Annotated in this window: 41 protein-coding genes and 2 pseudogenes (2 of these 43 cut by a window edge); 17 read left to right on the forward strand and 26 right to left on the reverse strand. The window is 70.0% G+C overall.

The genetic code is table 11. The features are described from left to right. A protein-coding gene (hemQ, locus tag G3I77_RS19325) for a hydrogen peroxide-dependent heme synthase (RefSeq protein ID WP_248505405.1) crosses the window boundary here: on the reverse strand, nt 1-469 show its 5' portion. It extends 263 nt beyond the left edge of the window; 469 of the gene's 732 nt are visible here — the first part of the coding sequence; the start codon lies at nt 467-469; the stop codon falls past the left edge of the window. A gap of 4 nt (nt 470-473) precedes the next feature. Beyond that, nucleotides 474-1,919, reverse strand: a complete 1,446-nt coding sequence (gene hemG, locus G3I77_RS19330; protein WP_248505407.1) for a protoporphyrinogen oxidase — start codon at nt 1,917-1,919, stop codon at nt 474-476. Between the two features lie 157 nt (nt 1,920-2,076). Between hemG and G3I77_RS19335 the strand changes: the two genes are divergently transcribed. Continuing rightward, nucleotides 2,077-2,982: a DUF4349 domain-containing protein gene (locus tag G3I77_RS19335; RefSeq protein ID WP_248505408.1), complete on the forward strand. Its 906-nt coding sequence runs from the start codon at nt 2,077-2,079 to the stop codon at nt 2,980-2,982. A gap of 37 nt (nt 2,983-3,019) precedes the next feature. After that, a complete protein-coding gene (locus G3I77_RS19340) occupies nt 3,020-4,405 on the forward strand; it encodes an FAD-dependent oxidoreductase (RefSeq protein ID WP_248505409.1) in 1,386 nt (461 codons plus the stop codon). A gap of 123 nt (nt 4,406-4,528) precedes the next feature. On the opposite strand, the gene G3I77_RS19345 is transcribed toward G3I77_RS19340, so the two are convergent. Continuing rightward, nucleotides 4,529-4,861: a hypothetical protein gene (locus G3I77_RS19345; RefSeq protein WP_248505410.1), complete on the reverse strand. Its 333-nt coding sequence runs from the start codon at nt 4,859-4,861 to the stop codon at nt 4,529-4,531. A 113-nt stretch (nt 4,862-4,974) separates the two neighbouring features. After that, nucleotides 4,975-6,042: a uroporphyrinogen decarboxylase gene (gene hemE / locus G3I77_RS19350; RefSeq protein WP_248505411.1), complete on the reverse strand. Its 1,068-nt coding sequence runs from the start codon at nt 6,040-6,042 to the stop codon at nt 4,975-4,977. A gap of 102 nt (nt 6,043-6,144) precedes the next feature. Here hemE and G3I77_RS19355 point away from each other — a divergent pair, with 102 nt between their 5' ends. From G3I77_RS19355 to G3I77_RS19365, 3 genes are all read left to right on the forward strand, one after another. After that, a complete protein-coding gene (locus tag G3I77_RS19355) occupies nt 6,145-6,819 on the forward strand; it encodes a DUF3000 domain-containing protein (protein WP_248505412.1) in 675 nt (224 codons plus the stop codon). A gap of 322 nt (nt 6,820-7,141) precedes the next feature. After that, nucleotides 7,142-7,804, forward strand: a complete 663-nt coding sequence (locus tag G3I77_RS19360; RefSeq protein ID WP_003993737.1) for a response regulator transcription factor — start codon at nt 7,142-7,144, stop codon at nt 7,802-7,804. Between the two features lie 185 nt (nt 7,805-7,989). Further along, complete coding sequence (locus G3I77_RS19365) at nt 7,990-9,279, forward strand: ribonuclease D (protein ID WP_248505414.1); 1,290 nt, start codon at nt 7,990-7,992, stop codon at nt 9,277-9,279. Between the two features lie 12 nt (nt 9,280-9,291). On the opposite strand, the gene G3I77_RS19370 is transcribed toward G3I77_RS19365, so the two are convergent. The 3 genes from G3I77_RS19370 to G3I77_RS19380 are packed head-to-tail and all read right to left on the reverse strand — an operon-like array spanning nt 9,292 to nt 12,382. Beyond that, entirely contained in the window at nt 9,292-10,122 is an 831-nt protein-coding gene (locus tag G3I77_RS19370) for a carbohydrate ABC transporter permease (RefSeq protein WP_248505416.1), read from the reverse strand. Further along, entirely contained in the window at nt 10,119-11,069 is a 951-nt protein-coding gene (locus G3I77_RS19375; RefSeq protein WP_248505418.1) for a carbohydrate ABC transporter permease, read from the reverse strand. Before G3I77_RS19375 ends, G3I77_RS19370 begins: the two co-directional genes overlap by 4 nt. Beyond that, a complete protein-coding gene (locus G3I77_RS19380; RefSeq protein ID WP_248505420.1) occupies nt 11,069-12,382 on the reverse strand; it encodes an ABC transporter substrate-binding protein in 1,314 nt (437 codons plus the stop codon). The genes G3I77_RS19375 and G3I77_RS19380 overlap by 1 nt, the downstream gene beginning before the upstream one ends. A 163-nt stretch (nt 12,383-12,545) precedes the next feature. Between G3I77_RS19380 and G3I77_RS19385 the strand changes: the two genes are divergently transcribed. The 6 genes from G3I77_RS19385 to G3I77_RS19410 all read left to right on the forward strand — a co-directional run bounded on the left by G3I77_RS19385 (nt 12,546) and on the right by G3I77_RS19410 (nt 22,509). Then, nucleotides 12,546-14,915, forward strand: coding sequence for a glycoside hydrolase family 2 protein (locus G3I77_RS19385; protein ID WP_248505422.1), 2,370 nt, complete (start codon nt 12,546-12,548; stop codon nt 14,913-14,915). Continuing rightward, on the forward strand, nt 14,912-15,955 hold the full coding sequence (locus G3I77_RS19390) for a LacI family DNA-binding transcriptional regulator (protein ID WP_248505424.1): 1,044 nt from the start codon (nt 14,912-14,914) through the stop codon (nt 15,953-15,955). Before G3I77_RS19385 ends, G3I77_RS19390 begins: the two co-directional genes overlap by 4 nt. A gap of 121 nt (nt 15,956-16,076) precedes the next feature. Beyond that, nucleotides 16,077-17,294: an acetyl-CoA C-acyltransferase gene (locus G3I77_RS19395; RefSeq protein ID WP_248505426.1), complete on the forward strand. Its 1,218-nt coding sequence runs from the start codon at nt 16,077-16,079 to the stop codon at nt 17,292-17,294. Beyond that, the gene (locus tag G3I77_RS19400) at nt 17,291-19,420 is read left to right on the forward strand and encodes a 3-hydroxyacyl-CoA dehydrogenase NAD-binding domain-containing protein (RefSeq protein ID WP_248505428.1); all 2,130 of its coding nucleotides are present in this window, start codon (nt 17,291-17,293) and stop codon (nt 19,418-19,420) included. Before G3I77_RS19395 ends, G3I77_RS19400 begins: the two co-directional genes overlap by 4 nt. Before the next feature lie 228 nt (nt 19,421-19,648). Continuing rightward, on the forward strand, nt 19,649-21,025 hold the full coding sequence (locus G3I77_RS19405) for a cellulose binding domain-containing protein (protein ID WP_248505430.1): 1,377 nt from the start codon (nt 19,649-19,651) through the stop codon (nt 21,023-21,025). 59 nt (nt 21,026-21,084) lie between these two features. Further along, the gene (locus tag G3I77_RS19410) at nt 21,085-22,509 is read left to right on the forward strand and encodes a polysaccharide deacetylase family protein (RefSeq protein ID WP_248505432.1); all 1,425 of its coding nucleotides are present in this window, start codon (nt 21,085-21,087) and stop codon (nt 22,507-22,509) included. A gap of 76 nt (nt 22,510-22,585) precedes the next feature. Here the strand turns inward: G3I77_RS19410 and G3I77_RS19415 are convergent, their stop codons facing one another. The 3 genes from G3I77_RS19415 to G3I77_RS19425 form a co-directional block, all read right to left on the reverse strand. After that, the gene (locus G3I77_RS19415; RefSeq protein ID WP_248505434.1) at nt 22,586-24,349 is read right to left on the reverse strand and encodes a glycosyltransferase; all 1,764 of its coding nucleotides are present in this window, start codon (nt 24,347-24,349) and stop codon (nt 22,586-22,588) included. Further along, nucleotides 24,346-25,617, reverse strand: coding sequence for a nucleotide sugar dehydrogenase (locus tag G3I77_RS19420; RefSeq protein WP_248505438.1), 1,272 nt, complete (start codon nt 25,615-25,617; stop codon nt 24,346-24,348). Before G3I77_RS19420 ends, G3I77_RS19415 begins: the two co-directional genes overlap by 4 nt. A 233-nt stretch (nt 25,618-25,850) precedes the next feature. After that, entirely contained in the window at nt 25,851-26,870 is a 1,020-nt protein-coding gene (locus tag G3I77_RS19425) for a hypothetical protein (protein ID WP_248505440.1), read from the reverse strand. Between the two features lie 82 nt (nt 26,871-26,952). Between G3I77_RS19425 and G3I77_RS19430 the strand changes: the two genes are divergently transcribed. Beyond that, nucleotides 26,953-27,324 (forward strand): NTP pyrophosphohydrolase, encoded by a 372-nt coding sequence (locus tag G3I77_RS19430; protein WP_248505442.1) that lies wholly within the window; start codon nt 26,953-26,955, stop codon nt 27,322-27,324. Between the two features lie 171 nt (nt 27,325-27,495). Here the strand turns inward: G3I77_RS19430 and G3I77_RS19435 are convergent, their stop codons facing one another. The 9 genes from G3I77_RS19435 to ngcE all read right to left on the reverse strand — a co-directional run bounded on the left by G3I77_RS19435 (nt 27,496) and on the right by ngcE (nt 39,819). After that, nucleotides 27,496-29,013, reverse strand: coding sequence for an amino acid permease (locus tag G3I77_RS19435; RefSeq protein ID WP_248505444.1), 1,518 nt, complete (start codon nt 29,011-29,013; stop codon nt 27,496-27,498). Between the two features lie 155 nt (nt 29,014-29,168). Beyond that, nucleotides 29,169-31,100, reverse strand: a complete 1,932-nt coding sequence (gene dxs, locus G3I77_RS19440) for a 1-deoxy-D-xylulose-5-phosphate synthase (RefSeq protein WP_248505446.1) — start codon at nt 31,098-31,100, stop codon at nt 29,169-29,171. Nucleotides 31,101-31,290: 190 nt separating this feature from the next. Further along, a complete protein-coding gene (locus G3I77_RS19445; RefSeq protein ID WP_248505448.1) occupies nt 31,291-32,583 on the reverse strand; it encodes a sugar ABC transporter permease in 1,293 nt (430 codons plus the stop codon). Then, a complete protein-coding gene (locus G3I77_RS19450) occupies nt 32,580-33,371 on the reverse strand; it encodes an ATP-binding cassette domain-containing protein (protein WP_248505450.1) in 792 nt (263 codons plus the stop codon). Before G3I77_RS19450 ends, G3I77_RS19445 begins: the two co-directional genes overlap by 4 nt. Before the next feature lie 160 nt (nt 33,372-33,531). Next, the gene (locus G3I77_RS19455) at nt 33,532-34,641 is read right to left on the reverse strand and encodes a substrate-binding domain-containing protein (RefSeq protein WP_248505609.1); all 1,110 of its coding nucleotides are present in this window, start codon (nt 34,639-34,641) and stop codon (nt 33,532-33,534) included. A 134-nt stretch (nt 34,642-34,775) separates the two neighbouring features. Next, complete coding sequence (locus tag G3I77_RS19460; RefSeq protein ID WP_248505452.1) at nt 34,776-35,987, reverse strand: ROK family transcriptional regulator; 1,212 nt, start codon at nt 35,985-35,987, stop codon at nt 34,776-34,778. A gap of 481 nt (nt 35,988-36,468) precedes the next feature. Next, on the reverse strand, nt 36,469-37,392 hold the full coding sequence (locus G3I77_RS19465) for a carbohydrate ABC transporter permease (protein ID WP_248505454.1): 924 nt from the start codon (nt 37,390-37,392) through the stop codon (nt 36,469-36,471). Nucleotides 37,393-37,395: 3 nt separating this feature from the next. After that, nucleotides 37,396-38,322 (reverse strand): carbohydrate ABC transporter permease, encoded by a 927-nt coding sequence (locus G3I77_RS19470; protein WP_248505456.1) that lies wholly within the window; start codon nt 38,320-38,322, stop codon nt 37,396-37,398. 42 nt (nt 38,323-38,364) lie between these two features. Then, nucleotides 38,365-39,819: an N-acetylglucosamine/diacetylchitobiose ABC transporter substrate-binding protein gene (gene ngcE / locus G3I77_RS19475; protein ID WP_248505458.1), complete on the reverse strand. Its 1,455-nt coding sequence runs from the start codon at nt 39,817-39,819 to the stop codon at nt 38,365-38,367. Nucleotides 39,820-40,187: 368 nt separating this feature from the next. On the opposite strand from ngcE, the gene G3I77_RS19480 reads away from it, so the two are divergent. Next, on the forward strand, nt 40,188-43,985 hold the full coding sequence (locus G3I77_RS19480) for a GH92 family glycosyl hydrolase (protein ID WP_248505460.1): 3,798 nt from the start codon (nt 40,188-40,190) through the stop codon (nt 43,983-43,985). Nucleotides 43,986-44,005: 20 nt separating this feature from the next. After that, nucleotides 44,006-45,988, forward strand: a complete 1,983-nt coding sequence (locus tag G3I77_RS19485) for an alpha-glucuronidase (RefSeq protein WP_248505462.1) — start codon at nt 44,006-44,008, stop codon at nt 45,986-45,988. On the opposite strand, the pseudogene G3I77_RS19490 reads toward G3I77_RS19485, so the two are convergent. The 5 genes and pseudogenes from G3I77_RS19490 to G3I77_RS19510 all read right to left on the reverse strand — a co-directional run bounded on the left by G3I77_RS19490 (nt 45,982) and on the right by G3I77_RS19510 (nt 51,317). Next, a pseudogene (locus tag G3I77_RS19490) lies at nt 45,982-47,007 on the reverse strand (beta-galactosidase trimerization domain-containing protein). The gene G3I77_RS19485 and the pseudogene G3I77_RS19490 sit on opposite strands and share 7 nt — an antisense overlap. Beyond that, nucleotides 47,004-47,687, reverse strand: a complete 684-nt coding sequence (locus tag G3I77_RS19495) for a hypothetical protein (RefSeq protein WP_248505464.1) — start codon at nt 47,685-47,687, stop codon at nt 47,004-47,006. The pseudogene G3I77_RS19490 and the gene G3I77_RS19495 overlap by 4 nt, the downstream one beginning before the upstream one ends. 67 nt (nt 47,688-47,754) lie before the next feature. Further along, nucleotides 47,755-49,413 carry an extracellular solute-binding protein gene (locus G3I77_RS19500; protein WP_248505466.1) on the reverse strand — a complete coding sequence of 553 codons (1,659 nt, stop codon included), beginning with the start codon at nt 49,411-49,413 and terminating at the stop codon, nt 47,755-47,757. Between the two features lie 45 nt (nt 49,414-49,458). Further along, nucleotides 49,459-50,331: a carbohydrate ABC transporter permease gene (locus G3I77_RS19505; RefSeq protein ID WP_248505468.1), complete on the reverse strand. Its 873-nt coding sequence runs from the start codon at nt 50,329-50,331 to the stop codon at nt 49,459-49,461. Then, entirely contained in the window at nt 50,325-51,317 is a 993-nt protein-coding gene (locus G3I77_RS19510; protein ID WP_248505470.1) for a sugar ABC transporter permease, read from the reverse strand. The genes G3I77_RS19505 and G3I77_RS19510 overlap by 7 nt, the downstream gene beginning before the upstream one ends. Nucleotides 51,318-51,549: 232 nt before the next feature. Between G3I77_RS19510 and G3I77_RS19515 the strand changes: the two genes are divergently transcribed. Then, nucleotides 51,550-52,584: an acetylxylan esterase gene (locus tag G3I77_RS19515; protein WP_248505472.1), complete on the forward strand. Its 1,035-nt coding sequence runs from the start codon at nt 51,550-51,552 to the stop codon at nt 52,582-52,584. 139 nt (nt 52,585-52,723) lie between these two features. Here G3I77_RS19515 and G3I77_RS19520 read toward each other — a convergent pair whose 3' ends face one another. Both G3I77_RS19520 and G3I77_RS19525 read right to left on the reverse strand, forming a co-directional pair. Next, nucleotides 52,724-53,134, reverse strand: a complete 411-nt coding sequence (locus G3I77_RS19520) for an MmpS family transport accessory protein (protein ID WP_248505474.1) — start codon at nt 53,132-53,134, stop codon at nt 52,724-52,726. A gap of 59 nt (nt 53,135-53,193) precedes the next feature. Beyond that, nucleotides 53,194-53,418 carry a hypothetical protein gene (locus G3I77_RS19525; RefSeq protein ID WP_248505476.1) on the reverse strand — a complete coding sequence of 75 codons (225 nt, stop codon included), beginning with the start codon at nt 53,416-53,418 and terminating at the stop codon, nt 53,194-53,196. A 368-nt stretch (nt 53,419-53,786) separates the two neighbouring features. Here G3I77_RS19525 and G3I77_RS19530 point away from each other — a divergent pair, with 368 nt between their 5' ends. Both G3I77_RS19530 and G3I77_RS19535 read left to right on the forward strand, forming a co-directional pair. Continuing rightward, nucleotides 53,787-54,872 carry a lytic polysaccharide monooxygenase gene (locus G3I77_RS19530; protein WP_374385833.1) on the forward strand — a complete coding sequence of 362 codons (1,086 nt, stop codon included), beginning with the start codon at nt 53,787-53,789 and terminating at the stop codon, nt 54,870-54,872. A 273-nt stretch (nt 54,873-55,145) separates the two neighbouring features. Continuing rightward, nucleotides 55,146-57,671: pseudogene (locus tag G3I77_RS19535) on the forward strand (SpoIIE family protein phosphatase); its annotated part runs 51 nt beyond the window's last position; the annotation flags it as partial.

Consider the following 57,671-nt stretch of genomic DNA (forward strand, 5'->3'; position numbering starts at 1 on the left):
GCAGCAGGTACCAGTCGTAGGAGCGCACGAAGGGGTAGACGCTCACATAGTCGCGGGGCGTCTCGTCGGCGAGGAACGCCGGGATGTGCGCGCGGTTGAACTCGGCGGGGCGGTGCAGCGCCATGTTCGACCAGACGGGCTCCAGGGCGCGGCCCAGCTTCGTCCGGCGGAAGAGGTTGTACGCCTCCTGCAGCGCGTCGCTGGTCTCCGCGTGCCACCAGATCATGAGGTCGGCGTCGGCGCGCAGGCCCGAGACGTCGTAGGTGCCGCGGATCGTGACGTCCTTGGCGGCGAGCTGGTCGAACAGCTCCTGGACCTCGTCGGCGTACCCGGCGCGGTCCTCGGGGAGGACGTCCTTCAGCTTGAAGACGGACCAGAGCGTGTAGCGGATGACCTCGTTGAGGTCCTTGGCCAGCTTGCCCTTGTTCGGGATCCTGCCGGACTCAGGGGTAGGGGCGTCGTTGCTCATGTCCCTATTCTCCCGCTCCGCCGTGCAGGCTCTGCACCGGGTGGGCGGTGAGCTCCTGCACACCGCGCAGGTCACCGTGGATCTGGTCGACGGCGGCGTACGCACTGGCGATGCAGGCCGGGATGCCGACGCCGTCGTACGGGGCACCGCAGACGGCGAGGCCGGGGAGGCGGGCGATGTGCTCGCGGATGCGGGCCACGCGCGCGTGGTGGCCGACGGGGTACTGGGGCAGGCCGTCGTCCCAGCGGGTGACGCGGGCGGCGACGGGCGTGGCGTCGAGGCCGGTCGCCGCCAACAGGTCGTGCCGGGAGACGTCGACCAGCTCGCTGTCGTCGCGCTGGAGGATCTCCGTCTCGCCGTACCGTCCGACGGAGGTGCGCAGGACGACCAGGCCGGGGTCGTCGTCGGCGATCCAGCCCCACTTCTGCGAGGCGAACGTGGACGCCTTGATGGTGTGCCCGTCGACCGGGGGCACGAGGAAGCCGCTGCCCTCGGGCAGGGCCGTCCCGGCGCGGCGGTAGGCGAGGGTGATCAGGGCCATGGAGGCGTACTCGACGCCGTCGAGCTCGGCGGCGGCTCCGGGGTTCTCGGCGCGCAGCAGCCGGGCGGCGGCGGGGGCGGGGGCGGCGACGACCACGGCGTCCGCGAGCCACTCGCGCTCACCGGAGACGACTTGCCAGCCGCCCTCGGGGGTGCGGCGCAGCCGCGTCACCGGCGTCCCGGTCAGGATCTCGCCCCCGCGCGCCCGGACCGAGTCGGCCACCGCGAGGGGCAGGGTGCCGATGCCGCCCCGGATGCCCATGAACACCGGGCCGGTCTGCTGGGCCGCGGCCGCCTTGGCCTGGAGCTCGCGGACCCCTGCTGTCAGGGAGGTGTGGGTCCGGGCCACCTGGAAGAGCTGCGGGACGGCCGAGCGCATGGAGATGCGGTACGCGTCGCCCGCGTAGACCCCGCCCAGCATGGGCTCCAGCAGGCGGTCGACGACCTCGCGGCCGAGGCGCTGCGCCACGTACTCCCCCACGGCCACGTCGTCGCCGACCTCGGTGCGGGGCAGCTCGGCGTCCCGCTCGATGCGGGCGAGGCCCTCCTCGGACAGCACGCCGGCCAGGGCGGACGCGGTGCCGGGCACGCCCATCACATGCCCCTTGGGGAAGGGGCGCAGGGCGCCGCGGGTCCAGAGCGAGGCCGTGGCGGTCGCGGGGGGCTGGAGGCGGTCGGCGAGGCCCACCTCGCGGGCGAGCGCCACCGCCTCGGGGCGGCGGGCCAGCATCGATTCGGCGCCGAGGTCCACGCGCGCGCCCGCGATCTCCCCGGGCAGCAGCTTGCCGCCGACCCGGCCGGAGGCCTCCAGCACGGTCACCCGCGCCCCGCGCTCCAGCAGCCGGTGCGCGGCCGCCAGCCCCGCGATGCCCGCCCCGATGACGACGACCTGCCCTTGAACTTCGCGCATGGCCCCAGCCTCTCAGACCCCGCTGACAGCGCCGCCGCGCCCCGGTGTCCTTCACGAGTCCCGACCGTGACCGCATCGGAACCGTCCCGGGCCAAACGATCGGCGGCGTCCGGGCGTCGAAGAAGCGTCAGCAGAATCGACCCCGGGGGATGCCCGCATGCGCACACGACGATCCGTACGACGCCCCGCGCCGGCCCTGGCCGCACTCCTGCTGGCGGCCGCCCTCGCACTCACCGGGTGCAGTGCCGGAGACGACGGGTCCGGCGGCAGCAGTTCCGCCGCCGACCGCGGCGTCGCCGCCTCCGAGGCGGACGGCAAGGCCGGCTCGGGCGAGGCCGCCCCCGGCGGTGCCGGAAGCGGCGCCAGGGCCACGGCACCGCCGAAGCTCACCGCGAGCCACATCATCCGCACGGCCTCGCTGACCGTGCGGGTCAAGGACGTCCCGAAGGCCCTGGAGCAGGCCCGCACCGGCACCGAGAACGCAGGCGGCTACGTCGGCAACGAGACGACCACCCGGGACGCCGAGGGCCATGAGCGCACCCGGGTCGTGCTGCGCGTCCCCGTCGAGAAGTACGACGAGGTCCTCGCCGAGCTGGAGGGCACCGGCAAGCTCCTCGACCGCAGCGCGAAGGCCGAGGACGTCACCGACCAGGTCGTCGACGTGGAGAGCCGGATCAAGACGCAGCGCGCCAGCGTGGCCCGGATCCGCGAGCTGATGGACCAGGCCACCAAGATCGGCGACGTGGTGACCCTGGAGGGAGAGCTGAGCACCCGCCAGGCCGATCTGGAGGCGCTGCTCGCCCGGCAGGCGTCCCTGAAGGACCGCACCAGCCTGGCCACCATCACCCTGTCGCTGTCCGAGACCCCGGTGAAGAAGCAGGCCAAGGATGACGACCCCGGGTTCGTGGACGCGCTCGCGGGGGGCTGGAACGCCTTCGTGACGATGCTGCGCTGGCTCGCCGTGGCCTTCGGCGCCGTCCTGCCGTTCGCGGCGGTGGCCGCACTGATCGTCCTGGTGTGGCTGCGCGTCGTACGCCCTCGCCTGCCGCGCCGCCCCGGGTGAGCGGGACTGAAATGCCCTGCTCCCGTAGCGTGTTCGCATGAACATGAGCCGCGCACGGGAGCGACTGGTCGTCATCGGCGGTGACGCCGCGGGAATGTCCGCGGCGTCGCAGGCGCGCCGCCTGAGGGGCCCCGACGAGCTGGAGATCGTGGCGTTCGAACGGGGCCACTTCACGTCGTACTCGGCGTGCGGCATCCCCTACTGGGTCGGCGGCGACGTCACGGACCGGAACCAGCTCATCGCCCGCACCCCCGAGGAGCACCGCGCACGCGGCATCGACCTGCGGCTGCGCACCGAGGTCACGGAACTCGACCTCGACGGGCAGCGGGTACGCGCGCGTGACGTCGACTCCGGCGAGGAGTCCTGGACGTCGTACGACGAACTCGTGATCGCGACCGGCGCCCGGCCGATCCGGCCCGACATGCCCGGGGCCGACGCGGCCGCGGTGCACGGCGTGCAGACGCTGGACGACGGCCAGGCGCTCCTCGACACGCTGGAACGCACGCGTGGCCGCCGCGCGGTGGTCGTCGGGGCCGGCTACATCGGTGTGGAGATGGCCGAGGCGCTCATCAACCGCGGCTACGAGGTGACGGTCGTCAACCGCGGCAGCGAACCCATGTCGACCCTCGACCCCGACATGGGCCGCCTGGTGCACACGGCCATGGAGGGCCTGGGCATCACGATGGTGAACGACGCCGAGGTCACCGAGATCCCGACCGGCGACGGACGGGTGCGGGCGGTGGTCACCCAGGACCGCGAGTTCCCGGCGGACGTCGTCGTGCTCGGCATCGGCGTGCGCCCCGAGACGACTCTCGCGCGGGCCGCCGGTCTCCCCCTGGGCCCGCACGGTGGTCTCCTCACGGACCGCTCGATGCGGGTGCGCGGCCACGAGAACATCTGGGCCGGCGGCGACTGCGTCGAGGTCCTCGACCTGGTCTCCGGCCAGGACCGGCACGTCCCGCTCGGCACCCACGCCAACAAGCACGGCCAGGTCATCGGCACCAACATCGGCGGCGGTTACGCCACCTTCCCGGGTGTGGTCGGCACGGCGGTCAGCAAGGTCTGCGACCTGGAGATCGCCCGCACGGGCCTGCGCGAGAAGGACGCCCGCCGGGTGGGCCTGCGCTTCGAGTCGGTCACCATCGAGTCGACCAGCCGCGCGGGCTACTACCCGAACGCCTCCCCCATGACGGTCAAGATGCTCGCCGAGCACCGCACGGGCCGCCTCCTCGGCGTCCAGATCGTCGGCCGGGAGGGCGCGGGCAAGCGGGTCGACATCGCGGCGGTCGCCCTCACGGCCGGCATGACGGTGGAACAGATGACGTCCCTGGACCTCGGCTACGCCCCACCCTTCTCCCCGGTCTGGGACCCGGTCCTGGTGGCGGCCCGCAAGGCGGCGGCAAAGGTCCGCGGTTCCTTGTGAGGTGGGGCGGGGCCGTGCCTTCAGGGGCGCGGGCTGTATCGAAGTGCGGCTCCGCCGCGTGGGCGCGACAAGCCACAGACGTCGCGCACTCGGCGACGACCCCGCGCCCCCACGGCGAATCCCTTACGCCGTCCCAGCCGTACCGTTGATCCGGTCGATCGCCTGCCGTGCCTGCTCCGCCGGCGGCCGCGACGGCAGGGACGACACCGACGCCGAAGCGGCCGTCACCGCCGGCGGCTGCTCCCCCGCCGGCTTCGCGTGCGAGGCCACCCGGGTCGACCGCAACCGGTGGCTCACCGCCTCCTCCAGCGTCACGGGCCGCCGCATCTGGGTCGCCAGCCGCCCGGCCTCCTGGCCGAGGCGGGCCACGTCCTCCCAGGGCAGCCGCACCACCAGCGTCAGCTCCGCCTCGCCGTCGGGCAGTGCGTGCATCGCGGGAGTAACTCGGTCGTTCATCGCCTGTTCCTCACGTCGGCCCCGCGACCCGCCTTCCCCGCGCCGCGGGCGGTTGCCGACACATACGCACGCCCGTGCGGCCGCGTTCACCGAACCGGCCGATCGGATCTGCGTCAGCGCGCGGTCTGCGTGTGCACGTGCTCCACCAGCCGCGTCAGCGCGTCCGGGTCCGTGGACGGCATGACGCCGTGACCGAGGTTGAAGATGTGCCCTTCGAGGTCCTTCGCCGAGTCCAGGACCTCGAGGGTCTTGGCCTCGACGGCCTCCGTCGGGGCGAACAGCACGGTCGGGTCGAGGTTGCCCTGGAGCGCCTTGCCGGGGCCGACCCGGCGGGCGGCCTCGTCCATCGGGACGCGCCAGTCGACGCCGACGACGTCCGCGCCGGCCTCGCCCATGAGGCCCAGCAGCTCACCGGTGCCGACACCGAAGTGGATGCGCGGGACGCCGTAGCCGGCCACGGCCTCGAAGACCTTCGCCGACGCGGGCAGCACCGAGCGCCGGTAGTCGACGGGGGCCAGCGCACCGGCCCAGGAGTCGAAGAGCTGGACCGCCGAGGCGCCGGCCTCGATCTGCACCTTCAGGAACGCGGCGGTGATGTCCGCGAGGCGGTCGAGCAGGTCGGCCCACAGCTCGGGGTCGCCGTACATCATCGCCTTGGCGTTCTCGTACGTGCGGGACGGGCCGCCCTCGACGAGGTAGCTGGCGAGGGTGAAGGGGGCGCCGGCGAAGCCGATGAGGGGCGTGGCGCCGAGCTCGCCGGTGAGCAGGCCGATGGCCTCGGTGACGTAGGAGACGTCCTCGGGGGTCAGGTCGCGCAGCTGCGCGAGGTCCGCCCGGGTGCGGATCGGGCGCTCGACGACCGGGCCGACGCCGGGCTTGATGTCGAGGTCGATTCCGATGGCCTTGAGCGGGACGACGATGTCGCTGAAGTAGATCGCCGCGTCCACGCCGTGTCGGCGCACCGGCTGGAGCGTGATCTCGGTGACCAGTTCGGGCCGCATGCAGGACTCGAGCATCGGGATGCCCTCGCGCACCTTGCGGTACTCCGGCAGTGAGCGCCCGGCCTGCCGCATGAACCACACCGGCGTGTGCGGCACGGGCTCGCGCCGGCAGGCCTTGAGGAAGGCGGATTCGTACGGGGCGGACGGCTGCTGGGCCCGAGGGGCGTCGTTGGCACTCACGGGGCCAAGTTTCGCACGGCTCCGGGCGGCGTGATTCAGCCCCTGGACAGGCGCGGGGTGTCTAGCCCGGCACCCGGGCTCCGGTCCCCGTAATCTTCCCGCATGGCTGCGGCTCAGGGACGACTGTCGGACGGCGCTGGCGGAATGGACGAAGCGAAGGACACCGAGAACGACCGGCGGGAGGCGGACTCCGCCCCGCTGCCCTTCCGGGCCGCCGTCGACGCGCTCAGGGCGGCGCGGCTGCGGCCCCAGATCGAGGTCGAGCCGACGCCCCCGCCGAAGCGGCTGGCCCCCTACTCCTACGCGCTGGAGGCCGCGGTCGTCGACGGCGACCAGGACCTGGCCGACGGCCGGCTGGTGCTGCTGCACGACCCGGCCGGGCACGACGCCTGGCGGGGCACGTTCCGGCTGGTGACGCTGGTGCGCGCGGAGCTGGAGCCGGAGATGGCGGCGGACCCGCTGCTGCCGGAGGTGTGCTGGTCCTGGCTGACCGGTGCGCTCCAGGCGCGCGGGCTGACGTACGGGGAGCCGAGCGGCACCGTCACGCGTGCGAGCTCCCACTACTTCGGCGGGCTGTCCGCGCGCCCGGCCGCCTCGCAGATCGAGATCCGTGCGTCGTGGACGCCGCGCGAGGGCCTGGGCGGAGTGCCGGACACGGCCGCGCATCTGGCGGCCTGGTGCGATCTGCTCGCCCAGATCGCGGGGCTGCCGCCGGCCGGCCCGGGGGACGCGTCGGTGGTGACGCTGCCTCAGCGGCGAGGACCGCAGTCCCGCTGATCGAACCCTGACCGCCCCGCACTGATCGATCTTGTGCGGGGCGGTCAACCATGTCCTGCCGACGATCACACCTGCGTCCCCCTCTTGGCCGAATCACTTTGTCGATACGGCCACTTTCGAAGGCGTAGCGACGCAGACCGAAACCGTCCGGCCTTCGAATGATCGACCGCGTGTCCGAATTGCACGGATTGTTATCACTGAATCGTGATCATTCTCTAAAGGCGGACGGGTTCGGTGCCGAAGACGACTGTGACCTTGAAAGCACGGTTCGTCCCGGCTTCACCCCCACGAGCCGGCCCCGTCCCGCACCCCAGGAGGCCTGGTGTCCGTTCTCCTCGAGCAGCCCGCAAGCCTGGTCGCCTACCGCCCGAACAAGCCGACCGCCATGGTGGTCGTGGCCGACCCGCGCGTCCGCTCCACCGTCACCCGCCACCTGTGGGCGCTCGGTGTGCGCGACGTCATCGAGGCCTCGTCCATCGCGGAGGCTCGTCCCCGCATCGGCAACCCCCGCGACATCTGTGTCGCCGACGTCCACCTGCCGGATGGCTCCGGCCTCACCCTGCTGTCGGAGACCCGCGCCGCGGGCTGGCCCAACGGGCTCGCCCTCTCCGCCGCCGACGACATCGGCGCCGTGCGCAACGCACTCGCCGGCGGGGTGAAGGGTTACGTCGTCACCGGCACCCGTACCAACGTCGGGCTCCCCACCCGCCCCGGCGCCGCCCCCATCGGCGCCGCCGCCGCGCGTCTGCACCGCCGCCCCCCGGGTGCCCCGAGCCACCCGGGCGGCTACCGCGAACTGTCCGGCCGTGAGGTCGAGGTGCTGCGACTGGTCGCCGAAGGCCAGTCGAACAAGGCGATCGGTGTCTCGATGGGACTGTCCGCCCTGACCGTCAAGAGCCACCTCGCCCGCATCGCCCGCAAGCTCGGCACCGGCGACCGCGCCGGCATGGTCGCGGTGGCGCTGCGGACCGGGATCATCCACTGACCCGTCCCACCATGACCCTTCGTGATCATTCGTTCACGTGAACGGGACCGGCCGCCGGCCTCGATCACTCACTCACGGTTCGTGAACCCGCCACTTCCCCGACATGACTGGTTTGCGACCCTCGAGCGCCCGCCGACGGAACGTTCCGTCGGCGGGCGCTGTCCATACATGGATACCCTTGACATGTGACCGACGCCCACGACACCGCAGCAGACAGCTCACTGCGAACCACCGGAGGCGCCCCTCCGGACGACGGCGGATCTTCTGCTACGGAGGCGCCGATCCCTTTGCTCGAACCGCGTGAGGGCATTCCGCCCGTCATCGCGGACGAGACCGCCCTGGCCCGGGTGATCGCCGCCTTCGAGGCGGGATCCGGGCCCGTCGCCGTCGACGCCGAGCGCGCGTCCGGCTACCGCTACGGGCAGCGCGCCTACCTCGTGCAGCTGCGCCGGGAGGGTGCCGGAACGGCCCTGATCGACCCCGTGGCCTGCCCCGACCTGTCCGCCCTCGGCGATGCCCTGTCCGGCGTCGAGTGGGTGCTGCACGCCGCCACCCAGGACCTGCCCTGCCTGCGCGAGATAGGCATGGTGCCGACGCGGCTGTTCGACACGGAGCTGGCCGGACGGCTCGCCGGGTTCCCCCGGGTCGGCCTCGGCGCGATGGTCGAGAGCGTGCTGGGCTTCGTCCTGGAGAAGGGGCACTCCGCCGTCGACTGGTCGACCCGGCCCCTGCCCGAGCCCTGGCTGCGCTACGCGGCGCTGGACGTCGAGCTGCTCGTCGACCTGCGCGACGCGCTGGAGAAGGAGCTGGACCGGCAGGGCAAGCTGGAGTGGGCCTGCCAGGAGTTCGACGCGATCGCCTCGGCTCCGCCGCCCGAGCCCCGCAAGGACCCGTGGCGACGTACGTCCGGCATGCACAAGGTGCGCCGGCGGCGGCAGCTGGCCGTCGTACGGGAGCTGTGGCAGACCCGGGACCGGATCGCGCAGCGGCGGGACGTGTCGCCGGGCAAGGTGCTCGGGGACGCGGCCATCGTGGAGGCCGCGCTGGCGCTTCCGGCCAATGTGCAGGCGCTGGCCGTGCTGAACGGTTTTGGACACCGCGTGGGCAGGCGGCAGCTGGAGCAGTGGCAGGCGGCGGTGGACCGGGCGAAGGCCATGAGCGAGGCGCAGCTGCCGCAGCCGGGGCAGCCGGTGACCGGCCCTCCGCCGCCGCGTGCCTGGGCCGACAAGGACCCCGCGGCCGCTGCGCGGCTGTCCGCTGCCCGGGCCGGGGTGTCGGCGCTGGCCGAGCAGCTGAACATGCCGCAGGAGAATCTGATCACGCCGGACACGGTGCGGCGGGTGTGCTGGGAACCGCCGGCGGTGGTGGACGCCGAGTCGGTGGCGGCCGCGCTGACAGGTCATGGCGCGCGGCCGTGGCAGGTGGAGCAGGTGACGCCGGTGCTGGTGGAGGCGCTGTCCGCGAAGGAGGCCTGACGGCAGGGCCGGCTACTTCGTCGCGCCCCGGGTGAAACCGTTGTAGATGAACCGCTGAAGGAACAGGAAGACGACCAGGGTGGGGACGATGACCAGGATCGCTCCCGCCGAGATCGTCTCCCAGTGGGCGCCGAGCGGGCCCTTGAAGCGGAACAGCGACGTCGAGATCACGCCAAGATCTTCGGAGGGCATGTAGAGGAAGGGGATGTAGAAGTCGTTGTAGACGTTGATCCCCTTCACGATCACGACCGTCGCGATCGCCGGCTTCAGCAGCGGGAAGATGACCTTGCGGTAGACCGTGAAGGCGTTGGCGCCGTCGAGGCGGGCCGACTCGTCCAGGGAGACCGGGATCGAGCGGACGAACTGCAGGAAAATGTAGATCGAGACGATGTCCGTGCCCATGTAGAGGGCGATCGGCGCCCAGAGACTGTCGAACATGCCGAAGCTGTTGACGATCTGGAAGGTGGCCACCTGGGTGGTCACCCCGGGGACCAGCGCGGCGACCAGGAACAGGGCCAGCACCGACCTGCGGAAGCGGAACCGGAAGCGGTCGATGGCGTAGGCCGTCATCGAGCCGATGAGGACCGTGCCGCCGACGGCCACGACCAGGATGATCGCGGTGTTGGCGAACGCCGGAAGCATCCGGCCGTCCTGGAACGCCGTCACGTAGTTGCCGACGTTGAACGGGTCGCCGGGGAGCGCGAGCGCTCCGCTGCCGTCCGCCATCTCCTTCTCGGACTTGAGGGAGGTCAGGAACACGGCGGCCAGCGGGAGCAGGACCACCGCGGTCGCGGCGATCAGCGACAGATACACGAGGACGCGGGTCACCGCGCGGCGCGTCATACGAGGTCCACCTTGTCGTCGGGGGCGAGGCGCCGCTGCACCCAGGTCACCGCCAGGACGATCAGCAGCAGCACGACCGCGGCCGCCGAGGCGAGCCCCGTCTTGTTGAACTGGAACGCCAGCTTCACGGTCTGGATCACGAAGGTCTCGGTGCCGGTCGCGCCGCCGGTCATGATGTACGGGATCTCGAAGACCGACAGGGAGCCCGAGATCGACAGGATCACGGTGAGGGACAGCACCGGCTTGATGCCCGGCGCGATGATGTGGCGGAACTGGTGCCAGCGGTTCGCGCCGTCCAGTTCGGCCGCCTCGTACAGCTCCCCGGGGATCGACTGGATCGCGCCGAGGAAGAGGACGAAGTTCAGGCCCAGGTAGCGCCAGACCGAGACGGCGGCGAGGGAGGTGTTCGCCGACGTCGGGGTGCCGAGCCATGCGCGGTCCGTCTCCACGCCGAACAGGCTCAGCACGGAGTCGAGGGTGCCGCCGTCCTGGAAGAAGTAGAGGAAGACGAATCCGATCGCCACGCCGTTGATCAGGTACGGGAAGAACAGCACGCCCTTGAAGAAGTTCCGGAAGCGGACGTTGAAGCTGAGGATCGTGGCGAAGTAGAGCGCGGCCACGATCTGGACCACCGAGGCCGCCAGGTAGTAGCCGCTGACCCAGAAGACCTCGAACAGCTCCGAGCGGGTGAAGAGTTCGGCGTAGTTCTCCGCTCCCGTGTAGCGCAGTTCGGGGCTCACTCCGTCCCAGTCGGTGAAGCTGTACGCGACCATGTTGGCGATCGGCGCGTAGGTGAAGACGATCAGGAGGGCGAGCGGGGCGAGCAGGAAGAGCCAGGGGGTGGCCCCGTGCCACAGACGTGCCCGGCGCGGGGCGGGGGCCGGGACGGGGGCGGCGGCCGCCCCCGCGGCGGCCCCGAGGGCCGCCTTCTCGGTGGTGTCCGTCATCAGGACCCCAGCGACTTCTCGGTCTCGGTCCACTTCTCGCCGAGGCGGGCCAGGAACTCGTCCAGGCTGCCCTTCGTGGCACCGCGTGCGAGGTCGACGAGGTCCTGGCGGTAGTCGGGCTTGTAGATGCCGATCTCGGACTGGTTGTCGATGGACTTCACCCGGGCGCCCTGGCTGTCGTCGAGGTCGAGGAGCTTCACGTCCTTCTCCTGGTACGGCTTCAGCACATCGGGCAGCGGGGCGTCCTTGACCGGGGACAGCGCCAGGTTGTCCCGCGCGTAGCCGGACTTCTCGGTGAACCAGTCGATCCAGGCGCGGGCCGCCGTCTTGTTCTCGGAGTGGACGTTGACGGCCTGGTTGTAGTCGGGCAGCGCCACCGCGCAGAACGTGCCGTTCTTCTGGGCGGGGAAGGGCATGAACCCGATGTCGTCCGGGTCGGCGCCGGCCTGCTTCGCCGCGCCCTGCATCTGGATGACCGCCCAGGAGCCGAGCCACATCGTGGCGATCTCGCCCTTCGCCAGCTTGGGCTTGGACGCTTCCCAGTTGGTGGTCGTCGGGTCCTTCTCGACGAGCCCCTCGTGCACGATGTCGTACAGCAGCTTGTCGGCGGTCCGCAGGTCGGCGCCCTCGGCCCACGGGTCGCCCTCGGCGAGTGAGGTGGTGGCCTGCTCGTCACAGCTGACGGAACCGTTGACCTGCGTCCACTGGGTGAGCGGCCACATGTCCTTGAAGTTGGTGTAGTACGGGACCGCTTCGGTCTTCGACTTGATCGCCTTCAGGTCGTCGAGGAACTCGGCGGGTGTCGTGGGCCAGTCGGTGATCCCGGCCCGCTGCCACACCTTCTTGTTGTAGATGAAGCCCGGGACCGCGCCGAGCGGGCTCTGGCCGTAGACCTTGCCCTCGACGGTGGTGTAGTCGGTGAAGCGGTACTTCTCGCTCCGCTCGTCCTGACTGCCCAGCGAGGCGAAGAACTTGGAGTAGTCCTTCTTCTCGATCACCGCGGGGATCATGAGGACGTCGCCGTAGTTCTCCGTGTTCATACGGATCTTGACTTCGCCCTCGTAGTCGGTGATGGCGTCGAACTCGACCTTCACCTTGGGGTACGTCTTGTTGAACTCGGCGGCGTACTTCTTCATCGTCCCGTCCTGCACGAGGTCGGTCCGGTGGGTCAGGACGGTGATGGTCCCGTTGGCCTTGGAGGGATCGTCGGGCGCCTCGGCGTCGGCGCCTCGGGAGGAGCCTCCGGTGCCGGTGCAGCCGGAGGCCAGCAGGGCGGCGCCCACGGTGAGGGCGAGGACGGTTCGGCGGTTCATGTGCATCAGCTCCGTTCGCTGAGGGCGACTCGGGACGGACGAGCACGTGCGGTATGGCTGGTTCGGAACTCTGACAGCGTGCACTCAACCGGTAAAGTCCCAATCGCGCCAACGATGCGAAACCGACACTCGACTCTTCACTGAACCGGTTAAGGGAGTGCGCATGCTGGAGACCACACCGCTCGGCGACGGATGGATCCTGCGGCACGACTCGGGCGCGCTGCCGGCCACCGTGCCGGGGTGCGTGCACACCGACCTGATGGCAGCCGGAGTGATCCCGGACCCGTTCCTCGGCCGGAACGAGACCGAGGTGGCGTGGGTGGGGCGCCGGGACTGGACGTACGAGCGGGAGATCGGCGGCTCGGGAGGGCTGGAGCAGACCGACCTGGTCTTCGACGGGCTCGACACCGTCGCCGAGATCTCCCTGGACGGGCGGCTGCTGGGGAAGGTGCGCAACATGCACCGCTCGTACCGGTTCGATGTGACGGGCCTGTCCGGGCGGCTGTCGGTGCGGTTCGTCTCCGCCTACGCCGAGGCCGAGGCCGTGCGGGGCCGGGTGGGCGAGCGGCCCGCCGCGTACGCCGAGCCCTACCAGTACCTGCGCAAGATGGCCTGCTCCTTCGGCTGGGACTGGGGGCCGACCCTGGTGACGGCCGGGATCTGGCGGCCGGTGCGCCTGGAGCACTGGTCGACGGCCCGGATCGCCCGGGTGCGCCCGCTGGTCACCGTCGAGGAGGGCACGGGCGTCGTCGAGCTGGCCGTCGACGTCGAGCGGACCCGGGTCGAGGCCCCGCTGTCCGTGGAGGCGACCGTCGCGGGAGTGCGGGCGCGGGCCGAGATCGGGGGTTCGGGTGGGGCCGTACGGCTGCGGGTACCGGACGCGCGGCTGTGGTGGCCGCGCGGGTACGGCGAACAGCCGCTCTACGACGTCGAGTTGAGGCTGCTGCACGGCGACGACGCCCTGGACGTGTGGCGGCGCCGGATCGGCTTCCGGACCGTGGAGCTGGACCGGCGGCCCGACGCGCACGGCACCGGCTTCACCCTCGTCGTCAACGGCGAGCGGCTCTTCGCACGGGGCGTCAACTGGATCCCCGACGACGTCTTCCCGTCCCGGATCAGCCGCGGGCGCTACCGGGAGCGGCTGGAGCAGGCCGCCGGCGCGGGCGTGGATCTCGTACGGATCTGGGGCGGCGGGATCTACGAGAGCGAGGACTTCTACGACGCCTGCGACGAGCTCGGCCTGCTGGTCTGGCAGGACTTCCCGTTCGCGTGCGCGGCCTACCCGGAGGAGCAGCCGCTGCGCGGCGAGGTGGAGGCCGAGGCGCGGGAGAACGTCGTACGGCTGATGCCGCATCCGTCGCTCGTGCTGTGGAACGGCAACAACGAGAACCTGTGGGGCTTCCGGGACTGGGAGTGGGAGCCGCGGCTGGCCGGGGACTCCTGGGGCGAGGGCTACTACCTGGGCGTCCTGCCGCGCGTGGTCGCCGAGGTGGACCCGACCCGGCCGTACACCGCGGGGAGCCCCTGGTCCGGGTCCTGGCGGCACCACCCGAACGACCCGGCGCACGGCACCCACCACTCGTGGGAGGTGTGGAACCGGGAGGACTACGCGGACTACCGGCGATGCGTGCCGCGGTTCGTCGCCGAGTTCGGCTGGCAGGCGCCGCCCGCGTACACCACGCTGCGCCGCGCCCTGCCCGGGGAGGAACTCGCCCCGGACTCCCCCGGCATGCTGCACCACCAGAAGGCCGACGACGGCAACGGCAAGCTGAAGCGGGGCCTTCAGCGGCATTTCGCCGTGCCGGACGGGGACTTCGACCGGTGGCACTACCTCATGCAGCTCAACCAGGCGCGGGCGGTCGCGGCCGGGATCGAGCACTGGCGCTCCCACTGGCCGGTGTGCGCGGGCACGATCGTCTGGCAGCTCAACGACTGCTGGCCGGTGACGTCCTGGGCGGCGATCGACGGGGACGGCCGGGAGAAGCCGCTCTACCACGAGTTGAAACGGCTGTACGCGGACCGGTTGCTGACACTGCGGGCGCAGGACGGCCGGCTGGTGCTGGCCGCCGTCAACCAGGCGGCCGGGGACTGGGCGGGGACGCTCACCCTGCGCCGGATGTCCGTCGAGGGCGAGGTGATCGCGGAGCGCCGTGCCGGGCTGGCGGCCGGGGCACGGGACGTGGCCCGGGTGGACGTGCCGCGCGAGCTGACGCCCGTCGGGCCGAAGGAGTTCCTGGTCGCGGACGCGGACCGGCTGCGGGCGTTGCACTTCCCGGTGCCCGACCGCGATGTCCCCTACCCCGCCCCGCGGTTCGAGGTCGCGCTCGCCCCGGGCGGGATCACGGTGACCGCCCGCACCCTGGTCCGGGACCTGCTGCTCCAGGCCGACCGGCTGGACCCGGAAGCCCGGGCCGACCGGGGGCTGGTCACCCTGCTGCCGGGCGAAGAGGTGACCATCGGGGTGCGCGGCTGGAAGACTCCGGACGCGGAGACTGCTCGTTCGGCCCTGTACTGCGTGGAGCCCACCCCATGACGGCAACGCCTGCCCCTCGCGTCACCATCAAGGACGTCGCCGCGCGCGCCGGTGTGTCCAAGGGTGCCGTGTCCCTCGCGTTCAACCACAAGCCGGGTCTGTCGAAGGCCACCCGGGACCGGATCTTCCTCGCGGCCCGGGAGCTGGGCTGGGCGCCGAGCCTCACGGCGCGGACGCTGGCCGGATCGCGGGTGGACGTGGTGGGGCTGGCCGTGTGCCGGCCGGCGCGGATGCTGGGGCTCGAGCCCTGGTACATGGAGTTCGTGTCGGGCGTGGAGAGCGTGCTGGCCGAGCACTCCAGCTCGCTGCTGCTGAGGCTCGTACGGAACATGGACGAGGAGGTGGGCGTCCAGGAGGCGTGGTGGCGAGGGCGGCAGATCGGCGGGTCGATCCTCGTCGACTTCCGCGCGGACGATCCCCGGGTGGCCATGGCGGAGCGGCTCGGGATGCCGGTGGTCGCCGTCGGGCATCCCTCGCTGACCGGGGGGCTCACGTCGGTGTGGACGGACGACGCCACGGCCGTGACGGAGGCGGTGCGGTATCTGGCCGCGCTGGGGCACCGGCGGATCGCCCGGGTCGGCGGGGCGGCGGACCTCGGGCACACGGCGATCCGGACGGCGGCGTTCGACGAGGCGGCGGGGGCGCTGGCCCTGGCCGGGGCGTGGCAGGTCGCGACGGACTTCTCGGGGGACGCGGGGGCCCGGGCGACACGGTCGCTGCTGACCGCGGCGCCGGCCGACCGGCCGACCGCGATCGTGTACGACAACGACATCATGGCGGTGGCGGGGCTGTCGGTGACGGCGGAGATGGGCCTTCGGGTGCCGGCGGACGTGTCGCTGCTGGCCTGGGACGACTCGCAGCTGTGCCGGCTGACGCATCCGACCCTGTCGGCGATGAGCCATGACGTGCACGGGTTCGGGGCGGAGGTGGCCCGGACGTTGTTCTCCGTGATCACCGGGGATGCCCAGGCGCCCGGGTCACACCCCGTGCCCACGCCCGTACTGACACCGAGAGGGTCCACAGCACCCCCGAAGGTGTGACGTTCACCGCTCCCCCCGCCAGGACTGTGCAGCTACGTTACTCATAAGTAGCATGGGGCCTGAGCGCGCGCTCAGCGCATCGCAGCAGCAATGCAGATCCTGACCCTGGAGGAGAGCCATCGTGCCTCGTACCGTCAGGGACGTCGTCTTCGTCGACGGCGTCCGCACCCCGTTCGGCAAGGCGGGCCCGAAGGGCATCTACCACGAGACCCGTGCCGACGACCTCGTCGTGAAGGCGATCCGGGAGCTGCTGCGCCGCAACCCCGGACTCGACCCGAAGAAGATCGACGAGGTCGCCATCGCCGCGACCACGCAGATCGGTGACCAGGGCCTGACCCTCGGTCGCACCGCCGGGATCCTCGCCGGTCTCCCGCAGTCCGTGCCGGGCTACTCCATCGACCGCATGTGCGCCGGCGCCCTGACCGCCGTCACCGCGGTCGCCGGTTCCGTGGCCTTCGGTGCCTACGACGCCGCCATCGCCGGTGGTGTCGAGCACATGGGGCGTCACCCCATGGGCGAGGGCGTGGACCCGAACCCGCGGTTCGTCTCCGAGAAGCTGGTCGACGAGTCGGCCCTGTTCATGGGCATGACCGCGGAGAACCTGCACGACCGTTACCCGCAGATCACCAAGCTGCGCGCCGACGAGTACGCCGTGCGCTCCCAGGAGAAGGCCGCCAAGGCGTACGCCAACGGCAAGATCCAGGCCGACCTGGTGCCGATCTCGGTACGCCGCACCTCCCCCGAGGCCGGTGAGACGGGCTGGGGCCTGGTCACCGCCGACGAGCCGATGCGCCCGGGCACGACCCTGGAGAACCTCTCCGGTCTGAAGACCCCGTTCCGTGTGCACGGCCGGGTCACCGCCGGTAACGCGGCCGGTCTGAACGACGGCGCCACCGCCTCGCTCATCGCCTCCGAGGACTTCGCGCGGGAGCACGACCTCCCCGTGAAGATGCGCCTGGTCTCCTACTCCTTCGCGGGCGTCGAGCCGGAGGTCATGGGCTACGGCCCGATCCCGGCGACGGAGAAGGCGCTGGCCCAGGCGGACCTGTCGATCTCCGACATCGGCCTGTTCGAGATCAACGAGGCCTTCGCCGTTCAGGTCCTGGCCTTCCTGGACCACTACGGCATCGCCGACGACGACGAGCGCGTCAACCAGTACGGCGGCGCCATCGCCTTCGGGCACCCGCTCGCCTCCTCCGGCGTCCGTCTGATGACGCAGCTGGCCCGCCAGTTCGAGGAGCAGCCGCACGTCCGCTACGGCCTGACGACCATGTGCGTCGGCTTCGGCATGGGCGCGACGGTCATCTGGGAGAACCCGCACTTCGAGGGGGACAAGTGAGCACCACCGCCGAGCTTCTGAAGCAGGCTTCCGAGCTGTTCCCGGACGAGGTCGTCACGAGTGCGCACGTACGCCACTTCGACCTGCCGCTGGGTGCCGGGCGCTTCGCCCTGATCACCCTGGACAACGGCCACGACCACACCAAGCCGACCACCTTCGGCCCGGCCTCGCTGGCGAACCTCAACGCCGCGATCGACCAGGTCGAGAAGGAGGCCGCGGACGGCGAGATCGTCGGCGTCGGCCTCACCGGCAAGCCGTTCATCTTCGCGGTCGGCGCCGACCTCAAGGGCGTGGAGATCCTCAAGGAGCACGAGCACGCGCTCGCCATCGGCAAGGGCGGCCACGAGGTCTTCAAGCGGCTGTCCAAGCTGGCCGTCCCGACCTTCGCGTACTACAACGGCGCCGCGATGGGCGGCGGTGTCGAGGTCGGTCTGCACTGCACCTACCGCACCGTCTCCGCGGCCCTCCCGGCGTTCTCGCTGCCCGAGGTCTTCCTCGGTCTGGTCCCGGGCTGGGGCGGCTGCGCCCTGCTGCCGAACCTGATCGGCCCCGAGAAGGCCGTCTCGGTGATCATCGAGAACAGCCTCAACCAGAACAAGCAGCTCAAGGGCAAGCAGGTCTACGAGCTCGGGATCGCCGACGCGATCTTCGAGGGCGCGGACTTCCTGGAGCAGTCGCTGATCTGGACCGCGACCGTCCTCAAGGGCGAGATCGAGATCGAGCGCCCGGTGATCGACCGCGGCGAGGGCTGGGACCAGGCCGTCGCCAAGGGCCGCTTCATCGCGGACTCCAAGGTGCACGGCGCCGCCCCGGCCGCCTACCGCGCCCTGGACATCATCGCCGCCGCCAAGAACGGCGACCTCCAGCAGGGCTACGACGCCGAGGACAAGGCGCTCGCCGACCTCATCATGGGCGGCGAACTGCGCTCCGGCATCTACGCCTTCAACCTGGTGCAGAAGCGCGGCAAGCGCCCGGCCGGCGCCCCGGACAAGTCCCTGGCCCGCCCGGTCACCAAGGTCGGTGTCGTCGGCGCCGGTCTGATGGCCTCCCAGCTCGCGCTGCTGTTCCTGCGCCGCCTGGAGGTGCCGGTCGTGCTGACCGACATCGACCAGGAGCGCGTCGACAAGGGTGTGGGCTACGTCCACGCCGAGATCGAGAAGCTGCTCGGCAAGGGCCGGATCAACCAGGACAAGGCCAACCGCCTCAAGGCGCTGGTGTCCGGTGTCCTGGACAAGGCCGAGGGCTTCGCGGACGCGGACTTCATCATCGAGGCCGTGTTCGAGGAGATGGGCGTCAAGCAGAAGGTGTTCGCGGAGGTCGAGGCGGTCGCCCCGGCGCACGCGATCCTCGCCACCAACACCTCCTCGCTGTCGGTGTCGGAGATGGCGTCGAAGCTGAAGCACCCCGAGCGGGTCGTCGGCTTCCACTTCTTCAACCCGGTCGCCGTGCTGCCGCTGCTGGAGATCGTCCGCGGCGAGCAGACCGACGACGCCTCCCTGGCCACGGCGTTCGGTGTCGCCAAGAAGCTGAAGAAGACCGCGGTCCTCACCAAGGACGCCCCGGCGTTCGTCGTGAACCGCATCCTGACCCGCTTCATGGGCGAGATCCAGAACATCATCGACGAGGGCACCCCCGTCGAGGTCGCCGAGAAGGGCATCGAGCCGCTCGGTCTGCCGATGTCGCCGCTGGTCCTGCTGGAGCTGGTCGGCCCGGCGATCGGCCTGCACGTCTCCGAGACGCTCAACCGGGCGTTCCCGGACCGCTTCACGGTCTCCCCGAACCTCAAGGCGGTCGTCGAGGCGGGCAAGCGCGGCTTCTACGTCTACGACAGCGGCAAGCCCGAGCTCGACCCCGAGGTCGCCGCGCTGCTGAAGCAGGGCGACAGCGTCCTGACGGAGGAGCAGGTCCGCGACCGCGTGCTCGACGCGGTGGCGCAGGAGATCGGCATCATGCTCGACGAGGGCGTCGTCGCCGAGGCGCAGGACATCGACCTGTGCCTCATCACGGGCGCCGGCTGGCCGTTCCACCTGGGCGGCATCACGCCGTACCTGGACCGCGAGGGTGTCTCCGAGCGCGTGAACGGCAAGAGGTTCCTGGCCCAGGGCGTCGCGAGCGTCCCGGCGTAACGCGTAACCCCTGAGGGGGGTGGGGCGTACGGTAACAATCCGTGCACCCGCCCCCCTTCTTGCATGCCGCCACAGATAGGATCCTCACACAATCCGACCATTGTTTACCTCACTCTGACGGTCTCCACCGCAGACCGCCGGGTGTCCTCGAAGGAGTCCTGCGTGGCGTCCCCTCGTCGCCGAACACCCCGACGCCGGGTTTGGCCCAAGATCAGGCTCCTGCTCCTCGTGGCGGTCGTCGCCGCCGGCGGAACGGCGCTCTATCCCGTGTGGAAGGCGGCGAACCCGGATCCGCCCGAGCTGAAGGTCCGCTACCGGACCGACACCCCGGCGACCGCGACGGCCGCCAAGCCGTCGCTGGAGGTCTTCAACCACACGGAGAAGCCACTGCCGTTGAGCGATGTGACGCTCCGGTACTGGTTCACCGCGGAGGGCGCCGCGTCGTACGCCTTCAACTGTGTCAACGCCGTCTTCGGCTGCTCGAACGTGGCCGGGCGGATCGTCGCGATGGACAAGGCCACCGACACCGCCGACCACTACCTGGAGGTCCGGTTCACGGCCGCCGCGGGCAGCCTGAAGCCCGGCGCCAACAGCAAGGGCATCGACCTCCAGCTCTTCCGCACCGACCACAAGAAGCTGAAGCAGTCCGACGACCGCTCCTTCGACGCGGAGATGACCAGCTACAAGGAGGCGGAGAAGGTCACCGCCTACAAGCGGGGCGTCCTCGCCTGGGGCGAGGAGCCGGACGGCACCAAGGCGAGCGACGACAAGAAGGCGACGGCGAAGGCCGCCGCACCCGACCCGGTGCCGGCCCCTCCGGCCGGGGTGCTGTTCGACGACTTCACCTACCAGGGCCCCAAGGACCCGGCCCTGTTCAAGCACGGCTGGCTGGTCCGCACCAGCAAGGGCGGCCCGGGCGTCGAGAACACCTGGGCGGCGGACGGCGTCAGCTTCCCCACCGCCGAGGGCTCCCACGCCGACGGCCAGGTGCTCAACCTGCGGGCGAGCACGGACGGCACCAAGGCCGGGACGAAGCAGGCGAGCCTCGGCACGGCCGCGAGCAAGTTCCGCGACGGCACCTACGCGGCCCGGATCCACTTCAGCGACGAGCCGACCACCGGGCAGTCCGGCGACCACGTCAACCAGACCTTCTACACCATCGGCGGCACGGGCTCGAAGTACAGCGAGCTGGACAACGAGTACATGCCGAACGGCGGCTGGGGGCGGCCCGGGCCCAAGCTCGACACCGTGACCTGGTACGACCACAAGACGAACGACCGGGTCTACGAGACCACGAACAAGAGCCTCGACACCTGGCACACCGTGCTGATCAGGGTGAAGGACGGCGTCGTCGCCTACTGGCTCGACGGCAAGAAGCTCTTCCTCAGCAACGGCAAGTACGCCCCGCGCGCGGACATGTCCGTGAACTTCAACCACTGGTTCATCGATCTGCCGTTCAAGGGCGACCGCGCCTGGGACATGAAGGTGGACTGGCTCTACTACAACGCGAACGACACCCTGTCGGCGAAGCAGGTGCAGTCCGCTGTCGAGGACTTCACCGACAAGGGTATGAACTACTTCGACACGGTTCGGGAGTCCCGGTGAGGAATAGGCGGTCCGGCGCCCACAGGCACGCTGCCGAGGCAACGGAGAACAAGCCGGTGGTGAGCAGGCGCTCCGCTCTGCTGATGGGCGGCACAGGCGGCGTCGCCATGGCCGGCGGCGGCGCGTGGCTCGGCAAGGTGGTGGCGCAGCCCGCCGCCGCCCCGGCCGCCGCGGGAGGCATCGGAGGTCTCACCACGCCTCCCCTCTACGCCCCCTCCGGCCGCCGCCCCAAGTACCGCCGGGCCACCTGGTCCCAGCAGTTCCAGTCCGGCCACGGCTGGACACCCGGGGGCGCGGGCACCGCGTCGGCCGAGGCGAACGACAAGTCCGTCTTCGTGCGCGGCACCCAGTCGGTCCGGGTGACCACGAGCGGCACCGGCAAGCAGAGTTACGTCCGCAAGACGGGCATGCCGGCGATGAGCCTGACGGGCAAGATGATCCGGCTGGTCTTCCGCGTCGAGGACGTGACGAACCTGGCCAAGCTCGTCTTCTACCTGGGCAGCGGTTCCCTCGCGAACCACTTCGCCTGGACGCACCACGTCCACTCCAAGACGTCGGCCAACTACGTCCAGTCCGGGGAGTGGGTGACCGTCCACCTCCAGTGGGCGGACGTCAACGCGGCGGCGGGCACGTACTCCATCGGCGCCGACGGCAAGCCGTCCACGAAGACCGGCTTCACCGACATGTCGTTCGCCGCGTACGACAACGCGGGCGGCCCGGTGACCTACCGGCTCCAGGCCGTCGAGCTGATACCGGACACCGTCTCGGTCTTCCCCAAGGGCGTCGTCTCCATCACCTTCGACGACTCCCACAAGTCCGTCCACGACCTGGCCCGGCCGGTCATGGACCGCTTCGGCTTCCCCGGCACGGTCTACAACATCGCCGACTCCATCGGCACCGGCAGCTTCCTGACACTCAACCAGATGCGGTCGATGCAGGACTTCTCCGGCTGGGAGATGGGGGGCCACTCGTACGCGAACGCCGTCCACACCGCCAGCTACCCCAAGCTCACCGCCGAGCAGGCCGACGACGACTTCCGCAAGCTGCGCGAGTGGCTGGTGTCCAACGGCTTCACCAGCGAGCACTTCGCCTATCCGCACGGCGCGTTCCAGAAGACGTCCGACGGGGTCCCGGTCGACCAGATCGCGAGCCGGCACTTCACCACGGCCCGGTCGATCATCTCCGAGACCATCGAGTCGTTCGCCCCGGCGATGCCGTACCGCCTCAAGGCGCTGACGGGCATCAACGACGGCACGGGCATCGGCGGGACGGCCCTGGCGAAGCTGACGGGCGCGGGCGGCCGGCTCGACCGGTGCGTGAACAGCGGTGACTGGCTGATCCTCTGTCTGCACAAGGTCGTCGACGGCGCCCCGGCGACGAGCACCGAGATCGGCAAGGCGGGCCTGGAGACGCTGATGAAGGCGATCGACGACCGGGACATCCCGGTGCTGACGGTCGAGGAGGCCATGGCCTCCTACACCTGAGGCCCGCACGTACAACCCGCACGCACAAGAGAGGGGCGGCCCCCCCGGCCGCCCCTCTCTTCGTTCTCCTACGGCTCTACCAGCCGCCCTGCCCGTAGCCCTGGCCCTGCCCCTGGCCCTGTTGCCACGACGGGTCCTGGGGCGGATACCCGCCCTGCTGCGGGCCGTGGCCCTGGCCCGGGTACTGCTGCTGGTACGGCTCGTGGTCCCCGGGGTGTCCGCCCTGCCACTGCTGCTGGCCGGCCGGTGCCGGCGACCCCCAGCTCACGCGCTGCTGCGGGACGGCCGCGTGGTGCTCCTCGTGATAGCCCGGGATCGGCTGCGGCTGGGAGGGGATGCCGCCCGCCGGACGGGGCCGGGTGCGCAGCGCCACGCCTTCCAGGCGCATCAGCTGGAGCGTCTCGGTGACCTTCTTGTCGGAGTACGGGTCCTCTTCCTCGAAGATCTCCGTCACATCGCTCTCGTGGTCGCCGGCCACGGACACCTCGACACCGCCCTGACGGGTGCCCCAGCTGCCCTTGTGCAGGGTGAACAGGGCGTAGAACCGCAGCGGGGTCAGCAGGGTCAGCTGGATCACGCCGTAGATCGGCGCGAGCAGGAACATGCCGAAGCGCTTGATGAAGCCCATGCCGCGGCGCGGGAAGTCGAGGTAGCGCACATTGCGGAGGTAGCCCATCAGGACCATGAAGACGAGGTAGTCGCCGATGTGGTTGACGAACTGCTGCGGCTTGATGATGGGCAGGATGACCATCGAGTAGAACATCGCCGAGCCGAAGACCAGCCACAGCGCGAGCTCCATGCAGGTCAGCCAGAAGGCGGGCCGGTACTTCTTCTGGTGCCGGAACGCCCACAGGGACTCGCGGAAGAAGGACTTGTTCCAGCGGACCTGCTGACGCAGGAAGTGCGGCAGCTTCTCGGGGACGGCCGTGTAGCCGACGGCGGTCTCCTGGAAGACGACCTGGCCTTCCATCAGGCAGTAGTTGGTCATGCGGCGGTCGTCACCGAAGACGGCCGGCTTGCCCAGGAACTGCTGGTTGAGGAAGTCCGGCAGGTACTTGCGCACCAGCGTGCCGCGGTACGCGGACAGCGCGCCGCAGCAGCACAGCACCGACTTCAGCCGCGAGTAGGCGGCCCGCTCGAAGAGGAACGAGTTGCCGTAGCGCAGGTCCTGGAGGCGGGTGAAGATGTTGCTGTCGTGGTTGAGCGCCAGCACCATGCCGGTGGAGGCCATGATCTTCTCGTCGGCCAGCGGCAGCAGCAGCTCGCGCACGGTGTCCCGGGACAGCACGGTGTCCGAGTCGACGCAGAGGAAGATGTCGGAGTACGGGGCGGCCTCGAAGCCCAGCGCCAGCGCCTCGCGCTTGCCCTTGTTCTCGGGCTGGACGCTGACGGTGTACTTGACGCCCTTGGCCTCGAACTCGCGGCGCATCTTCTTCGCGGCCCTGATGCCGGAGTCGTTGGCGCTGGCGTCGTCGATGATGTGGATCTCGTTCGGCAGGCGGCTCTGCGCGAGGAGGCTGCGCATGCCCTGCTCGAACATCACCGGGTCCTCGTTGTAGATCGGGATGACCGCGGTGACCCAGGTGTTCTCCAGGTACTCCAGCTCCTCCCGCCCGGCCTTGGCCGGACGGTAGAAGAGGGCGCCGAACATCTTCAGGGCCAGCAGGCCCATGGCACCCATGGAGTACAGGTGCAGGGACCCGGCGTCCAGCCGGGTGGCGATCAGCGCGGCCAGGCCCAGGAAGACGAAGTACGAGACCTTCAGGTGCCGCCGCTTGCGGTGGGCCCGACGGCCACCGGAGTCGACGGCTCCCGGTATGTACGTATCGTCGGCAGTCACAGCTTGACCACCCGCGGGTGGTCGGCGGATTTGCCCCGGGTGTCGAAGAGGGCCCGGGCGCGGTCGGCGAGTTCGTCGAGGTCGATCTCGCGGTGCGGCTGGAGCAGGACGGTGAGGTCAGCGGCCTCGGCGGCGGCGAGGTAGTCGTCGGCCCGCTCGACGGGCACTCCGGCGACCTGCCAGTCCTCGACGCGCGGGTCGAAGTAGACGAGTTCGGCGCCGCGGGCGAGGAGGTTCTCCGCGACCGCCAGGGCCGGGCTTTCGCGCTGGTCGGAGATGTCCGGCTTGTAGGTCACGCCGAGCAGCAGCACCCGGGAGCCGCGGACGGCCTTGCCCTGGTCGTTGAGCAGATCGGCGGCCCGGTTCACCACGTGCACGGGCATCCGCTGGTTGATCTCCTGCGCCAGCTCCACGAAGCGGAACGGGATGCCCAGCGAACGCACCTTGTACGAAAGGTAGTTGGGGTCGATCGGGATGCAGTGCCCGCCGACGCCGGGGCCGGGGTAGAAGGGCGCGAACCCGAACGGCTTGGTGGAGGCGCACCGGATCGCGTCCCACAGGTCGACGCCGATCTCGCGGCAGAACATCGACATCTCGTTGACGAGCGCGATGTTGACGTGCCGGTACGTGTTCTCCAGCAGCTTGGCCATCTCGGCCTCGCGGGTGCCCTTGGCCTCGACGACCCGGTTCACGAACCGCTCGTAGAGGGCGCGGGCGGCCTTGGTGCAGTCGGCCGTGATGCCACCGACGACCTTGGGCGTGTTCTCCAGGCCGAAGGAGGCGTTGCCCGGGTCGATGCGCTCCGGGGAGAAGGCGAGGTGGAAGTCGATGCCGACCCGCAGGCCCCCGGCCTCCAGACGCGGTCGGACGACCTCGTCGGTCGTGCCCGGGTACGTCGTCGACTCCAGGACCACGAGCGTGCCGGCGGTGAGGTGGGCGGCGATGTCTTCGACGGCGGCGTGCACCGCACCGAGGTCCGGGGCACCGTGATCGGTGAGCGGCGTGGGAACACATACGACCACCGCGGCGGCGTCGGCGATGACCGCGGCCTCGTCGACGGCCACGAAGCCCCGCTCCAGCATGGCGCGCACTTCGGCGTCGGTGATGTCGTCGACGTGTGAACGGCCGGCGTTCAGTCCGTCGACCACCCGTCGGCTGCGGTCGAGACCGACCACCTTCAGGCCCGCGGCAGCGGCGGACCTGGCCAACGGCAGCCCCACGTAACCGAGTCCGACAACGACAAGATCCACCGCGGAGGATCTGCTCACGACATCATTCCCCAACCCCGTTGCCACGGCGTCAGCCAGACGCAGCAGCAACCGGCCCCCCGAGCAAAAATCGAACAAGTCCAAGGAGGCTAACAAGACCTTCACTTTCTGACCATGTTCACCCTAGGTGCGCCTTGTCACCCACACATCTGTACAACCCTTGACACACCTCGTGTGTCTGGAGCGTCAAGAGCCTCGGAATGAAGGGGCCGGTTCCGCTTCCTGGAGGGGAGTCAGATCTCCCGCCAGGCCTCCAGCGCGAGCCCCGGCTCGTCCTTGCGACGGGTGAGCAGCACCGTCCCGGCCGAGGGTGACAAGGACGCCGCTACGACCTCCTCGTACGCGTCGAGCACCACCGACACCATGGCGTCGGCGGGCAGCTGGGGCCCGGACTCGGTCCACCAGGCACCGGCGGACTCCTGCTCGGTCGGATACGCGGCGAAGGCGACCCGGCCGCTCGCCGACCGCTGCGCGAGCACGGTGCAGTCGTGCCCCTCGATCTCACACCGCACGGCCGAGACCGGGCCCGGCCCCGCGGAGACGAGGAGAGTGACCGGCTTCTCACCCGGCCGCCAGGCGCACAGGTCTCCGGACTGATCCGTGAAGAAGAGAGTGGTGTGCTCGGCGGAGGTGGCCAGCGCGCGCAGCGTCCCCGCCCGCACGGCCACCTCCACGCCCTCGGTCCGCACCGGCGTCTTCCCGTACTCCTCCTGCCGCCAGTGCAGAATCCCGCCGGACGCACAGGCGTACACCTCCACCCTCCCCGACTCCCCCGTGACGGCGGCCAACTCCCCCTCGACGTCATGTCCTTCGAGATCCTGCCAGGGCCCCCAGCCGCCCTTCATCCTCTGGTTGCGCAGGCTCACCCCGCCGCCCGCGTTCCGCACGAAGACATAGCCACGCCCCGCGGAGTCGACGGCGACGGCCGGCGGGCCCGTCCGGTCGCCCTTCTTGTCCGGGTGCCCGATCGGGACCCAGTCCAGGGGCGCGAGCCGGGGCCTGAAGTGCGTGGAGTGCACGAGGCCGGACTCGCCCGGCACGGTGGGGCGCCAGGCGGCCAGATGGGCGTACCCGTCGACGCCCTGGCCGACCGCCGCGCCCGGGTGCAGCTTCTGGTCGCCGCCGACGGTGCGGGGAGCGTCGTCCCAGGGGCCTGCGGGGCCGCGTTCCGCACGGCACAGGACGGCGTCGCCGGAGGGCAGATAGACAGTGAGGCGGCCGTCGCGGCCGCGGAGGAGCCAGTCGCCGTTCACCTGTTCACTTTATGCGGCCGACCGGGCCCGGTGCGCCCGCCCGCCCCCGCCTCGCGCCCATCTTCCGTGCGACCCTGGCCACATGAACGCCAACGCCCCAGTCCTGGTCGTCGTGGACGCCGCGAATGTCGTCGGGTCGGTGCCGGACGGGTGGTGGCGGGACCGCCGGGGTGCGGCGGAACGGTTGCGGGACCGGCTGGCGTCGGAGGGGGTTCCTGCCGTCTCCGGGCCGGTGGAGATCGTCCTGGTGGTGGAGGGGGCGGCGCGGGGGGTGGAGTCCGTGCCCGGGGTGCGGGTGTCTTCGGCGCCGGACAGCGGAGACGATCACATCGTGGAGGTGGTCGCGTCGGCCGGTGAGCGTTCCGTCCTGGTGATCACGGCGGACCGGGAGCTGCGCAGGCGGGTCGGGGAGCTGGGGGCGGAGGTGGCGGGGCCGCGGACGGTTCGTCCGTAGGGGCTCGGCGTACGGCCTGGGGCCGGGGCGTTGCCCTTGGCGGCACGATTGCCCTCAGCTCAGCGGCCCGCACCGCCGGACGACGCAAGGGGCCGTGCCGGGACGGACATCCCCGACACCGCCCCGGCCCGCACCCGGCGAGCGGGCAGGCACCCGGCGGGCAGCAGACGCCTACGGCATGCCGCCACCACCCGCGCTCGGCTGTTCCTCTCCCGCTTCGCGGCGCCCGAGGCGGCTGTGGGTGCGGCCGTAGAGGAAGTAGACGAGGAAGCCGGCGGCCATCCAGATGCCGAACCGCACCCACGTCTCGGCGGGAAGGTTGATCATCAGCCACAGGGAGGCGCAGATCGACAGGATCGGGATGACCGGCACCCATGGAGTGCGGAAGGACCGGGGCAGGTCGGGGCGGGTCCTGCGGAGGATGATCACGCCGATGGCGACGACCACGAAGGCGAACAGCGTGCCGATGTTCACCAGCGCGGCGAGCTCCGTCAGCGGCGTGAACCCGGCGAGGACCGCGATGATCACGCCGAGCAGGATGGTCGGCCGGTGCGGCGTCCTGAACCGCGGGTGGACGCGCGAGAAGAACCGCGGCAGCAGCCCGTCACGGCTCATCGCGAAGAACACCCGGGTCTGCCCGAGGAGCAGGATCATGCACACCGTCGTCAGGCCGACCGCGGCGCCGAAGCTGATGAAGCCCGCGAACCACGGATGCCCGGTGGCCTTGAACGCGTCGGCGAGCGGGGCGTCGACGGACAGCTCGCTGTAGTGCTGCATGCCGGTGACGACGATCGAGACGAGGACGTACAGCGCCGTGCAGATCACGAGGGAGCCGAGGATGCCGCGCGGCATGTCGCGCTGCGGGTTCTTCGTCTCCTCCGCGGCCGTGGCCACGACGTCGAAGCCGATGAAGGCGAAGAACACGACCGAGGCGGCGGTGAAGATGCCCATCACGCCGAAGTTGGAGGGCGCCCAGCCGAACATCAGCTGGATCAGCGGGGAGTCGAGACTGGCCCCGGCCTCGACAGGCTTCTCCTTGGGGATGAACGGGTCGTAGTTGTCAGTGTTGATGAGGAACGCGCCCGCGATGATCACGACGAGGACGACCGTCACCTTGATGGCGACGACGATCGACGTGATCCGCGCGGACAGCTTCATGCCGACCACGAGGATGCCGGTCAGGACGAGGACGAGCGCGGCGGCGAGGATGTCGAAGCCGAAGGCGTCGGCGCCCTCGCGGCTGCCGAGGGCCGTCGGCATGGCCCAGCCCGCGTTGTCCATGAGCGACTGGATGTAGCCGGACCAGCCGACGGCCACCACCGCCGTACCGAGTGCGAACTCCAGCACCAGGTCCCAGCCGATGATCCAGGCGGGCAGTTCGCCGAGGGAGGCGTAGGAGAACGTGTAGGCGGACCCCGCGACCGGGACCGTGGACGCGAACTCGGCGTAACAGAGGGCGGCCAGGGCGCACGCGACGCCGGCCGCCACGAACGCCAGAGCCGTCGCGGGCCCGGCGTTGTCCTTGGCGACAGTGCCGGTGAGCACGAAGATGCCGGTACCGATGATCACGCCGACGCCGAAGACGGTCAGATCCAGCGCGGACAAGGACTTCTTGAGCGCGTGTTCTGGCTCCTCGGTGTCGAGGATGGACTGCTCCACCTTCTTCGTCCGGAAGAGGGTACTGCTCACGGAATACCTCCCACGCTTGTCGTCCTCGACATGATCGAGAGGTGGCACCATCCGTATGCCCCGGCACGGACGAAATCACGCCAATGGGCCGGTTACACCACCCTCATGGTGGGGAAACCGGCCCATCTCGCACCCGTTCAGCCGTGTCGGCCGCGTCAGTCGCGGGCGCTCTCCACGGCGTCCACGGCATCCGTGGCGCTGCGCTCGTAGCGCCCGTCCAGCTTGGCGACCAGGCCGGTCACCTGCCGGGCGATGTCCGGCGCGGTGAGACCGATCTCGGCGAGGACCTCCGCACGGGAGGCGTGGTCGAGGAAGCGCGGCGGGATGCCGAAGTCACGCAGCGGCACGTCGACGCCCGCGTCGCGCAGCGCCTGGGCGATCGCCGAACCGACGCCGCCGACACGGCTGTTGTCCTCGACGGTGACGACCACGCGGTGCTGCTCGGCGAGCGGGGCCATGGCCTCGTCGACGGGCTTGACCCAGCGCGGGTCGACGACGGTCGTGGAGATGCCCTGCCTGTCGAGCAGGTCGGCGATCTCCAGGCACATCGGCGCGAGGGCGCCGACGGAGACCAGCAGGACGTCCGGCCGGTCGGTGCCGGGCTCGCGCAGCACGTCCATGCCGCCGACCCGGCGCACGGCCGGCACGGCGGGGCCGACGGCACCCTTGGAGAAGCGGACCACGGTCGGCGCGTCGTCGACGGCGACGGCCTCGCGCAGCTGGGCGCGGACCTGGTCGGCGTCGCGCGGCGCGGCCAGCCGCAGGCCGGGCACGACCTGCAGGATCGACATGTCCCACATGCCGTTGTGGGAGGCCCCGTCGGTGCCGGTGACACCGGCCCGGTCGAGCACGAAGGTGACGCCGCACTTGTGCAGGGCCACGTCCATCAGCACCTGGTCGAAGGCGCGGTTGAGGAAGGTGGCGTACACGGCGAACACCGGGTGCACACCGCCCGTGGCCAGGCCGGCCGCGGAGACGGCGCCGTGCTGCTCGGCGATGCCGACGTCGTAGACCCGCTTGGGGAAGCGCTTGGCGAACTTGTCCAGGCCCACCGGCTGGAGCATGGCGGCCGTGATGGCGACGATGTCCTCGCGCTCCTCGCCGAGCTTGACCATCTCCTCGCCGAAGACAGAGGTCCAGTCGGCGCCGGAGCTGGCGATCGGCAGGCCCGTGTCGGGGTGGATCTTGCCGACGGCGTGGAAGCGGTCCGCCTCGTCCTGGAGGGCGGGCTGGTAGCCGCGGCCCTTCTCGGTGAGGCAGTGCACGATGACCGGCCCGCCGAACCGCTTGGCCTTGGCGAGCGCGGACTCCAGGGCCTCCAGGTCGTGTCCGTCGATCGGCCCGACGTACTTCAGGCCGAGGTCCTCGAACATGCCCTGCGGGGCGATGAAGTCCTTGAGCCCCTTCTTGGCGCCGTGCAGGGTGTCGTAGAGCGGCCGTCCGACGACGGGCGTGCGCTCCAGGACCTCCTTGGTGCGGGCGAGGAAGCGCTCGTAGCCGTCGGTGGTGCGCAGGGTCGCCAGGTGGTTGGCGAGGCCGCCGATGGTCGGCGCGTACGACCGCTCGTTGTCGTTGACGACGATGACGAGCGGGCGGTCCTTGGCGTCGGCGATGTTGTTCAGCGCCTCCCAGGCCATGCCGCCGGTCAGCGCGCCGTCCCCGATCACGGCCACGACGTGGTCGTCGCGCTCCAGGATCTGGTTGGCCTTGGCGATGCCGTCGGCCCAGCCGAGGACGGTCGAGGCGTGCGAGTTCTCGATGACGTCGTGCTCGGACTCGGCCTGCGAGGGGTAGCCGGACAGGCCGCCCTTCATCTTCAGCTTCGAGAAGTCCTGGCGGCCGGTGAGCAGCTTGTGGACGTAGGACTGGTGGCCGGTGTCCCAGAGCACCTTGTCCCTGGGCGAGTCGAAGACCCGGTGCAGGGCGATGGTGAGCTCCACCACGCCGAGGTTGGGGCCGAGGTGACCGCCGGTCTTGGAGACCGCTTCGACAAGGAAGCTCCGGATCTCCTCCGCCAGCTGGTTCAGCTCCTCCAGGTTGAGCCGGTCCAGATCGCGCGGTCCCCTGATACGGGTCAGCAGCGGCACCCGTGCCTCCTTGCAGTAGAGCTGTTGCCGGGCTTGTCGAGTCTAATGTTCCGCCGCGGCGGAAGGTGTCCGGGCGGTGCGTCGTGCGTCACCCGATCTGCCGTACCCAGCACGGCCCGCTCTACGACGCGGCTGTGCCCGGCACCGCCATGGGTGCCGGGCACAGGCTCAGGGAACGGAGTCGGCGGTGTTACGCGCGACCCGCCGTCCGCTGCGTCTTGCGGGTGACGGAGTCGATGACCACGGTCGCCAGCAGCACGCCACCGGTGATCATGTACTGGACCGGCGCGCCGGTGCCCTGGAGGGCCAGGCCGTACTGGATCGCCGTGATCACCATGACACCGAGCAGGGCGTTCCAGATGCGGCCCCGGCCGCCGAAGAGGCTGGTGCCGCCGATGACGGCCGCCGCGATGACGTTCATCAGCAGGTCGCCGGCGCCGGCGCTCTGGTTGGCGGCCGCGATCTTGGAGGCCCAGAACAGGCCGCCGACCGCGGCGAACAGGCCCGCGAGGGCGAACACCGACACACGGACGGCGACGACGTTGATGCCCGCGCGGCGGGACGCCTCGACGCTGCCACCGAGCGCGAACACCTTGCGGCCGTACGGGGTACGGCGCACCAGGAAGTCCATGGCGACCAGGACGACGAGGAACAGCAGCAGGGCCAGGGGCAGGCCCTTGTACTGGTTGAACATGATCGCGGCGGCGTAGGCGACGACGGCCAGCAGACCGGTGCGCAGCAGAACGTCGCTCAGCGGCCGGGACGGGACTCCGGCGGCCTCCCGGCGGCGGCTGTCGAGGAAGGCGGAGACGAAGTAGACCGCGACGGCGAGCGTCGCCAGGCCGTACGCTGCGGCGACGTCGGAGAAGTAGTACGTGGTCAGCTGCCCGATCACGCCCTCGCTGTCGATGTTGATCGTGCCGTTCTGGCCCAGCATCTGGAGCATGAAACCGTTCCAGAACAACAGCCCCGCGAGGGTGACCGCGAAGGCCGGTGCCCCGATTCTCGCGAAGAAGAATCCGTGCAGGGCGCCGATCGCCGCACCTCCGACGACGGCGATCAGCAGGGCGAGCCATTCGTTCACGCCGTGGGTGACGGAGAGTACGGCGAAGACGGCACCGGAGACACCGCTGACCGAGCCGACCGACAGGTCGATCTCCCCGAGGAGCAGCACGAAGATGATGCCGACGGACATCATGCCGGTCGCGACCATGGCGACGGAGATGTCGTTGAGGTTCTTCGCGGACAGGAACGCCGAGTTCAGGCTCTGGAACGTGACGCAGATGACGACCAGGCCGACGACGACCGGGATCGAACCCAGGTCACCGCCGCGGATCTTGCGCTTGAACTCGGTGAGGTAGCCGGCGAAGCCCTGCTCCCGGACGAGCAGCCGGGGGTCGACGGCGGTGTCGGAGCCGGGGGCGGCCTCGGGGTTCTCCACGACGTGCCCGTCGGTGGGCGTGGAGGTCTTGTCGATGCTCACTTCTGAGCCTCCCCGTTGGTGCGCGCCGCACGGCGGGTCACGGCGTTGTCCGTGGCACCGGTGATGGCGGAGATGATCTCTTCCTGTGAGGTCGACTTGACCTCGAAGACACCGTTGTTGCACCCGAGGCGCAGCACGGCGACCTTGTCCGCGACCGCCTTCACGTCGGCCATGTTGTGGCTGATGAGCACCACGGCGTGGCCGCGCTCACGGAGCCGCTCGACCAGGTCGAGGACCTGTGCGGTCTGCTCCACGCCGAGCGCCGCGGTCGGCTCGTCGAGGATGACCAGCTTCGGCTCGCCGAGCATGGAGCGGGCGATGGCCACGGTCTGGCGCTGACCGCCGGAGAGCGAGGCGATCGGGATGCGGACGCTGGGGATGCGGATCGACAGCGTGTCGAGCAGTTCGCGCGAGCGGCGCTCCATCTCGACCTCGTCGAGGATGCCGCGGCGGCGCAGTTCCCGGCCCAGGAACAGGTTGCCGACGACGTCGATGTTGTCGCACAGCGCGAGGTCCTGGTAGACGGTCGCGATGCCCAGGTTCTGGGCGTCGTGCGGCTTGTTGATCGATACGGCCTTGCCCTCCCACTCGATGACACCGTCATCGATGGGGTGCACGCCGGCGATCGTCTTGACCAGCGTGGACTTTCCGGCGCCGTTGTCGCCGACCAGGGCGACCACTTCACCGGCATGGACCTCAAGCTCTACGTCGGTGAGCGCCTGGACGGCACCGAATCGCTTGGAGACCCCGCGCAACGCCAGCACGGGCGTAGCGGACACGTGAATCATCTCCTTCGCCGCCTGACCCGGCGGAAGGTAGTGCAGAAGAGTTGGGGGTTTCCGTCCGGCGCCCCGCCTAGCTTGCGGGGCTGGTGTGTGCGGGGCGCCGGAGGAGCTGTGCGTGGTCGTCCCGCAGGCCTGGTGACCTGCGGGACGACCGCGGGACCGCTTACTCGAGGCCGAGCTTGTCGCAGGCCGCCTTGAACTTGGCGGTGCAGATCTCGTTGACGGTGTAGACGCCGTCCTTGATGACGGTGTCCTTGATGTTGTCCTGGGTCAGCGAGACGACCGGGACGAGGACGGAGGGGACGCCCTTGGTGGTGGGGCTGTCGACCTTGTCCTTGGCGACGGAGTCGAGCGACTCGCCGTGGGCCAGCGCGACGGCCATCTTCGCGGCGGCCTCGGCCTCGGGGGCGTACGGCTTGTAGACGCTCATGTACTGCTCACCGGCGACGATGCGCTGCACACCGGCGAGTTCGGCGTCCTGGCCGGTCACGGGCGGCAGCTTGTCGAAGCCTCCGGCCTTGAGCGCGGTGATGATACCGCCGGCCATGCCGTCGTTGGCGGAGTAGACGCCGACGATCTTGCCCTTGCCGAGGGCGGAGATGGCGCCCTCCATGTTCTTGTTGGCGTTCTCCGGCTTCCACTCCTTGGTGTCGTACTCCTTGCCGATCTTCACCTTGCCGTCGAGGACGGAGTGGGCGCCCTTCTTGAACAGGGCGGCGTTCGGGTCGGTGATCGACCCGTTCATCATGACGATCTGGCCGTCCTCGGCCTTGTCGCCCAGGGCCTTGAGCAGGGCCTCGCCCTGGGTCTTTCCGACCTGCTCGTTGTCGAACGAGGTGTAGGCGTCGATCGGGCCCTCGGCCAGGCGGTCGTAGGCGACGACCGGGATGCCGGCGTCCTTGGCCTTCTTCACCGAGTTGGCGATCGCCTTGGCGTCCACAGCGTCCACGATGAGCACGTCCACCTTGTTGGTGATCATGGTCTCGACCTGCTGGTTCTGAACCGTGGCGTCCTGCTTGGCGTTGGCGTAGACGACCTCGCCCTTGTTGTTCGTCAGCTCCTTGATCTGCTTCTCGATCAGGACCCGGTCGAACTTCTCGTAACGTGCGGTCTGGTTCTCGGGAAGCAGGAGACCGACCTTGATGTCGTCGCCCTTCTTGGCGGCGGCGTCCGACGAGGAGTCGCTACCGCCGTCGGCCTCCTTGGCACTGCCACAGGCGGCGAGGGAAACGGCCATCGCGGTGGCGGCAACGGCAACGGCGGCACGGCGCATACGCGTGTTCACTTCTAGAAACCTCCCTGACGAGGCCGCGACGTTGCGGCCGAGGTGGCTGGAAGTCAACTCGGCCACACGTGCGACGTCAAGAAGTAAATCCTTAACGAGATGGCAACGGTGCCATCCGTTCTCTAAGTGAAGGCAGGGGTGACTGCCTGCAGTGCGCCTGGAGCAGTCCCATCCAAAAGGGTCGAATCACCCATCTCGCTGAGGGCGAGAGCGAGTGCTCCGAGCACTTCCGCGCGGCCGCCGAGGGCGCCGGGAAGGACGGACAACTGGCGCGCCGCACTGGGGATGGCGTAGCGGCCGACGGACTCCCGGATCGGCCCGAGTACCAGCTCACCGGCCTCGGCGAGATCACCGCCGAGGACCACGCGGCTCGGGTTCAGCAGGTTGCAGAGATTGGCCACTCCACTGCCGATGTGGCGGCCGACGTCGGCGATCACCCGACGACAGCCCGGATCTCCGTCCCTGGCGAGCCGTACGACGCCTTCCATGGTCAGGTCGGTGCCGTGACTGGACTGGAGCAGCGGGAGCACGTAGCGCGCGGCCGCGAAGGTCTCCAGGCAGCCGCGGTTGCCGCAGCGGCAGACCGGGCCGGATTCATCGAGTGTAATATGTCCGATTTCTCCGGCGGTGCCGCCGGGGCCTCGGTAGATCTTTCCGTTGATCACCAGGCCTGCGCCGACGCCGCTGGCGACCTTGATGTAGGCCAGGTCGCGGACGCCCCGTCCGCTGCCCCAGACCATCTCGCCGAGGGCGCCGAGGTTGGCGTCGTTGTCCACGTGCACGGGGACGCCGAGGCGGCCGCGCAGCTCCTCGGCGGGCTTGGTGCCGGTCCAGCCGGGGAGGATGGCGGTCGAGCCGAGGGTGCCGGACTCGACGTCGATGGGGCCGGGGACGCCGAGGCCGACGCCGGTGATCTTGGCACGGTCGACGCCGGTGGCTTCGATCAGGCGGGTGACCAGCTGTTCCGCGCGGTCGAAGCCCTGGGTGGACGATGCGTCCACATCCAGGGGCTCGGACTCCTCGGCGAGGACCTGGTGGGCGAGGTTGCCGATGGCGACGCGGAGGTGGGTGTGGCCGAAGTCGACGCCGATGACGATGCCGGCGTCGCCGCTCAGCGACACGCTGCGGGCCCTGCGGCCGCCGGCGGAGGTCGGTGTGACCTCGACGGTGCCGCCGTCCTTCAACTCCCGGACGATGTTGGAGACCGTCGCCGCGGACAGACCCGTCGTCCGCGCGATCTCGGCCTGGGTGAGGGAGCCCGCCAGACGAACGGCACGTACGACCCGCTCCAGGTTGGCTCGGTGCAGCGACGACTGCGACCCCGGAGTCTCCACGACGACCTCCTGCGCACGGGGCCGCTTCGATGAGACCCCGTCTATGTCCAACTAGTGAACTCTAAGCTGAGCCGTTCGGGTTGCCTCCCGTCAAGAGGTTGAACTGATTCCGGGGGGTATGCGGGTGGTTGCGGAGGGCTACGTGGTAGTTCGCGCTTTCTGTCTCGGGGTGCCTGCTGCGGCCTGCGGGGGGGTGTGGTGGGGGTGCGCGCCTTCGCCTTCCCGCCGGGGGTGGGTCGGGGCCGCGCCGGGGGTGTCCGTCCTCGGAACGGCGCGATGGGGTGAGATACCGGCTCACTCGCGTTGACGCGCCGACCGCTGCGGGCGGACACCCCCCGACACGGCCCCTTCCGTCGTACGGCGGGTGCCGGTCCGCTTGGCTGCGGGCATGCGTGCCGCTAGGGGCGGCACGGGTGGGCGCAGCGGCACCCCGCTCCGCCGGGCTGCGCGACGGCCCGGCGGTGGCTGCGCAGGCCAGGGGCTACTTCAGCGCACCCGCGGTGAGCCCCTGCACCACCTGCCGCTGGAAGATGATGTACGCCGCCAGGACCGGCAGCATGGCCATCACCAGGCCTGCGAAGAGGCCCGACCAGTCGCCCTTGTAGCCCTGGCTCACCGCCAGCTGGACCAGGCCTTGAGTGAGGACGCGCTTGTCGGGGTCGGTGTTGAGGACCGTGGGGAGCATGTACTGATTCCACTGGCCCAGGAAGTTGAAGATGCCGACGCTGATCAGGCCCGGCTTGGCCATGGGGAGCATGATCTGGAAGAACGTGCGGCTGTGGGACGCGCCGTCGACGAACGCCGCCTCCGCCACCGAGCTGGGCAGGGTGCGGAAGAACGCCGTGAGGAAGAACACCGTGAACGGCAGCGAGTATGCGATGTAGACCAGGATCAGGCCGTGGATGGTGTTCAGCAGGCCCATGTTGTTCACGACATAGAACAGCGGGACCAGCGCGAGCATGATCGGGAAGCTCATGCCGCCGATGAACAGGTAGTAGATGAAGCGGTTGCCCGGGAAGTCGAAGCGGGCCAGGACGTAGGCCGCCATGGAGCCCAGGACCAGCGTGCCGATGAGTGAACCGCCCACCACGAGGACCGTGTTGAGGAAGTAGTCACTCATGTTGGCCTGGGTCCACGCCCGCGACCAGTTGTCGAAGTGCAGGGAGTCGGGGAGCGACCAGGGGGAGCTGAAGATGGAGCGGTCGTCCTTGAAGGACGTCATGACCGCCCAGAGCAGCGGCATGACCACCATGAACGCCCAGATGACCAGGACGCCGTGGGAGAAGACGTTGAGAGCCGTGCCCTCCTTCTTCTCCTTCGGGGGTGGAGGCGGTGGCGTGTCCGTCTTGGCGATCGGTGCGCCGGACTCGGCCGGGAGCGGCGCGGGGGTTTCGGTCGTCTTCATCGATCAGTACTCCAGCCGCTCGCGACGGCCCAGCCGCATCACCACGGCGGCGAAGGCCAGCGTGACGACGAGCAGGGCGACACCGATGGTGGTGGCGTAGGCGGCCTGCCCGTCACGGAACGCCTTCTGGTACACGTACAGGACCATGACGGTGGTCGAGTAGTCGGGACCGCCCGGCCCGGTCGTCATGATCTGCACGACCGCGAACGACTCGGCGCCCAGGGCGAGGATGCCCATGTAGACCCAGCCGGACTGCACGGTGTCCCACAGCAGGGGCAGGGTGATCCGGAAGAAGGTGGTGACGCGGTTCGCGCCGTCCAGGAGCGCGGCCTCGTACATCTCCGCCGGGATGGAGGCCATGCCGGCGGAGAAGAGGACCACGAAGAAGCCGACCGTGGACCAGACGAGGACCCCCATCACGGCCCACAGCGCCAGGTCGGGGTCGCCCAGCCACAGGGGCTGGACGTCGCCCAGGCCGACACCGCGCAGGAGCGAGTTGATCGCGCCGCTGTCCGGGTTGTACGCGAACGCGAACAGCAGCGCGACGATGGCGATCGAGAGGACCTGCGGGAAGAAATAGACGATTTTGTAGAACGAGGAGCCTCGGACGCCGGTGACCACCGGGCCGTTCTTTCGCTTTCTGCCGCCCACATTGATCATGAAGGCGAAGAACAGCGCGAGGCTGATCGTCACCACCGGCAGCAGGAGGGCGAACAGCAGGCTGTGCTGCAACGACTTCCAGAAGATGTCGTCGTCGAGCATGCGGCTGTAGTTGTCGAAACCGACCATCTTGAATTCGGGGCTCAGGCCGGTCCAGTCCGTGAACGAGTAATAGATGGACTGGATGAACGGCCAGACCACGAAGAGCGCGTACAGTCCCAGGGGCAACGCGAGGAAGCCCACGATGAACCGGTACTTGCCGTGCTGCATCGCCACTCCGGTGCCGTTGCGGAAATCGGGTTTCCGGTGCTGTTACTGGTGCTTGTAGTGCTTGATGGAGGAGTCCTTGGCCGCCTCGTCGGCAAAGCCCTGGATCTTCTTGATGGCCTCGGCCGGGGTGAGGCGGCCGGCCATCATCTCGCCCAGACCGGACACCCCGATCTTCTCCTTCTGCAACTGCACGTACCAGTCCTGGAGACGGGGGTTCACCACGTTCTCGCCGGCCTTGTCCAGCGCCGCGACACCCGACTTCAGACCGGGGGTGAGGGCGATGCCGTCGGTGCCGCCGTTGTACGCGGTCAGCGACTTCACCTTGCCGGTGAAGTTCTTCGAGGAGGCCTCGCTGAGCATGATGCGCAGCTGCTCCATGCCGCCGGCGGCGTTCTTCGCCTTGGCCGGGACGATGAAGGGCTCGCCGCCGGAGGCCCAGATGGTGCCGAAGGGCAGCTTGTCGGAGGAGTCGAGACCGGTGGGCGCGGAGACGGCCAGGTCGAAGTCCTCCGGGATGACGTTGGCCGACTCGTTCTCCACCCAGGAGCCGTTCGGGATGAACAGCGCCTTGCCCTCGGCCCACGCGGTCTGCGACTGGATGTGGTCCAGGCCCGGGGTGCCCTTCAGGACGTAGCCCTTCTTGTAGAGCTCGTAGTACGCGTCGAAGCACGCCTTGACGGCCGGGTGCTTCCAGGCGTTCGGCTCCAGGTTGTCGATCGCGTCGAGGACCTCGCGGCCGCCGACCTTGCCGATCATCGGGTAGAGCGAGAAGGGGAGGTAGTACGGGTATTTGCCCGCGTACGTCCAGCCCGCCATGCCCTTCTTCTTGGCCTTCGCGCAGACCGCGAGCATCTGGTCCCAGGTCTCGGGGTACTGCTCGTCGAGCGAGTCCAGGGCCTTCTGCGAGTACCAGACGCCGTACACGGTGTAGGCGTAGTAGAGGATCCAGACCTTCTCGCCGTCGAACTGGCCCATCTCCACGATGCCGGGGCGCAGCGTGTCGCGGACCTTCTTGCCCGGGTCGTCGTAGGAGGGCGCGTCCAGCAGCGGGGTGAGGTCGGTGAGCTGGTCCTTGCCGACCAGAACACCCATGTCCATCTGCTCGGCGCCGGAGTTGTCGATGAGGTCCGGCGGGGTGCCCTGGTTGAAGCGGGGCTGGAGCGTGGACTGGATCTTCTGGGTGGCGGAGAACTTCACCTGCACCTTGGGGAAGTTCTTCTCGTAGATCTTCACGGCGTCCTCGGCGTATTCCTTGCCGAAGCCGCCGTCGAACAGGACGAATTCCATGCCGGCCGTGTCGTTGACGGCGAGCGGGTTCTTCGCGGTCTTCTTGCCGGCCTTGGCCTTGTCCCCGCTGTCGTCGCCGCCGCTGCTGGCGCAGGCGGACAGGAAGCTCATGGTGGGGACGGAGATCAGCCCGAGCGCGGCAGACCTTTTGATCAGATCACGGCGGCCGACACCTTCGGTGCCGTGGTTCTCGGCGGAAGTGGATCCCATGCTCAAGTCCTCGCCTTCTCCAGGACTCAGGCGGTGAACCGGATCCTTCCCGGCACCGCGATCGGGTCACGCTGGGTCGTGCAGGAAAGTGCGGGTGGTGACGTGCGGATCGTGTGAATCGCCCGACAGGTATAGTCCACTTCCCGCCGACGGATCAAGATCGAACACAAGGTTGGCCGTGGGTCTTATCCGAGTTGAGACCTCGCGGAAGTATGAGCGGCCTGTGGGTGCTCCGCCGGAAATATCCCGGTCACCGCGCCGGAATGCCACAGGCAACACCCTTGACACTCCCCACCACTTGGGCAACTACTGGTCCTTGCGCATCGAAGGTGACAACGTTGTCCACTGCGCAGGGAGGGTACCCGTTGATGCAGCGGAAAGCTCGGCACAGATGGGGATCGGCGGTCGTGTCGGCGACCGCCTTCGCTTTGGCCCTGGGCTCACAGGGCGTTGCGGTCGCACTGCCCGAAGCCCCCGAGAGCCCCGACCGGAAGTTCGCGTCCTCGTTTGAGGCGGACGACCCGGTTCCGGACTGGCTGAACACCGTCGACACCGCCCCCGACGGCGGCAAACGGGCCTCGGGTGTCGACGGCGGCTACAGCAGTGGCATACCGGGCAATGTGACGGACCGTGTGACGGATGTCCGGGCCGGCGCCGAGAACACGGGCGGCGGCGAGGTGAAGGAGAATCTCGTCGACGGCGAGCCGAGCACCAAGTGGCTCACCTTCGAGCCCACCGGCTGGGCCGAGTTCGACCTGGACAAATCCGTCAAACTTGCACGTTACGCGCTGACGTCGGCCAACGACCACGCCGAGCGCGACCCGAAGGACTGGACCCTGAAGGGCTCCGCCGACGGCAAGGACTGGAAGACCCTGGACACCCGCTCCGGCGAGTCCTTCTCCGAGCGGTTCCAGACGAAGACGTACGACCTGGCCGAACCGGGCGAGTACCGGCACTTCCGGCTGGACATCACCGGGAACAACGGCGGCGACATCCTCCAGCTCGCCGACCTCCAGCTGTCCACCGGCGGCAGTGACGGGCCCGTCCCGCAGGACATGCTCTCCCTGGTGGACCGCGGCCCGAGCGGCTCCCCCACCGCCAAGGCGGGCGCCGGGTTCACCGGAAAGCGTGCCCTGCGTTACGCCGGCCGGCACACCGCCGACGGGCGGGCGTACTCGTACAACAAGGTCTTCGACGTGAACGTGGCCGTCGGCCGGAACACGCGGCTGGCCTACCGGATCTTCCCGTCGATGGCGGACGGCGACCTCGACTACGACGCCACGAACGTCTCCGTCGACCTCGCCTTCACCGACGGCACCCATCTGAGCGAGCTGCGCGCCACCGACCGGCACGGCTTCCCGCTGACCCCGCGGGGGCAGGGCGCGGCGAAGATCCTCTATGTCAACCAGTGGAACGACGTGGCCTCGCGGATCGGGTCGGTCGCGGCCGGGAAGACCGTGGACCGGATCCTGGTGGCGTACGACTCCCCCGGGGGTCCGGCGAAGTTCCGGGGCTGGCTGGACGACGTGACCATCGAGTCCGCCGCCCCCGAGCGGCCGAAGGCGCATCTGTCGGACTACGCGGTGACCACCCGCGGCACCAACTCCAGCGGCGGCTTCTCGCGGGGCAACACCTTCCCGGCGACGGCGGTGCCGCACGGCTTCAACTTCTGGACGCCGGTGACCAACGCGGGCTCGCTCAGCTGGCTGTACGACTACGCGCGTGCGAACAACGCGGACAACCTGCCGACGATCCAGGCGTTCAGCGCGAGCCACGAGCCGAGCCCCTGGATGGGTGACCGGCAGACCTTCCAGGTGATGCCGTCCGTCGCCGCCGGTACTCCGGACCTGGGCCGGGAGGCTCGGGAGCTGGCCTTCCGGCACGAGAACGAGACCGCGCGGCCGTACTACTACGGGGTGCGGTTCGAGAACGGCCTGAAGGCCGAGATGGCGCCCACCGACCATGCGGCGGCGCTGCGCTTCACCTACCCCGGCGACGACGCGAGCGTCCTCTTCGACAATGTGACGGACCAGGCGGGCCTGACGCTCGACAAGGACGACGGGGTCGTCACCGGCTACTCGGACGTGAAGTCCGGGCTGTCGACGGGCGCGACCCGGCTGTTCGTCTACGGCGAGTTCGACAAGCCGGTGACCGAGGGCGACTCCAGTGGCGTCAAGGGCCACCTGCGTTTCAAGACCGACGACCGGACCGTCACCCTGCGCCTGGCGACCTCACTGATCAGCCTCGACCAGGCCAAGGACAACCTCCGCCAGGAGATCCCGGAGGGCAGGTCCTTCGAGGCGGTGAAGAAGAGCGCCCAGCGGCAGTGGGACCGGCTGCTCGGCAAGGTGGAGGTCGAGGGCGCGACCCCCGACCAGCTGACGACGCTGTACTCCAGCCTGTACCGGCTGTACCTGTACCCGAACTCCGGTTTCGAGAAGGTCGGCGGGAAGCACCGGTACGCCTCGCCCTTCTCCCCCATGCCGAACCCGGACACCCCGACGCACACCGGCGCGAAGATCGTCGACGGCAAGGTGTACGTCAACAACGGCTTCTGGGACACCTACCGGACGACCTGGCCGGCGTACTCGTTGCTCACGCCGGGCAAGGCGGGTGAGCTGGTCGACGGGTTCGTGCAGCAGTACAAGGACGGCGGCTGGACCTCCCGCTGGTCCTCCCCCGGCTACGCGGACCTCATGACGGGCACGTCGTCGGACGTGGCGTTCGCGGACGCGTACGTCAAGGGCGTCGACTTCGACGCGAAGGCGGCGTACGACGCGGCCGTGAAGAACGCGACGGTCGTGCCGCCGAACTCGGGCGTCGGCCGCAAGGGCATGGCCACCTCCCCCTTCCTCGGCTACACGAGCACCGAGACGCACGAGGGCCTGTCCTGGGCGCTGGAGGGCTACCTCAACGACTACGGCATCTCCCGCATGGGCCGAAAGCTCTACGAGGAGACCGGCGAGCGGCGCTACAAGGAGGAGTCCCGGTACTTCCTGAACCGCGCCCGGGACTATGTGAACCTCTTCGACACGAAGGCCGGGTTCTTCCAGGGCAAGGACGCCAAGGGCGACTGGAGGATCGAGTCCTCGACGTACGACCCCCGGGTGTGGGGCCACGACTACACCGAGACCAATGGCTGGGGGTACGCCTTCACCGCACCGCAGGACAGCCGTGGCCTGGCGAACCTGTACGGCGGCCGGAAGGGCCTCGCCGACAAGCTCGACGAGTACTTCTCCACCCCGGAGACGGCCTCCCCCGAGTTCGTCGGCTCGTACGGCGGTGTCATCCACGAGATGACCGAGGCGCGGGACGTGCGGATGGGCATGTACGGGCACTCCAACCAGGTCGCCCATCACGCGATCTACATGTACGACGCGGCCGGACAGCCCTGGAAGGCGCAGAAGAACGTCCGCGAGGTGCTGTCCCGGCTGTACACGGGCAGCGAGATCGGGCAGGGCTACCACGGTGACGAGGACAACGGCGAGCAGTCGGCCTGGTTCCTGTTCTCCGCGCTCGGCTTCTACCCGCTGGTGATGGGCAGCGGCGAGTACGCGGTCGGCTCGCCCCTGTTCACGAAGGCCACCGTGCATCTGGAGAACGGGCGCGAGCTGGTGGTGAAGGCGCCCCGGAACAGCGCGAAGAACGTGTACGTGCAGGGGCTCGAGGTCAACGGCCGGACCTGGACGAAGACCTCCCTGCCGCACTCTCTGGTCGCCGAGGGCGGTGTCCTGGACTTCGACATGGGCTCACGGCCGTCGTCCTGGGGCACGGGCCGGCACGCGGCGCCCGTGTCGGTCACCCGGGACGACGAGGTGCCGGCGCCGCGCGCGGACGTGCTGAAGGGTGACGGCGCCCTGTTCGACGACACCTCGGCGACGGACGCGACGGTGACCTCCGTGGACCTGCCGGTCTCCGAGGGTGCCGAGGCGGTGCAGTACACGCTGACCTCGGCGGCGGACCGGACGAAGGCACCGGCCGGATGGATGCTCCAGGGCTCCTCCGACGGCACGGCCTGGCGGACGCTGGACCGGCGCTCCGGGGAGTCCTTCGCCTGGGACAGGCAGACCCGCGCGTTCTCCGTGAGATCGCCGGGTACGTACGAGAAGTACCGCCTGGTCCTCGACGGCGAGGCCACCCTGGCGGAGGTCGAAATGCTCTCCTGAGCAGCCTAATTGGGGGTCCGATGCCGCTTCCCGTGCCCGTCCTGCCCGAGGGTGTCGACCCGGCCTGGCTGCCGCCGACCGCCTTCCGGGCGGTCGGCGGCAGCCGGACGCTGATCCGGGGATCGGGTCCGCTGGTGGAGACGGTGCACGGGGAGCTGGCCGAGGCCTGCCGGAGGTTCGGGGGCCGGGTCGTGCGGGACGCCGTGCCGGACGGCGCGTACGACCTGGTCCTCGGTCTCGGCGCCGACGACCTCGGCGACGAGGGCTTCGCCTCCGCGCGCGAGGGCGGCACGACGAAGGTCACCGCCTCCGGCGGACGCGGGCTGCTGTACGGCCTGTTCCACGTCGTACGGCTCGGGGAGGCGGCCTTCACCGGCGAGTGGGCGCGGGAGATCCATCGCCCCTCGCTCGCCCTGCGCATGCTCGACCACTGGGACAACGTGGCCGTGCACCCGGTCATGGGCCAGGTGGAGCGCGGCTACGCGGGCGGCTCGCTGTTCTGGGAGGACGGGTGGGCGCGGGGCGAACTCGACCGTGTGCGGGCGTACGGCAGGCTGCTGGCGGCGTGCGGGATCAACGCGCTCTCCGTGAACAACGTCAATGTGCACGCGACCGAGGCCCGTCTGCTGACCGACCGCATCGGTGAAGTGGCCGAGATCGCCCGGGCGTTGCGGCCCTACGGCATCCGCACCCACCTGTCGGTCTCCTTCGCCGCCCCGATCACGCTGGGCGGGCTGCCCACGGCCGATCCGCTGGATGAGGCGGCGCGCGACTGGTGGGCGGAGGCGACGCGGCGGGTGTACGAGGCGATACCCGACTTCGGCGGGTACGTGGTGAAGGCCGACTCGGAGGGGCAACCGGGCCCGTTCGCGTACGGCCGCAGTCACGCCGACGGGGCGAACCTGCTGGCCGCCGCGCTGGAGCCGTTCGGCGGGACGGTGCACTGGCGGGCGTTCGTCTACGACCACCGCCAGGACTGGCGGGACAGGACGACGGACCGGGCCCGGGCCGCGTACGACCATTTCGTGCCGCTGGACGGGGAGTTCGCGGCGAGCGCCGTGCTCCAGGTGAAGCACGGGCCGATGGACTTCCAGGTCCGTGAGCCGGTCTCGCCGCTGATCGGGGCGATGCCGCGCACCCGGCTGGCGGTGGAGCTCCAGGTCACCCAGGAGTACACCGGGCAGCAGCGGCATGTGTGCTGGCTCGGGCCGATGTGGAGCGAGGTGCTGCGGTTCCGGCATCAACCCGAGCTGCCCGTGGGCGAGTTGGCGCGGGGCGGGCTCGTCGGGGTGTCGAACGTCGGTGACGACCCGTTCTGGACGGGGCATCCGCTGGCGCAGGCCAACCTGTACACCTTCGGCCGGCTGGCCTGGCGGCCCGACGCCGAGCCGCACGCGGTACTCGACGAGTGGATCGGGCTCAGCTTCCCGGACGCCCCGCCGCAGTCGGCCGACGGGCTGCACGCCGTGCTCGACGGCTCGTGGCGGACGTACGAGAAGTACACCGCTCCCCTCGGTGTGGGCTTCATGGTGCAGCCGGGGCACCACTACGGGCCGAGCGTGGACGGCTACGAGTACAGCCCGTGGGGGACCTATCACTTCGCCGACCGGGACGGCGTCGGGGTCGACCGCAGTACGGCGACCGGCACCGGGTTCGCCGGGCAGTACGCCGAGCCGTGGGCCGCGCAGTACGAGTCGCCGGACAGCTGCCCCGACGAGCTGCTGCTGTTCTTCCACCATGTGCCGTACGGGCATGTGCTGAAGAGCGGGAAGACCGTGATCCAGCACATCTACGACACGCACTTCGAGGGCGTGGCGGAGGTCGAGGAGGCCCGGGCGGTGTGGGCCTCGCTGGCAGGGGTGGTCGGCCCGGGGCGCCACACGCGGGTGGCGGAGCTGTACGACGAGCAGCTCCGCGGCGCCCGGGAGTGGCGCGACCAGGTCAACAGCTACTTCCTCCGCAAGTCCGGGGTGCCGGACGGGCGGGGGCGGGACATCTACTGAAGGAGCGCGACGCCCAGCGGGTCGAGGACCAGGGGTTCGCCCTGCTCGACCCGCTTGCCGGTGAGCAGGTCGGTGGCCGTGACGTGAGCTGTCAGGCGGGCCGGTTCGGGGGCGTGGTTGAGGAGGAAGAGCAGGCGGGTGCCGTCGGGGGCGACCCGGGTGGCGGTCTCCACCGCCGGGTGGTCCGCGTGGGGGCCGAGCAGGTCGTGGCCGGTCAGGATCCGGTGGACGACCTGGTCGACGCCCGGCTGGTCGAGGGCGGTGGCGACGTACCAGGCCTCGCCGGAGCCGAACCGGTTGCGGGTCACCGCCGGGGTGCCCGCGTAGAAGTCGGTGCCGTAGGTGGCGACCGGTTCGGCTCCGCGCGGGAGCACGACCTCGAAGACGAGCCGGGCCTTCGCCCCCAGCTCGGGGACGGTCTGGGTGAACTCCGGTGGGCGGGCGTCCCATTCGTCCACGCGGATGCCCATGAGGGGGGCCAGCGGGCCGGGGACGTCGGTGAGGAAGGCCCGGTCGTGTTCGTCGACGCGGCCGGAGAGGAAGGTGGTCAGGACCGTGCCGCCGCGGGCCGCCACGACTTCGAGGCGGGAGGCGAGGTCGCCTTGACCATGTGCAGGGCGGGGGCGAGGACCACGTCGTAGCGGGTGAGGTCGGCGGACTGGGGGATCACGTCCAGGTCGGCGCCGGCCTCGCGGGCGGCGCTGGCCGTAGCGGTGGCGGCGGCCCTCGAAGTCGGTGCGGTTGACCTCGGAGTGCCGCTTCGCGAGCCAGGGCGGGAGGGCGGCGGTGCCGGCGGCCAGGCAGACCTGGCGTCCCTCGGCGGCGGCCCGGTCCAGGATGCCGTCCAGGATCGTGAAGTCGTAGGTGTCCTGAGCCGGTTGGGTGAGGGACCAGGTGAAGACGCCGACCGTGAGGGTGTCGATGCCGGCCCGGGTGAACAGGCGGTGGTCCTCGTCCCGGACCTCCTGCGGCCACTGCTCGGGGTCGTAGTCGCCGCCGTAGCGGATCTTGTGCGTCATGCGGTGAAGTCCTTCCGCGTCTCGGCGATCACCGGTCGGCTGCCGTGCAGCAGGGACAGCAGCAGCGGGGCGGCCAGCAGGGCGGGCAGGGCCTCGGTCAGCAGGGCTGCCGACGCGGCCGTCAGGACCAGCAGGGAGGCGGCGGCGAGGGTGGCGCGGCCGTGCCGGAACAGGAAGTACGCGGCGAGGCGGGCGGTGTCCCGGGCGCGGAAGGCGAAGAGCGAGGTGAGGACGAGGGCGTGCGCGCCCCACAGGAGGGAGCCGGCGCCGATCGCCGCGAGCAGCAGCGCCCACCAGCCGGGCAGTCCGGTGGCGGAGAAGTGCGTGAGGGTGAAGGCGATGACCGTCAGCCAGGCCAGCAGGGGTGTCCAGAGCTTGAGTGCCGGTACGGCGTTGAGCCGCCAGCCGCGCAGGTAGGCGCGGGCCGGGTGCAGTTCGGTGAGGTCACGGCTGCGGTGGTGGAGGGCGTGGAGCGCGGCGGACAGGGCCGGTCCGAGGGGCAGCAGGCACAGGGCCGCGAGGGGGAGGTTCGTGGGGTCGGGGCCGAGCAGGAGCAGTCCCGCCAGGCCCGGGGAGGCGGCGAGCAGGAGCAGTGCCTCGACCGTGAGGACGGTGTGGATCAGGGCGGAGGCGCGGGCGAGGGTTCCGGTGCCGAAGTCGGAGGTGCGTACGGTGCTCATGCCGCCTCCCCGCCGAGCAGCCGCGGCCCTTCGGTGAGCCGGCCGCTCGGCGAGTCGGGGACGCGGATCACCCGTTCTCCTTCTTGAACCGCTCGTACGCCTTGTTGTGCAGGTCGACGAGCTGCTGCATGTTCTTGGACTTCAGCTCGGCGAGGTAGGCGTCCCACTGGGACAGCGGGCGCTTGCCGAGGACGAACTGGAGGGTGTTCTGGATGACGTGGTCCTTGAGCGGGGTGTCCCAGAGGGTCGCCTGTTCCTGCTCGAAGGACTGGAGGGGATGGGCGGGGTCGATGGGCAGTTGCTCGCGCTGGGCCATGGCGTCCTGGAACTTCTTCTCGTCCGGGCTGAACGAGGAGGAGACCAGGTCCCAGCTGCCGCCGTAGGTGAAGACGCCGTTGAAGAAGCCGTAGTCCTTCTGGAGGTCCTTCGCCGCGTCGGGGTCGGAGCCCATGAGGGAGATGCCGGGCTTCAGCCGGAACCGGTCGCCGGACCGGGTGTGGGTGACGCCCTCGACGCCCCACTTGCAGAACTTCTGGCCCTCGTCCGAGTACCAGAGCCAGTCGAGGAACTGCATCATCGCGACGAAGTCGTCGCTCTCGAGGGCCTTGCTCGACACCATGACGCCGTTCTCCAGGCGGGTGCCGCCGAGCACGACGGGACCGGCCGGGCCGAGCGGCACGGGGACCATCTCGATCTTGGCGCCCTTGATCTGTTTCTCCAGGTTGTAGCGGTAGTTCTGCACCAGCTCCTGGGAGTTGGCGCTGATCACATAGGACTTCTCGGCCAGCAGCTTCTGCACCGCCTGGTCGTCCTGCTGCGTGAAGCTCTCCGGGTCCAGCAGCTTCTCGGCGACGATCCTTCTCAGGTACTCGACCATCCGGCGGTAGCCGTCCGTCGCGCCGGTGAAGACGAACGTGCGTGCCTTCGCGTCGAAGGTGATGTTGTCGTAGGTCCAGCCCGCCTTGACCCCGTGGGCCTGGCCGAGGTAGCTGAACAACGCGCCGCACGGGAAGGGGGTGTTGGTACTCCAGCGGTCGGTCCAGGGGTATGTGCCGGGGTACTCCTCCTTGAGCGCGGTGAGGACGTCGTGGACCTCGTCCCAGGTGGTGGGCAGGCTCAGGCCGTGCTTGTCGAGGACGTCCGTGCGGAAGGACAGCGAGTAGCCGGACTTGACCTTCTCGTGCAGGCCCGGCAGCAGGTAGTACTTGCCGTCGGACTGGCGGATCGCGTCGAGCTCGGGCTCCAGCTTCCACTTGCGCACCTTGTCGCGGAAGTTGGGCATCAGCTTCACGTAGTCGCTGACCGGGAGGATCGCACCCGAGGAGACGAAGGCGACCTCGGAGGGGTGGTACGTCTTCGGGATCAGGAAGGGTGCGTCGCCCGCGCCGATGAGTACGCTGCGCTTCTTCTCGTAGTCGGCCAGCGGGACGTCGACGGGCTTGAGGGTGACGCCGGTGCGCTTGGTCAGCTCCTTCCAGAACAGCCAGCCGTTCTTCATCGGATACACGGGGTTGTTGTTGTGCAGCACCGAGAAGGACAGCGGCTGGGACGCCTTGAACTGCTGCCCGGCCCGGTAGTTCTTCATGGCCCCGTCCCGCTTCTTCGACAGGTCCTTGCCGTCCCCGCCGTCGTCCCCGCTGCCGCAGCCGGTGACCGTGACGAGGCCGATGGATCCGGCCGCGGCGAGCACCTGGCGCCGCGACAGCTGTCCTGCGTTCTTCTTCACGGGAACCCCCTTGTTCCGTAGGCCAGTTGAGGAGAGGTACGACGGTCAGCCCTTGACCGCGCCGAGCATCACGCCCGAGACGAAGTAGCGCTGGACGAACGGGTACACGCAGAGGATCGGCAGGGCGGTGAGGACGATGGTGACCGACTGGATGTTCGCGCCGACCTGGCTGAGCTGCTCGGTTCCGGCACCGGCGTTGCCGCCGCCGGTGGCGCCCTGGATGAGGTTGCGGAGGTAGACCGTGACCGGCATCAGATCGGTCCGGTCCATGTAGAGGAACGCGCTGAACCAGGAGTTCCAGAAGGACACCGAGTAGAAGAGCACCATCGTCGCCACGACCGCCTTGGACAGCGGCAGCACGATCCTCAGCAGGATGCCGTAGGTGCTCAGGCCGTCGATCTGCGCGGCCTCCTCCAGGTCGGTCGGCAGGTTCTCGAAGAAGGCCTTCATCACCAGCAGGTTGAAGACGCTGATCGCGTTCGGCAGGGCGATCGCCCACACGCTGTTCTTCAGCCCGAGGCTGGTGACCAGGATGTAGTTCGGGATCAAGCCACCGGTGAAGAACATGGTGAACACGGCGATGCCGACGAGCACGCCGCGGCCCTTGAGGTGCTTCTTCGACAGCACGTAGGCGTAACAGGTCGTCAGCACCATGGCCACGGCCGTCGCCACGACCGTGTACAGCACGGTGTTGCCGTAGTTCCGCCAGAACATCGAGTCCTGGAACACGATCTCGTACGTGGTGAGGTTGAACCCCTTGGGCAGCAGGGTCACCTCACCGGCCCGGATCTGCCGCTCCCCGCTGAAGGACCGGGCGAGGATGTTGACGAACGGGTAGAGGGTCACCAGCACGACGAGGGTGAGGACCACCCCGTTGACACCCTGGAAGACCCGGTAGGAGCGGCTCGGCTTCACCACAGGCTCGTCCCCACTGTGCGGCGTGAGAGCTGGTTGGCGGACGTGATGAGGACCAGGCCGATGATCGCCTCGAACAGGCCGATGGCGGCGGCGTAGCTGAAGCTGTTGGACTCGACGCCGGAGCGGTAGACGTACGTCGAGATCACGTCCGCGGTCGGATACGTCAGCGGGTTGTACAGCAGCAGGACCTTCTCGAAGCCGACCGCCATGAACGTGCCCACGTTGAGAATCAGCAGCGTGACCATGGTGGGGCGGATGCCGGGCAGGGTGACGTGCCAGATCTGCCGCCAGCGGTTGGCGCCGTCGATGCGGGCGGCCTCGTACAGGTCCTCGTCGATCGTGGTGAGCGCGGCGAGGTAGAGGATCGTCCCCCAGCCGGCGGTCTGCCAGATCTCCGAGCCGACGAAGACGGTGCGGAACCACTCCGGTTCCTGGATGAAGCGGACCGGGTCGTGGCCGAGCCAGCCGAGGACGTGGTTGACCGGGCCGTCGCTCGCCAGCATCTGCAGGGTGATGCCCGCGACGATCACGATCGACAGGAAGTGCGGGAGGTACGACACCGACTGCACGAACCGCTTCAGGGAACGCCGGCGGACCTCGTTCAGCAGCAGCGCCAGCACGATCGGGATCGGGAAGCAGAAGAGGAGGGTGAGCCCGCCCAGCCACAGGGTGTTGCGGAACACCTGCCAGAAGGTGGGGTCGCTGAGGAACATCTGTACATAGCGCAGGCCCACCCATTCCTCGCCGAAGATCGAACCGCCGGGCTCGAAGCGCCGGAAGGCGATCACATTGCCGATCATCGGCAGATAGCGGAAGACCAGGAAGAACAGCAGCGGCAGGATCGCCAGCGAGTACAACTGCCAGTCACGGCGCAGCGCCCGCCGCCAGCCCGTCCGGGCAGGCGCCCGCTTGCCGCGCCGGGGGGCGGCCCGGGCGGGAGGCTGATCCTGGGTGCCCGGCGGGGCCGGTGTGGTGGACGTGCTCATTGCTCGGGCCTCCCGTGGACATGGGACGCGGAACCGAAACTTTCGAGCTTCTACCGGTAACTTCGCGGCAACTTAGGGGCACCAGAAAGCGCTGTCAATGGGTACTGCGGCACTCGGACGGGACGCCTGGGGCGCGTTGGAACACCGTCGGGGCTGGGTAGACCCCAGGGGCCGACTGCCCTTCCCTCGTCGCAAGTTTCTGGACGCCCACCGACTCCTGCGAGGTGCCGCCGTGCCCGCGTTCGACCTGCCGCTGACCGAACTGCATCACCACCGCCCGGACATCGAGGAGCCCGCCGACTTCGACGCCTTCTGGCTGAGCACGCTGAAGGAGGCCGGACAGGCGGACCCGGTGGTGTCGGTACGGCCGGTGGAGACGGGCCTTCGGCTGACCCGGACCTGGGACGTGACGTTCCGGGGTTTCGCGGGCGACCCGGTGCGGGCGTGGTTCAGCCGGCCGGCCGGCGTGGCGGAACCGCTGCCCGCCGTGGTCGAGTTCGCCGGGTACGGGCGCGGGCGCGGCCTTCCGCACGAGCGTCTGACGTGGGTCAACGCCGGGTACGCGCATCTGCTCATGGACAACCGCGGCCAGGGCGACCAGTACGGGTGCGGCGGTGACACGCCCGATCCGCACGCCGTCGCGCCGGGCGGGCCCGGGCCGGCGGTGCGGGGGCTGCTCCACGCCGAGGACTACCACTTCCGGCGTCTGATCACGGACGCGGTGCGTGCGGTCGCGGCGGTGCGGGGGCTGCCCGGCGTGGATCCGGCACGGACCGCGGCGGTCGGCAACAGCCAGGGCGGCGGGCTGGCCCTGGCGGTCGCGGGGCTCGTCCCGGACCTGGCGGCCGTGCTGGTCACCGCCCCGTTCCTGTGCGGCATCCGCCGCGCCCTCGACCTCACCGACGCCGGCCCGTACGGCGAGATCGCCGCGTACCTCTCCGTCCACCGGGGCGCCGAGCAGGCCGCCCGTCGGACCCTGTCCTACGTCGAGGGCGTGTCCTTCGCCCGCCGCGCACAGGCTCCGGCTCACTTCGGAGTGGGGCTGCGGGACACGGTGTGCCCGCCGAGCGGGGTGTACGCCGCCTTCAACCGCTATGCCGAACTGACCGGCACGGACCCCCGCAAGGAGATGCACGCCTATCCGTTCAACGGGCACGAGGGGGGTGAGGCGGTGCAGGTGGGGCGCCAACTGATGTGGTTGCGAACCGTGTTGGAGGGGCTGGGTGACGATCCCTTGGGGTCGCGGTCACCGTCCGGATCGCGTTGACCTCGAGTGAGGTATCCGGGCCGTGGGGACGCCCCGGTGCGATCGGACTCGCTCAAACCCGCCGCATACGGGCCACGTTCAGCCGGCACCTCGGTCGCGCAGCCCGGAGGCTGCGCCACCCCGCCTGCGCCGCGCCGGGTCACTCCGTGATCGGGGACTCCGCGGTGCAGCCGCCGGCGGTCACCAGGCCGTCGGCGCTCTGCTCCTCGATCACCTTGCCCTTGTAGATGATCTTGCAGGTGAGCTGCGAGCCTTCGGGGTCCGCGGCGACCGGCATGACCGCCGCGGGCATGATGCCGCGCAGCGTGACCGTCTTCTTCCAGGGCAGCTCGGGCTTCGACACCGATTCGATCTTCGGCTCCATGGCCTTGCCGCGGCCGCCGTGGAAGTCGATCGAGTCGATGTTCTTCCCCGTGACCTCGTAGGTGACCTCGTAGGTCTCGTTCACCGCCTTGTCGACCTGGTCGACGGCCTCGGAGCAGGAACTGAGGCCGAGCGCGAGACCTGCGACCGCGACAGAACAGACGGCTGCACGGATGGTGCGGTTCAAAGGGATCCCCCCGGATCTTGATGGTCGGATCCGCAGCCAACCGCAAAGGGAAAGCAAAGTCAACTTCCGGTGTACGGGGACCTCTTGGGCTGGAGGCAGGCGATGGCGCCTTCCTGCTCCTCGGCCTCTTTCCAGTGAAGACATTCGGTGCAGTCGAAGTTCCACTTCAAGCAGATCCGCATCCTGACCACCGACTTCCGGTCTTTGTATTCGGTATTTTCGGTGATGATCTTGTCGCCCTCGATCCTGGAGACTCCGACCTTCTCGCCGAAGTCGACTTTCATCTGGTTTTCCAGTTCGAGGCTGGACGGCGCGTATTTACCCCGCGCCTCCGGGTACCTGCGGAAGACCTCCTTGATCGCGTCGTGAGACTCGAAGCGTCCTCATTCGGCACGCATGCCATGGCCGACGACCGTGCCCCCACGGCCCGGCGCGCGCGCCCCCGTCGCAGGACACCGGGATCCCGACCGGTGCCCTTGCGCCTGAGCCGTTTACATCTGTGCCGCCGAGCGCTAACTTCCGCAACAGGCGGGGTGGGAGCGCTCCCATGTCGGTGGACCGGAACCCGCCCTCGAGTCGCTCCCATCCCGCGCATCCGCGCACACACATCCGCAGACCCGTATCCCGACGAACGGATGATGCTGTCATGATCATGACAACCGAACCGGGAAGATCCACACCGCGCCGATCAGCACTCCCCACCCGGGCCAGAGCCTTCTTCCTGGTGCTGCTCTCCCTTCTCGTCACCGTCCCGGCGCTCGGCCTGGTCATGTCGGCCGGGGGTGAGGCGGAGGCGCACGGCACCCCCATGAAGCCCGGCAGCCGCACGTTCCTGTGCTGGCAGGACGGACTCACCGACACCGGCGAGATCAAGCCGGTCAACCCCGCGTGCCGAGGAGCGCAGCAGGTCAGCGGCACCACGCCGTTCTACAACTGGTTCTCGGTGCTCCGTTCGGACGGCGCCGGCCGCACGCGGGGCTTCGTACCGGACGGCGAGCTGTGCAGCGGCGGCAACACCAACTTCAACGGATTCAACACGCCCAGCAACGACTGGCCGCTCACCCATCTCACCTCGGGCGCGTCGGTCGACTTCTCGTACAACGCCTGGGCGGCGCACCCGGGTTGGTTCTACGTCTACATCACCAAGGACGGCTTCGACCCGACCAAGACGCTCACCTGGAACGACATGGAGGAACGGCCCTTCCTGAGCGTCGACCACCCGCCGCTGAACGGCTCCCCGGGCACGGTCGAGGCCAACTACTCCTGGACCGGCAAGCTCCCCGACAACAAGTCCGGCCGCCACATCATCTACATGGTCTGGCAGCGCTCCGACAGCCAGGAGACCTTCTACTCCTGCTCCGACGTCGTCTTCGACGGCGGCAACGGCGAGGTCACCGGCATCAAGCAGCCGGGCAACCCGTCCGAGCCGGTGCCCGGCACCTGCACGGCCACCCGCAGGACGACCGGCTCCTGGAACGGCGGCTACCAGTCCGAGGTGACCGTCACCAACACCGGCACGGTCCCGATGCTCGGCTGGATGGTCGACTGGACGCTCCCGGCGGGCCAGAAGGCCGACAGCGTGTGGAGCGGCAGCGCGACCTACAACGGCCAGGCGGTGATGGTCCACAACGCCGACTGGAACGGATCCCTCGCACCCGGCAAGAGCACGACGTTCGGTTACGTCGTCTCCGGGGCGGGGGGTGACAGTACGAGCAGTCTGCCCTGCCGGGTGGGCTGAGCCGTCACCTCGGACGGGCCCGGTGACCGCAGAGCCTCGGTGACCGGGTCCGCGCCGGCGGCGCTGACCGAGTCGACCCCGCCGCCCCATATGTCGCTGTTATCCAGGTGTGCGATTCTGTTGTGTGGGTGCCCTGCCGCTCATGGCGGCGTGGATCCGCCATGGGAGGCGCGACCCCCGCGCCGCCGGTCCCGTGCCCGCGTCGTCATCGCCTGAGCTCCGGGGACTCCCACCTGCCGGTGGCTTCGGCATGGACGGGAGGTGGATGCGGACATGCCCCATTACGGCGATGCCCGGGCCGCGGTCCCCGGCCTTCGGGCGCCGGGGAACGGGGGCACCGGTCCGTCTCGTCCCGCTCCGGAGCCGGCCGCGCGAGCGCGGCTGCTGGCGTTCGCCGGGGTGGCGCTGGCTGCGGTGTACGTGCGCGATGAGGACGGATCGGAACTCCGGCTGGTGGAGTCGGCCGGGGTCGACTCCGAGCAGCGGTACCAGTTGCCGGGGCGTGTGGCGGTCTCGGTTCCGGGGGGATCTCCTGGCGCGGGGTCGAGCAGCTCCCCCGGGCCGGAGTCACCGGTGGTGCTTCAGGACGCCCCCACCTCGGTGCCTCCGGGCCCGTCCGGCCCGGGAGGCGGTTGCCCGGCCATCGCCGAGACCTATCTTCGGGGGCGGGCCGTGTGGCTCCCGGGGGCGGTGGTCGCGAGGCGAGAGGAAGGCGCGGCCCCCTCCGCCCCGCTCGGGGCGTTGCCGCTGGGGGCGGCGGGCGGGTGGCTGGGGTCCCTCGTCGTGGTGGGAGAGGCCGGGGAGGGGTTCGGAGCCGAGCAGCGGGAGTTTCTGGAGCGGTACGCCGAGGCCGTCGCCGAGCGGCTGCGGGGCGAGGCCGACCGGTCGGCGCCCTCGCCACTGCTGGATTCGGCCCTGCGCGCCATGGGGGTCGGTTCCTTCGCGTTGTCACCCGGCACCGGGCTGGTGGAGACGGACCCGGCCCTGCTCGAACTCGTCGGCATCCCCGAGGGCGGTTTCGACGACAAGACCGACACCCTGCTCTCGTACAGCGTCCCGGAGGACGTCCCCGCGCTGATGTCGGTCATCGAGCCGTCCGCGCAGACCCCGGGCCGCCGCGAGCTGGAGTTCCGTATCCGCAGGCCCACCGGTGAACTGTGCTGGCTGCGGCTGAGCTGCCGTGTGCTGAAGGGGCCCGACGGCGCCCCGGAGCGGGTGCTGGGCGTGGTGAGCGCGGCACCCGTGCTGCGCCGCAGCGCCAGCGACGTCGCCCGGATCCAGTGGCTGACGGCCGCGCTCGACGACGCCACGACCGTCCGGGACGTCAGCCGTGTGGTGGTCGCCGCGCTGCGCGAACCGCTGGGTGCCGACCGGGTCGCTCTCGCCGAGCTGCTGGAGGACCGGCTGGCGGTCACCGTGCTCGATCCGCCGGGTGCGGGTGCGTGGCCGGAGCTGTGGCGGCGCGAGTGGCGCTCGGAGTGGCCCGACGCACCGGTGTCCGCCCTGCCCACGCTCCAGGCGGCGTTGCGGGACGGGCGGACGAGCCTGTGGCCGGGGGGTTCCGTGCTGGAACCGGGGCTCGCGGGGATCGGCCCCGGCGGGCTCGCGGTGCTGCCGCTGCCGGCCAAGAGCGGGGTGGCCGGGGTGTGCCTGGTCGGCTGGGACACCCCGCACGAGTTCGCCCCCGAGGAGCGGGCGCTGCTGACCGCGACCGCGGGCCTGGTCGGGCAGGCCCTGAAACGCGCCCACGCCTACGACGCCGAGCAGGAACTCGCGACGATGCTCCAGCGCAGCCTGCTGCCGCGCCGGCTCCCCCGGCTGCCCGGGGGCACCGCGGTGGCCCGCTACCTGCCCGCCCGGCGCGGGCTCCAGGTGGGCGGCGACTGGTACGACGTGATCGCGCTGTCGGAGAGGAAGGTGGCGCTCGTCATCGGGGATGTGCAGGGGCACAGCGCCGGGGCCGCGACGATCATGGGCCAGATGCGCACGGCGGTCCGGGCCTACGCCGTGGAGGGGCATCCGCCGGACGTGGTCGTCGCGCACGCCAATCGCCTGCTCGTCGGCATGGAGACCGACCTGTTCGCCACCTGCTGCTACGTCGAACTGGACATGGAGGAGGGCAACGCGCTGTTCGTGCGGGCCGGGCATCTGGCCCCGCTGGTGCGGCACCCCGACGGCAGCACCGCGGAGATCGCGGTCGAGGGCGGGCTCCCGCTCGGCGTCCTGGAGGACGCGGAGTTCCCGCTGACGGCGCTCGCACTCGCCCAGGGCTCGGTGCTCGCGCTGGTGACGGACGGCCTGGTCGAGTCGGCGGAGTTGCAGGTGGACGAGGGGATGCGGCTCGTGCGCCAGGCGCTCGCCGCGGCCGATCCCGCCGACCCGGGGCGGATGGCCGACGAGCTGCTCGGCGAGGCCGGGCGCCGTGAGGACGACGTGGCGGTGCTGCTGCTGCGCTACGACGGGATGCGGATACGGCCGGTGCGGGCGGGGTGGGTGGTGTGGCGGCTGCCGGACGCGGTGATGCACGCCCGCCGGTTCACTGCGCGCACGCTGCGTTCGTGGGGTATCACGGCCGAGGCCGACACCGTCCTGCTGGTGGTGTCGGAGCTGGTCACCAACGCGCTGGTGCACACGCAGGGCGCGGTCCGGGTGGAGCTGACCCTGGCGGCGGACCGGCTGCGGGTGGCCGTGAGCGATTCCTCGCCCCGGGCGCCGGCCAAGCCGGTGGTCGTGGACTGGGAGTCGACGGGCGGCCGGGGCCTCTTCCTGGTCGAGGCCGTGTCGGCTGCCTGGGGCTCG

It is taken from the genome of Streptomyces sp. D2-8 (assembly GCF_023184515.1).
Taxonomy (GTDB): domain Bacteria; phylum Actinomycetota; class Actinomycetes; order Streptomycetales; family Streptomycetaceae; genus Streptomyces.

What these genes read in the sequence shown, in the direction of transcription:
- G3I77_RS19485 (WP_248505462.1), top strand. Translation starts at nt 44,006, where the DNA reads ATGCCGCTTCCCGTGCCCGTCCTGCCCGAGGGTGTCGACCCGGCCTGG.
- G3I77_RS19375 (WP_248505418.1), bottom strand. Translation starts at nt 11,069, where the DNA reads ATGACGGACACCACCGAGAAGGCGGCCCTCGGGGCCGCCGCGGGGGCG.
- G3I77_RS19470 (WP_248505456.1), bottom strand. Translation starts at nt 38,322, where the DNA reads ATGCAGCACGGCAAGTACCGGTTCATCGTGGGCTTCCTCGCGTTGCCC.
- G3I77_RS19335 (WP_248505408.1), top strand. Translation starts at nt 2,077, where the DNA reads ATGCGCACACGACGATCCGTACGACGCCCCGCGCCGGCCCTGGCCGCA.
- G3I77_RS19450 (WP_248505450.1), bottom strand. Translation starts at nt 33,371, where the DNA reads ATGATTCACGTGTCCGCTACGCCCGTGCTGGCGTTGCGCGGGGTCTCC.
- G3I77_RS19355 (WP_248505412.1), top strand. Translation starts at nt 6,145, where the DNA reads ATGGCTGCGGCTCAGGGACGACTGTCGGACGGCGCTGGCGGAATGGAC.
- G3I77_RS19510 (WP_248505470.1), bottom strand. Translation starts at nt 51,317, where the DNA reads ATGAGCACGTCCACCACACCGGCCCCGCCGGGCACCCAGGATCAGCCT.
- G3I77_RS19430 (WP_248505442.1), top strand. Translation starts at nt 26,953, where the DNA reads ATGAACGCCAACGCCCCAGTCCTGGTCGTCGTGGACGCCGCGAATGTC.
- G3I77_RS19340 (WP_248505409.1), top strand. Translation starts at nt 3,020, where the DNA reads ATGAACATGAGCCGCGCACGGGAGCGACTGGTCGTCATCGGCGGTGAC.
- ngcE (WP_248505458.1), bottom strand. Translation starts at nt 39,819, where the DNA reads ATGGGATCCACTTCCGCCGAGAACCACGGCACCGAAGGTGTCGGCCGC.
- G3I77_RS19465 (WP_248505454.1), bottom strand. Translation starts at nt 37,392, where the DNA reads ATGAAGACGACCGAAACCCCCGCGCCGCTCCCGGCCGAGTCCGGCGCA.
- hemG (WP_248505407.1), bottom strand. Translation starts at nt 1,919, where the DNA reads ATGCGCGAAGTTCAAGGGCAGGTCGTCGTCATCGGGGCGGGCATCGCG.
- G3I77_RS19530 (WP_374385833.1), top strand. Translation starts at nt 53,787, where the DNA reads ATGACAACCGAACCGGGAAGATCCACACCGCGCCGATCAGCACTCCCC.
- G3I77_RS19385 (WP_248505422.1), top strand. Translation starts at nt 12,546, where the DNA reads ATGCTGGAGACCACACCGCTCGGCGACGGATGGATCCTGCGGCACGAC.
- G3I77_RS19370 (WP_248505416.1), bottom strand. Translation starts at nt 10,122, where the DNA reads ATGACGCGCCGCGCGGTGACCCGCGTCCTCGTGTATCTGTCGCTGATC.
- G3I77_RS19480 (WP_248505460.1), top strand. Translation starts at nt 40,188, where the DNA reads ATGCAGCGGAAAGCTCGGCACAGATGGGGATCGGCGGTCGTGTCGGCG.
- G3I77_RS19380 (WP_248505420.1), bottom strand. Translation starts at nt 12,382, where the DNA reads ATGAACCGCCGAACCGTCCTCGCCCTCACCGTGGGCGCCGCCCTGCTG.
- G3I77_RS19455 (WP_248505609.1), bottom strand. Translation starts at nt 34,641, where the DNA reads ATGCGCCGTGCCGCCGTTGCCGTTGCCGCCACCGCGATGGCCGTTTCC.
- G3I77_RS19390 (WP_248505424.1), top strand. Translation starts at nt 14,912, where the DNA reads ATGACGGCAACGCCTGCCCCTCGCGTCACCATCAAGGACGTCGCCGCG.
- G3I77_RS19345 (WP_248505410.1), bottom strand. Translation starts at nt 4,861, where the DNA reads ATGAACGACCGAGTTACTCCCGCGATGCACGCACTGCCCGACGGCGAG.
- G3I77_RS19495 (WP_248505464.1), bottom strand. Translation starts at nt 47,687, where the DNA reads ATGAGCACCGTACGCACCTCCGACTTCGGCACCGGAACCCTCGCCCGC.
- G3I77_RS19525 (WP_248505476.1), bottom strand. Translation starts at nt 53,418, where the DNA reads ATGAAAGTCGACTTCGGCGAGAAGGTCGGAGTCTCCAGGATCGAGGGC.